The organism is Amycolatopsis orientalis DSM 40040 = KCTC 9412 (assembly GCF_000478275.1).
Lineage (GTDB): Bacteria > Actinomycetota > Actinomycetes > Mycobacteriales > Pseudonocardiaceae > Amycolatopsis > Amycolatopsis orientalis.
Genome location: NZ_ASJB01000042.1, coordinates 57,672 through 115,342 on the forward strand (window position 1 = coordinate 57,672; position 57,671 = coordinate 115,342).

General features: G+C 69.8%; 29 protein-coding genes (2 of these 29 cut by a window edge). 12 read left to right on the forward strand and 17 right to left on the reverse strand.

The window, feature by feature from the left end; genetic code table 11:
- The 3 genes in view from L324_RS10690 to L324_RS10700 are tightly spaced (each overlapping or abutting the next) and all read right to left on the reverse strand, a layout consistent with a single transcriptional unit that may run on beyond the window.
- Positions 1–18,011 carry the 5' portion of a non-ribosomal peptide synthetase gene (locus L324_RS10690; protein WP_051173838.1) on the reverse strand. Its footprint begins 3,007 nt before the window's first position, so the window shows 18,011 of its 21,018 coding nt (coding positions 1–18,011); the start codon lies at positions 18,009–18,011; its stop codon lies beyond the left edge, outside the window.
- Positions 18,008–24,283: a non-ribosomal peptide synthetase gene (locus tag L324_RS10695; RefSeq protein WP_051173839.1), complete on the reverse strand. Its 6,276-nt coding sequence runs from the start codon at positions 24,281–24,283 to the stop codon at positions 18,008–18,010. Before L324_RS10695 ends, L324_RS10690 begins: the two co-directional genes overlap by 4 nt.
- Positions 24,280–24,552 (reverse strand): acyl carrier protein, encoded by a 273-nt coding sequence (locus L324_RS10700; RefSeq protein WP_051173840.1) that lies wholly within the window; start codon positions 24,550–24,552, stop codon positions 24,280–24,282. The genes L324_RS10695 and L324_RS10700 overlap by 4 nt, the downstream gene beginning before the upstream one ends.
- Before the next feature lie 253 nt (positions 24,553–24,805).
- Between L324_RS10700 and L324_RS10705 the strand changes: the two genes are divergently transcribed.
- The 6 genes from L324_RS10705 to L324_RS10730 all read left to right on the forward strand — a co-directional run bounded on the left by L324_RS10705 (position 24,806) and on the right by L324_RS10730 (position 33,590).
- The gene (locus tag L324_RS10705) at positions 24,806–25,633 is read left to right on the forward strand and encodes an alpha/beta fold hydrolase (RefSeq protein WP_051173841.1); all 828 of its coding nucleotides are present in this window, start codon (positions 24,806–24,808) and stop codon (positions 25,631–25,633) included.
- A gap of 27 nt (positions 25,634–25,660) precedes the next feature.
- The gene (locus L324_RS10710) at positions 25,661–27,613 is read left to right on the forward strand and encodes an ABC transporter ATP-binding protein (protein WP_037306101.1); all 1,953 of its coding nucleotides are present in this window, start codon (positions 25,661–25,663) and stop codon (positions 27,611–27,613) included.
- Positions 27,614–27,648: 35 nt separating this feature from the next.
- Positions 27,649–28,575 (forward strand): ABC transporter ATP-binding protein, encoded by a 927-nt coding sequence (locus tag L324_RS10715; protein ID WP_051173842.1) that lies wholly within the window; start codon positions 27,649–27,651, stop codon positions 28,573–28,575.
- Entirely contained in the window at positions 28,572–29,597 is a 1,026-nt protein-coding gene (locus L324_RS10720; protein ID WP_037306103.1) for an ABC-2 membrane transporter-related protein, read from the forward strand. The genes L324_RS10715 and L324_RS10720 overlap by 4 nt, the downstream gene beginning before the upstream one ends.
- A 157-nt stretch (positions 29,598–29,754) precedes the next feature.
- Positions 29,755–31,257, forward strand: coding sequence for a tryptophan 7-halogenase (locus L324_RS10725; protein ID WP_037306105.1), 1,503 nt, complete (start codon positions 29,755–29,757; stop codon positions 31,255–31,257).
- Positions 31,254–33,590: a penicillin acylase family protein gene (locus tag L324_RS10730; protein WP_037306106.1), complete on the forward strand. Its 2,337-nt coding sequence runs from the start codon at positions 31,254–31,256 to the stop codon at positions 33,588–33,590. Before L324_RS10725 ends, L324_RS10730 begins: the two co-directional genes overlap by 4 nt.
- Positions 33,591–33,755: 165 nt before the next feature.
- On the opposite strand, the gene L324_RS10735 is transcribed toward L324_RS10730, so the two are convergent.
- From L324_RS10735 to L324_RS10760, 7 genes are all read right to left on the reverse strand, one after another.
- Positions 33,756–36,143 (reverse strand): aminotransferase class I/II-fold pyridoxal phosphate-dependent enzyme, encoded by a 2,388-nt coding sequence (locus L324_RS10735; RefSeq protein WP_037306109.1) that lies wholly within the window; start codon positions 36,141–36,143, stop codon positions 33,756–33,758.
- A 34-nt stretch (positions 36,144–36,177) separates the two neighbouring features.
- Positions 36,178–37,251: a 4-hydroxyphenylpyruvate dioxygenase gene (hppD, locus tag L324_RS10740; RefSeq protein ID WP_037306110.1), complete on the reverse strand. Its 1,074-nt coding sequence runs from the start codon at positions 37,249–37,251 to the stop codon at positions 36,178–36,180.
- A 37-nt stretch (positions 37,252–37,288) separates the two neighbouring features.
- Positions 37,289–38,260, reverse strand: a complete 972-nt coding sequence (locus L324_RS10745) for a ParB/RepB/Spo0J family partition protein (protein WP_235783490.1) — start codon at positions 38,258–38,260, stop codon at positions 37,289–37,291.
- A gap of 275 nt (positions 38,261–38,535) precedes the next feature.
- On the reverse strand, positions 38,536–39,516 hold the full coding sequence (locus L324_RS10750; protein WP_235783491.1) for a ParB/RepB/Spo0J family partition protein: 981 nt from the start codon (positions 39,514–39,516) through the stop codon (positions 38,536–38,538).
- A gap of 537 nt (positions 39,517–40,053) precedes the next feature.
- Positions 40,054–40,200, reverse strand: coding sequence for a hypothetical protein (locus L324_RS41570; RefSeq protein WP_177342622.1), 147 nt, complete (start codon positions 40,198–40,200; stop codon positions 40,054–40,056).
- Between the two features lie 166 nt (positions 40,201–40,366).
- A complete protein-coding gene (locus L324_RS42970) occupies positions 40,367–40,546 on the reverse strand; it encodes a hypothetical protein (protein WP_037306113.1) in 180 nt (59 codons plus the stop codon).
- 21 nt (positions 40,547–40,567) lie between these two features.
- The gene (locus tag L324_RS10760; protein WP_051173843.1) at positions 40,568–40,780 is read right to left on the reverse strand and encodes a Cif family virulence factor; all 213 of its coding nucleotides are present in this window, start codon (positions 40,778–40,780) and stop codon (positions 40,568–40,570) included.
- Positions 40,781–41,004: 224 nt separating this feature from the next.
- On the opposite strand from L324_RS10760, the gene L324_RS10765 reads away from it, so the two are divergent.
- The 6 genes from L324_RS10765 to L324_RS10790 all read left to right on the forward strand — a co-directional run bounded on the left by L324_RS10765 (position 41,005) and on the right by L324_RS10790 (position 49,436).
- Positions 41,005–42,213, forward strand: coding sequence for a 3,4-dihydroxy-2-butanone-4-phosphate synthase (locus L324_RS10765; RefSeq protein WP_037306114.1), 1,209 nt, complete (start codon positions 41,005–41,007; stop codon positions 42,211–42,213).
- On the forward strand, positions 42,213–42,632 hold the full coding sequence (locus L324_RS10770; RefSeq protein WP_037306115.1) for a PaaI family thioesterase: 420 nt from the start codon (positions 42,213–42,215) through the stop codon (positions 42,630–42,632). Before L324_RS10765 ends, L324_RS10770 begins: the two co-directional genes overlap by 1 nt.
- A 284-nt stretch (positions 42,633–42,916) precedes the next feature.
- Positions 42,917–44,110 (forward strand): hypothetical protein, encoded by a 1,194-nt coding sequence (locus tag L324_RS10775; RefSeq protein ID WP_037306116.1) that lies wholly within the window; start codon positions 42,917–42,919, stop codon positions 44,108–44,110.
- Positions 44,111–44,461: 351 nt separating this feature from the next.
- Positions 44,462–46,333 (forward strand): glycosyltransferase, encoded by a 1,872-nt coding sequence (locus L324_RS10780; protein WP_081736291.1) that lies wholly within the window; start codon positions 44,462–44,464, stop codon positions 46,331–46,333.
- 74 nt (positions 46,334–46,407) lie between these two features.
- Entirely contained in the window at positions 46,408–47,178 is a 771-nt protein-coding gene (locus L324_RS10785; RefSeq protein ID WP_081736303.1) for a class I SAM-dependent methyltransferase, read from the forward strand.
- Between the two features lie 20 nt (positions 47,179–47,198).
- Entirely contained in the window at positions 47,199–49,436 is a 2,238-nt protein-coding gene (locus L324_RS10790; RefSeq protein ID WP_152546793.1) for a hypothetical protein, read from the forward strand.
- Here L324_RS10790 and L324_RS10795 read toward each other — a convergent pair.
- From L324_RS10795 to L324_RS10825, 7 genes are all read right to left on the reverse strand, one after another.
- On the reverse strand, positions 49,391–49,900 hold the full coding sequence (locus L324_RS10795) for a DUF6292 family protein (RefSeq protein WP_051173844.1): 510 nt from the start codon (positions 49,898–49,900) through the stop codon (positions 49,391–49,393). The genes L324_RS10790 and L324_RS10795 overlap by 46 nt on opposite strands.
- Before the next feature lie 184 nt (positions 49,901–50,084).
- Entirely contained in the window at positions 50,085–50,879 is a 795-nt protein-coding gene (locus tag L324_RS10800; RefSeq protein ID WP_051173845.1) for an ATP-binding cassette domain-containing protein, read from the reverse strand.
- A gap of 241 nt (positions 50,880–51,120) precedes the next feature.
- Positions 51,121–52,569 (reverse strand): rhamnulokinase, encoded by a 1,449-nt coding sequence (locus L324_RS10805; RefSeq protein ID WP_235783499.1) that lies wholly within the window; start codon positions 52,567–52,569, stop codon positions 51,121–51,123.
- A gap of 23 nt (positions 52,570–52,592) precedes the next feature.
- A complete protein-coding gene (locus tag L324_RS10810) occupies positions 52,593–54,623 on the reverse strand; it encodes a bifunctional rhamnulose-1-phosphate aldolase/short-chain dehydrogenase (RefSeq protein ID WP_037306120.1) in 2,031 nt (676 codons plus the stop codon).
- Positions 54,620–55,795, reverse strand: coding sequence for an L-rhamnose isomerase (gene rhaI, locus L324_RS10815; RefSeq protein ID WP_037306121.1), 1,176 nt, complete (start codon positions 55,793–55,795; stop codon positions 54,620–54,622). The genes L324_RS10810 and rhaI overlap by 4 nt, the downstream gene beginning before the upstream one ends.
- Positions 55,796–55,840: 45 nt before the next feature.
- The gene (gene rhaS, locus L324_RS10820) at positions 55,841–56,914 is read right to left on the reverse strand and encodes a rhamnose ABC transporter substrate-binding protein (protein WP_051173846.1); all 1,074 of its coding nucleotides are present in this window, start codon (positions 56,912–56,914) and stop codon (positions 55,841–55,843) included.
- A gap of 5 nt (positions 56,915–56,919) precedes the next feature.
- Positions 56,920–57,671, reverse strand: the 3' portion of a protein-coding gene (locus tag L324_RS10825; RefSeq protein WP_037306123.1) for an ABC transporter permease. It continues 265 nt past the right edge of the window; the window shows 752 of its 1,017 coding nt (coding positions 266–1,017); its start codon lies off the right edge, out of view; the stop codon is at positions 56,920–56,922.

The window sequence follows — 57,671 nt, forward strand, 5'->3', positions numbered from 1 at the left end:
CGGGCGATCACGTCCCGCAGCGCCGTGGCCAGCGCCGCCGGGATCAGCGTGCCGCGCAGCCGGAGCGCGATCGTGTTGCTGTAGCTCGCACTCGACCCTTCGAGCTGGCTGACGAACCACAGCCTGCGTTGTGCGAAGGAAACCGGTGGCCGCTCCGGTCGCTCCCGGGCCGTCAGCGCCGGCCTGCCGGTCTCCGCCTGCCCCAGCCGTTCGGCGAGGCGGGCCACGGTCAGCGTCTCGAACAGGACCCGGATCGACAGCTCGACGCCGAGCACCGAGCGCACGCGGCTCACCAGCCGGGTCGCCAGCAGGGAGTTCCCGCCGAGCGCGAAGAAGTCGTCGTCGGGTCCGACCCGCTCAAGACCCAGCACCTGCGCGAACACCCGGCACAACAGCTCTTCGTGCGCGGTGGCGGGCGCGCGCCCGGTGCCCGGCGCGCTCGCCTGCGGGACGAACACCGCGCGGCCCGGGGCCTCCACTTCGGCCTCGTCGAGCAGCAGGCGACGCGGCCAGCCGGGCAGGCTCTTCGCCTCCTCGGTCGTGGTGATCAGCACCAGCGCGCCGGCGCCGGTGAGCGTGGCGGCGACCTGCTCCGGCGGATCCGCCGGATCGACGAGCACGTGACCGCCGCCCACCCGGCCGACGGCGGCCAGTGCCACCGCCAGATCGGCGGGCTCCCGCACACCGATCGCGACCACCGACTCCCGGCGCACGCCGAACGCGGTCAGCCGCCGCGCGAGCCGATCGGCTCCGGCGCCCGTACCCGGTTCAGGACGGGCCCGGCCGGTCACGTCGAGCACGTCCAGCGACAGGAGCGGAAGGTCCGGGGTCTCCTCCAGCGCGGTGGTGAGCTTCGCGAGCGAGGTGTGCAGCAGCCTGGCGAACCGGTCCGCGTCCACCGGCCGCACGACACCGACGAAGACACTGAACTCCACGCCGTCGTCGTCGATCGACACGCTCAGCGGGTAGTTGTCGTGCTCCTGGGTGAACACGGTCTCGACGTCGCCGAGCACGTCGCCGGGCTCGACGACGACGGGCCGGGCGTGCCGGTAGTTGAACAGCGCGGCGAACAACGGGCTGCCGTGGGGCAGGCCACCGGCCTCCTGGGCCAGTGTCAGCGGCGCGTGTTCGTGCACCAGCAGCTCGGCGAGCTGGTCACGCAGCTCCGTCAGCGCCGTTCCCACCGGCTTCCCGGCCAGGCCGACCCGTACCGGGAGGGTGTTCATGAACAGCCCGGGCACCCGGTCCGCGCCGACGCTCGACCGGCCGAGCAGCACCGTGCCGAACACGACGTCGTCGCGCCCGGCCACCGCCGCGAGCAGCCGCGCCCACGCCAGGTGGAAGAGCGTCGCCGGGCTCATCCCGAGCGATCGCGCCAGCGCCCGCACCCGCGTCGCCAGGCCGTCGTCCACCGTCAGCCTGGTCTGCCCGGTTTCCGTGCCGTCGCCGTGCACGTCCAGCAGTCCGTAGGGCGCGGTGGTCTCCGTGACATCCCCGACGAGCCCGGCGAAATACTCCCGGTGCGCCTCCTCGGGGACGCCGAGCCGGGCTTGCGCCACGAAGTCCCGGAACGGCGCGGGAGCGGGCAATCTGTCGGCCCGGCCCGCCAGTATCGCCTTGATCTCGTCGAGCACGATGTCGAGCGCCGTGTGGTCCTGGACGAGGTGGTGCATCCGGATCAGCACCAGCCATCCGGCACCGTCGCCGGGTTCGGCCGCGAGGTGCACGGTCAGCAGCGGCGCCCGGCGCAGGTCCATCCACCCACCCGCGGCGGCCAGCAGTTGCCCGACCGCGTCCCCGCCGTCGGCGTCGAGGGTGACCTCGGTGACCGGCAGCTCGGCGTGCCGCCACACGACCTGGACCGGCTCGGCCAGCCCGTCCGAGACGAGCGCGGTGCGGTAGACGTCGTGCCTGTCGATCACCTGCCGCAGCGCGGACAGGAAGGCTTCAAGTCGTTGCCTCGCCCCGAAACGCAGGACGAACGGCATGGCGTAGACGTCGTCACCACCCCGGTCGGTCATCAGGTGGTGGAAGAAGATGCCTTCCTGCAACGGCGCCAGCGGATAGACGTCCTGGATGTTGGGCGCCCCACCGGGAACCGCCTCGACCACCCGCGCGATCTCGGCCTCGGTCAGGTCGATCAGCGGCAGCATTCCCGGCGTGACCTCGTCGGCGTCCGGCGGGATCAGGTTCGGCGGGACCGCCACCGGTTCCGGACCCGCCACCGCCGCCAGCGCGGCCGGCGTCGGCGTCACGAACAGGGCTCGCACCGAGACCGACACCCCGCGGTGGCGCAACCACTCGACCAAGGACACCGCCGACAGCGAATGCCCTCCGAGTGCGAAGAAATCGTCGTCGGCGCCGACCGCGGGCAAGCCGAGGATCTCGGCGAACGCCTGGCACACCAGCTCTTCCTGGGCGGTGGCGGGAGCACGTCCGCCGCCCGTGTCGTGCCGGGGGCCGGGGAGCGCCGCCCGGTCCACCTTCCCGTTGACCGTCAGCGGCAGGGCGTCCAGTTCCACGAACGCCGAAGGCACCAGGTACCCGGGCAGCCGCTCGGCGGTGTGCGCGCTCACCGCGTCGGCGATCGAGGTCCCGGTGTCCGCGGGTACCAGGTAGCCGACGAGCCGTTTGTCCCCCGGGACGTCCTCCCGCACGAGGACGGTGGCCTGCGCGACCGCCGGATGCCCGGCGAGCACGGCCTCGACTTCGGCGGGCTCGACCCGGAAACCGCGGATCTTCACCTGCTCGTCCACGCGGCCGACGAACACCAGCCGCCCGGCGGAATCCCACTTCACCCGGTCGCCCGTGCGGTACATCCGTTCGCCCGTCCCGCCGAACGGGCATGCCACGAACCGCTCCGCCGTCCACAAAGGACGATTGAGGTAGCCGCGCGCGACACCCGCGCCGGCCACGTACAGCTCACCGGCGACCCCCACCGGAACCGGCCGCAATCCTTCGTCCAGCACGTACACGCGGGTGTTGTCGAGCGGCCGCCCGATCGGCAGGACACCCGCCACCGCACCGGGATCCGCCACCTCGTACTGGGTCGCGCACAACGTCACCTCGGTCGGCCCGTACAACTGCCGCACCCGCACACCCGGAACGGCCTCCAGCACCCGCCGCACCGCGTCCGGCGGGACCACGTCGCCGCCCGTCAGGACCTCACGCAGACCGGTGAAACACCGCGGATCCCGATCGGCGAGCACCCGGAACAGGCCCGCGGTGACATGCACATGCGACAGCGCGTGGTCCGTGATCAGCCGTCGCAGCACGGTCGCGTCCATCCGCTCCACGGGTGCCACCACCACCGTGCCGCCCGACAGCAACGGCACCCACAACTCGTACGACGACGCGTCGAAAGCGTGGGGCGCGTGGAACAACACCCGCGGGGTCACACCCCAGCAGCGATCCTTCGCCAACCGCACGACGTCCCGATGGCTTACCACCACACCCTTCGGCGTCCCGGTCGAACCCGAGGTGTACATCACGTACGCGGCACCGTCCGGCGAGACCGCGCCGGGAAGATCCACCGCGACGTCCGTCCCGGCGTCCGCCCGGATCGCCGGGATCCCGAGGTCGTGCTGAGCCGTCTCGTCGTGCACCACCAGCACCCCGGCGCCCGCGTCCCCGGCCACGGCGCGCATCCGCGCGACCGGCCAGCCGGTGTCCAGCGGCAGATAGGCGCCACCGGCCTTCAGCACCGCCAGCAGGGTCACCACGACGTCGGCCGAGCGCTCCAGCAGCACCGCGACGACCGACTCCGGTCCCACTCCCGCAGCGGCCAGCACCCGCGCCAGCCGGTCTGCCCGCGCGTCCAGTTCGCCGTAGCCGAGCCGGACGCCCTCGGCGATCACGGCCACCGCGTCCCGATCGGCGACAGCCCGGCGCGCGAACGCCTCCGGCACCGACACCTCCGGGACGGCCACCGGCATCGCGTTCCACTCCGTCAGGATCCGCCGGCGTTCGTCCGCCGCGAGCACGTCCACCGAGGCGATCGGGGCGCGCGGATCCCGTGCCATCGTCCGCAGCACCCGGACCAGCCGATCCGTCAGCAGCACGGCGGTGCCGGAGTCGAACAGGTCGGCGGAGACGAGGAGGGTGCCGCTGATCCCGGCCGGCGCGCCCGCTTTGTCGAAGCTCTCGCCGAGGCTCAGATCGAGGTCGACCTCGAGCGACTTGACCGCGGAAGGCAGCGCCACGGCCCGCAACCCCGGGAGGTCCAGCGGCGGCTCCCCGGCGCGGCCGGTGTTCTGCAGGGTCATCAGCACCTGGAACAACGGATGCCGGGCGAGGGAGCGGACCGGGGCCAGCTCCTCCACCAGCCGTTCGAACGGGACGTCCTGGTGCGCGAACGCGGACAGCGAGGTCTCGCGGACACGGCCGAGCACCTCGGCGAAGCTGGGCTCGCCGGACAGGTCGGTGCGCAGGACGAGGGTGTTGACGAAGAAGCCCACCAGTTCGTCCAGGGCCTGGTCGGCCCGTCCCGCCACCGCGACGCCGATCGGGATGTCCGTACCCGCCCCGTGCCGCGAGAGGGTCACGGCGAGTCCCGCCTGCAGCGCCATGAACACGGTCACGCCCTCGCCGCGCGCCAGCTCCAGCAGCGCGCGGTGCAGGTCCGCCGGGATCTCGACCCCGGCCGGATGCCCGCGGCGCGAACCCTCCGCGGGCCGGGGCCGGTCGGCGGGCAGGTCCAGCTCCTCCGGTGCGCCGTCGAGCGCGTCGCGCCAGTACGCGATCTGCCGCGCCATGAGGTCCTCGCCGAGCAGTTCCCGTTGCCACAAGGTGTAGTCGGCGTACTGGACGGGGAGCGGCTTCCACGTCGGGCTCCCACCGGCCAGCCGCGCCGCGTACGCCGTGGACAGGTCACGGGCCAGGGGTTCCATCGACCAGCCGTCGCCCGCGATGTGGTGCACGACCAGGACGAAGACGTGTTCCTCCGGCGTCACCGGGAACAACGACGCCCGGATCGGCGGTTCGGCGGCGAGATCGAACGCGTGCCCGGCGGCTTCGGCGATCGCGTCGCCGAGTTCCCCGGCCGCCACCTCGGCCACGTCCAGCGCGAACGCGGACTCCTCCACCGGAAGCACGCACTGGTACGGCTCTCCCCCGGCGGTCCGGAACACGGTGCGCAGCACCTCGTGCCGCCCGGCCACGTCGCGCAACGCCGCCGCGAAGGCCGCCCGGTCCAACGGCCCGGTCAGGCGCAGCGCCACGGGGATGTTGTAGGTGGCACTCGGGCCCTCCAACCGGCCCAGGAACCACAACCGGCGCTGCGCGAACGACAACGGCATCGGTTCCGGCCGCTCCCGCGCCACCAGCGCCACCCGGCCCGGCGCGGTCACCTCGGTGAGCCGGGCCGCCAGGCGCGCGGGAGTCGGGGCGTCGAACAGCGTGCGCAACGGCACCTCGACCGAAAGCGCCAGGCGCACTTGACTCACCAGCCGCATCGCCAGCAGCGAATGCCCGCCGAGGGCGAAGAAGTCGTCGTCCATCCCGGCCGACGGCAGCCCCAGGACATCGGCGAAGGCCTGGCACAGCAGCTCTTCCGTGGCGTTCGCCGGAGCCCGGCCCGCACCGGCCGCGTACTCGGGCGCGGGCAACGCCGCCCGGTCCACCTTCCCGTTGACCGTCACCGGGAAACGGTCCAGCTCCACGAACGCCGACGGCACGAGATAGTCCGGCAACCGCTCGGACAGGTAGCTCCGCCAGGGTTCGACGTCGGATACGTCCCGGGGTACCACGTAGCCGACGAGCCGCTTGTCACCGGGAACGTCTTCCCGGACGACGACCGCGGCCTGCGCGGCCGCCGGATGCCCGGCGAGCACGGCCTCGACCTCGCCCGGCTCGACCCGGAAGCCGCGGATCTTCACCTGACCGTCCGCCCGGCCGACGAACACCAGCCGCCCCTCGGCGTCCCATTTCACCCGGTCCCCCGTGCGGTACATCCGGCCACCCGCGCCGTCGAACGGGCAGGCCACGAACCGCTCGGCGGTCCACAAAGGACGATGCAGATAACCCCGCGAGACGCCCGCTCCGGCGACGTACAGTTCACCGGCCACACCCACCGGGACCACGTCGAGAGCGTCGTCCAGTACGTAGACCCGGGTGTTGTCCAGCGGGCGCCCGATCGGCAGCACCCCGCCGACCCCGTCCGGGGCAACGGTCTCGTGCTGCGTGGCGCACAACGTCACCTCGGTCGGCCCGTACAACTGCCGAACCCTGACCCCGGGATTCGACTCCAGCACCCGCCGCACCGAACCGGCCGGAACCACGTCACCACCCGTCAGCACCTCACGCAGACCTGCGAAGCAAGCCGCGTCCTCGTCGACGAGCACACGCAACAGACCCGCCGTCACGTGCACGTGCGTCAGGCCGTGGTCCGTGATCAGCCGCTGCAACACAGTCGCGTCGACGCGGTCATCCGGTGCCACCACCACCGTGCCACCGGACAGCAACGGCACCCACAGCTCGTACGACGACGCGTCGAAGGCGTGCGGCGCGTGGAACAACACCCGCGACGTCACACCCCAGCAGCGATCCTTCGCCAACGCCACGACATCGCGGTGCAAGGCCACCACGCCCTTCGGCACCCCGGTCGATCCCGACGTGTACATCACGTACGCCGCGGCGGCGTCCCGGACGACCGGCAGTGCACCTCGGTCCGCCCCGGCGTCCGCCCGCACTTCCGCGACACCGAGGTCCTGCCCGGCTATCGCGTCGCTCACCACCAGTAAACAGGCACCCGAGTCCTTCAGCACCGAACGCGTCCGGTCCGGCGGCCAGGCCGGGTCCAGCGGCAGGTACACCCCACCGGCCTTCAGTGCGGCGAGGGCGGCCACGACCAGCTCGGCGGACCGTTCCATCAGCACGGCGAACACCGGTTCCGGGCCGATCCCGCCGCCCGCGAGTACCCGCGCGAGCCGGTCCGAACGCGCGTCCAGTTCGCGGTAGGTGAGTTCGCGGCCGGCCTCCACCACGGCGATCGCATCCGGATCCGCCGCGACGCAGGCCGCGAAGACCTCCGGCACCGACCCGCCGGGACGAGGAACCGCGGTGTCGTTCCACTCCGCGAGGATCCGCTCCCGCCCGGCCGTACCGAGCACGTCCACTGTGGACAAAGGAGTGCCCGGATCCTGTTCCAGGGCGATCGCCAGGCTCTCGGCGCACGTGAGCATGAGTTCGGCCGCCCAGGTCGGGTCGACCGCGGTGGCGGCCTCCACCTCCAGCTCGAAACCGGTGCCGTCGTCGTCCACCGACACGACCATCGGATAGTTCGAGTAGTCCCGCACCAGTACCGGGGTCACGCCGTCGAGACCGCCGCCGGAGTCCTGTTCGGCGGGCTGGTTGTGCCGGTAGTTGAACAGCGCGGTGAACAAGGGGCTCGTTCCGGTGGCCCCACCGGCCCGTTGCGCCGTGGCGAGCGGGGTGTGTTCGTGGACCATCAGCTCGGCGAGCTGGCGGCGTACCGCCGTGAGGGCCTCGGCCACGCTCGGACCCGCCAGGCGCACCCGCACCGGAAGCGTGTTGATGAACAGTCCCGGGGTGCGGCCGGCGTCCGAGTTCATCCGTCCGAACAGGACAGTGCCGAACACGACGTCGTCCCGGCCGGACAGCGTCCCGAGTACCCGCGCGAACGCCAGGTGGAACAGCGTCGCCGAACTCACCCCGAACGTCCGCGCCAGTGCGCGCAGCCGCCGGGTCAACGTGGCGTCCACCGGCAACCGGACCTGCGCGGAGTCGGTGCCGTCGCCGTAAACGTTCGTGAGGCCGTAGGGAGCGGTGGTCTCGTCGACGCCGTCGAGGAGCCGGGCGAAGTAGCGTTCGTGGTCTTCCGTGGACGCTCCGCGCCGTGCCTGCGCGACGAAGTCACGGAAACGGGCCGGTGGCGGCATCCGGTCCGCCTGCCCGGAGAGGAACGTGCGGAGTTCGTCGAGCAGCACGTCGAAGGTGGTGTGGTCCTGGATCAGGTGGTGGATGCGCAGCAGCACCAGCCAGCCACCGTCCGGGGCCGCCAGCACCCACACCCGCAGCAAGGGCGCGCGGGTCAGGTCGATGGCGGATTCGCTCGCGGACAGCAGCTGATCGACCGGTTCCGGTCCCTGCGGGTCGAAAACGACCTCCTCGACCGGCAGCCAGGCGCGTCGGGTGACCACCTGCACCGGCTCCCGGAGTCCGTCGGACAGGACGGCGGTGCGGTAGATGTCGTGCCGGTCGATCGCCCAGCGCAACGCTCTCAGCAGGTCGTCCACCCGCTCCAGGCTGTCCACGGCCAGCACCGTCGGTGTCGCGTAGACGTCCGTGCCGTCCTGGCCGGACATCAGGTGGTGGAAGAAGATGCCTTCCTGCAACGGCGCCAGCGGATACACGTCCTGGATGTTCGGCACGCCACCGGGAACCGCCGCGACCACGCGCGCGATCTCTTCGCCGGTCAGATCGACCAGCGGCAGCATCTCCGGTGTCAGCTCGGTGGCACCGTCCGGGATCAGGTTCGGCGGTACGTCGGCCCGCTCGGCCCCGGCGGCCGCGGCCAGCCCGGCCGGGGTCGGCGTCAGGAACAGCGTCCGCACCGACACCGAAATCCCCCGCTGACGCAGCCATTCCACCAGCGACACCGCCAGCAGGGAATGCCCGCCGAGCGCGAAGAAGTCGTCATCCACACCGACCCGCTCCAGGCCCAGCACGTCCGCGAACGCGGCACAGAGGATCTCTTCCCGCGCGTTCACCGGCGCGCGACCGGCACCCGCGAGGCCCGCGAAGTCGGGTGCGGGAAGTGCCTTGCGGTCGAGTTTCGCGTTGGTCGTCAAAGGAAACGCGTCGAGGGCGACGATCGCCGACGGCACGAGGTACGCGGGCAGCCGCTCGGCAAGGAAGGACCTCAAGTCCTCAATGGACACTGTGTCGGCCGGAATCACATACCCGACCAGCCGGAGGTCACCCGGAGTGTCTTCCCGGGCGATCACCACGGCCTGCTCGACGTCCGGATGCGTCAGCAGCACGCTTTCGATCTCCCCCGGCTCCACCCGGAAACCACGGATCTTCACCTGGTCATCGGTCCGCCCCAGGAACACCAACTCGCCGTCGGCGGTCCACCGCACCCGGTCCCCCGTGCGATACATCCGCTGCCCTGACTCGAACGGGCAAGCCACGAACCGTTCACCGGTCAGCCCCGCGCGGCCCGCGTATCCGCGCGCCAGACCGGTCCCGGACAGGTACAGCTCGCCGCCCACCCCGGCCGGAACCGGCTCCAGTGCGTCATCCAGGACGTAGGCCCGGGTATTGGTGATGGGGCGACCGATCGGCACCGCCTGTCCCGGTTCGAGACCGGGGCGGCACCGCCACGCGGTCGCGTCGACGGTCACCTCGCTCGGACCATAGGTGTTGAACATCGTGCGGCCATCCGACGTCCACCGTTCGACCAGTTCCGGCGGGCACGCCTCACCTCCGACGTCCAGCACGAACGCCGGATCCAGCACGCCGTCGGGCATCGTCGCCACCACGGCGGGCGGCAGCGACGCGTGCGTCACCCCGGATTCGGCGAGAAACCGGGCCAGCTCGGCACCCAGCCGCCGCTCCGGCGGCACGATCACCAGCGCGGCCCCCGACAGGAGCGCCAGCAGCCATTCTTCACAGAAGAGGTCGAAACCCGACGACGCGAACTGGGCCACCCGAGATCCCGGGCCCACGCCGAAACGACCGTGGCTCGCCGACAGATTCACGCAACCCCGGTGGGTGACGACCACACCCTTCGGTGTCCCTGTCGACCCCGAGGTGTACACGACATACGCCGGATGTCCCGGCAACAAAGGCGAAACCCGATCGGCGTCGGTCACCGGGTCGGCGCCGAACCCGGCGGTCTCGGTCACGTACCCCGGCGAATCCAGCACCAGCGCCGCCGAAGAATCCTCCAGCATGAACCGGATCCGCTCCGGCGGGAGAGCGGGATCGATCGCGAGGTACGCGCCTCCCGCCTTGAGCACCGCCAGAACCGCGACCATCAACTCCGGCGAACGGTCCAGCACCAAGGCCGCCACCGACTCCGGCCCCACTCCACCGGCGATCAGTTTCCGCGCCAACCGATTCGCCCGAGCGTCGACTTCCCCATAGCTCAGCTCGGCACCCGCACCGGCCAACGCCGTCGAGTTCGCGGAACGCACGACCTGCTCCGCGAACAGATCCGGCACCACACCGTCCGGCACCGCGACCGCCGTGTCATTGACCTCACGCAGCAGATCACTGAACTCGGGATCCACGACCGGCACTGTCGCGAGCCTGCGCTCCGGAGCATCCACCAGCGCGGTGACCAAGTTCTCGACACAGGCGTGCAGCAACGCGCATACCCGCCCCGGATCCACCGGCGCCACCGCCTCCACGACCAGATCGAAACCGGTGGCGCCCTGATCCACCGAGACGTCGAGCGGGTAGTTCGTGTGTTCCCGCACGGACAGAACCTGGAAACCGTCCATTTCGGACTCACCCGTTCCGGCGTCCTGAACGTGGCGGTAGTTGAAGATCGAGGTGAACAGCGGGCTGCCGGACAGGCCGCTGGCCGCCTGCGCCAGTGCCAGCGGTGCGTGCTCGTGCACCATCAGGTCGGCGAGCTGGTCACGCAGTCCGGTCAGCGCGGCGCTGACGGTCTGCCCGGCGAGGTCCACCCGGACCGGGAGCGTGTTGATGAACAGGCCCGACACCCGGTCCGCGGCGGCACCGGCGTTCATCCGTCCGAAGAGGACGGTCCCGAACACGACGTCACCCCGGCCGGACACCGCCCCGAGGACGCGGGCCCACGCCAGGTGGAACACCGTCGCCGGGCTGACCCCGAGGGTCCGCGCCACCTCCCACACGCGGTCCGCCAGGCCGGCGTCCACGGCCAGCCTGCCTTCCGCGGCCGTGGTCCCGTCGCCGAGTACGTCCGTGAGGCCGTACGGCGCGGTCGTCTCGGCGACGTCCGTCAGCAGCTCGGCGAAGTACCGCTCGTGGTCCTCGCGCGGCACCCCCAACCGTGCCTGCGCCACGAACTCGCGGAACGGGACCGGCGCGGGCAGCTTGTCGCCCTGACCGGTCATGAACGCCCGCACCTCGTCGAGCAGGACGTCCGAGGCCGTGTGGTCCTGCACGAGGTGGTGGACTCGCACCAGCGCCAGCCGGTCCCCGGTGTCTTCGTCCGCCGCGACGCGCACTTCCATCAGCGGAGCGCGGCCGAGGTCGAGCCTCCCGCCGTCCGCCGCGCTTACCCGGGCCGCGGTTTCTTCGGCGACCGGCAGTTCCGCGTGGCGAACCACCACCTGCACCGGTTCCCGCAGCCCTTCCCAGACGATCGCCGTGCGGTACACGTCGTTGCGGTTCACGACCTGTCGCAGCGCATCGAGGAAGGAGTCGAGACGGGCTCGTGAGTCGAAGCGCAGCACCGACGGGGTCACGTAGACGTCGATGCCGTCGCTGCCTGCCAGCAGGTGGTGGAAGAAGATGCCTTCCTGCAACGGCGCCAGCGGATACACGTCCTGGATGTTCGGTGCCCCACCGGGAACCGCCTCGACCACTCGCGCGATCTCGGCGTCGGTCAGATCGACCAGCGGCAGCATCTCCGGTGTCAGCTCGGTGGCACCGTCCGGGATCAGGTTCGGCGGGACCACCACGGGTTCCGGGCCCGCCACCGCGGCCAGTCCGGCCGGAGTCGGCTTCGAGAAGAGCGTCCGCACCGACACCGACACCCCACGGCGTCGCAGCCATTCCACCAGGGACACCACGAGCAGCGAATGCCCGCCCAGCGCGAAGAAATCGTCGTCGACACCGACTCGTTCCAGGCCCAGCACGTCCGCGAACGCGGCGCAGAGGATTTCCTCCCGCGCTGTCTCGGGTGCGCGACCGGATCCGGCGAGGCCCGCGAAGTCGGGTGCGGGAAGTGCCTTACGATCGAGTTTCGCGTTGGCAGTCAAGGGAAACGCGTCAAGGGCGACGATCGCCGACGGCACCAGGTACGCGGGCAGCCGCTCGGTCAGGAAGGCACGCACTTCCTCGACCGGCACGCCGGTACCCACGACATAGCCCGCCAGCCGGACATCGCCCGGTGTGTCTTCCCTGGCGATCACCACGGCATTCTCGACGTCCGGATGCGTCAGTAGCACGCTTTCGATCTCTCCTGGCTCGACCCGGAAACCGCGGATCTTCACCTGATCGTCGGTCCGCCCCAGGAACACCAGCTCACCCTCGGCGGTCCACCGCACCCGATCTCCCGTGCGATACATCCGTTCGCCCGGTTCGAACGGGCACGCCACGAACCGTTCGCCGGTCAGCCCGGCTCGGCTCACATATCCCCGCGCCAGACCGGTTCCGGCTACGTACAGCTCGCCGCCCACACCGGCCGGGACAGGCTCCAGCGCGTCATCCAGGACGTAGACGCGGGTATTGGCGATCGGCCTGCCGATCGGCACCGCCTCACCGGGCTCGACGTCGATTCCGCAGCGCCATACCGCCGCGTTCACGGTGGTTTCGGCCGGACCGTAACTGTTGAACATCACGTGATCGGTGGCCCACCGCGAAACCAGCTCGGCGGGCAACGCCTCTCCGCCCACGTCCAGCACGAAACCCGGGGGAAGGCCGGGCAACGTCGACACCGCGGCGGGCGGCAGCGTCGCATGCGTCACCCCGAACTCGCTAAGGAACCCCGCCAACTCGGCACCTAGCCGCCGCTCGGGCGGCACGATCACCAACGCCGCCCCCGACAACAACGCCAGCAACCACTCCTCACAAAACATGTCGAACCCCGACGACGCGAACTGCGCCACCCGAGACCCCGCACCCACCCCGAAACGACCATGACTCACCGACAAATTCACAAAACCCCGATGAGAAACCACCACACCCTTCGGCACCCCAGTCGACCCCGACGTATACACCACATACGCCGGATGCCCCGGCAACAACGGCACAATCCGATCCACGTCCGTCACCGGGGCGACCGGAGAGCTGAAGGACGCTTTCACCTCATCCCACGCCACGAAAGCGCCCCTCACCGCATACGACGCGACGAAAGGCCCCTTCAGCCCCCCACCCACCACCACACCCGCCGCCGAATCCTCCACCAGAAACCGAACCCGCTCCTCAGGCAGACCCGGGTCGATCGCGAGATACGCGCCACCGGCCTTCAACACCCCCAGAATCGCGACCACCAGATCCGGCGAACGCTCCAGCACCACAGCCACCACCGACTCCGGCCCCACACCCACCGCAATCAGCTCACGCGCCAACCAATCCGCACGAGCGTCCACCTCCGCATAACTCAACTCGACACCCGAACCCACCAACGCCGCCGAATCAGGAGAACGCAGCACCTGCGCGGCGAACAAATCCGGCACCACGCCGTCCGGCACCGCGACCGCGGTCTCATTGACCTCACGAAGCAGGTCGCTGAATTCGGGATCCAGGATCGACACCGTCGAGAGCCCCCGGTCCGGGGCATCCACCAGCGCGGCGACCAGGTTCCCGACACAGGCATGCAGCAACGCACACACCCGCACCGGATCGACCGGCGCCACCGCTTCCACGACGAGGTCGAACCCATGGGGACTCTGGTTCACGGAGATGTCGAGCGGGTAGTTCGTCGGGTCTTCCGCCCGCAGGGCCTCGACGCCTTCGATGCCGGTGCCCGTCTGTTCGACGTCCCGCCGAAGGTGCCGGTAGTTGAAGATCGAGGTGAACAAGGGCCCGCCGCCGGACAGGCCACTGGCCGCCTGCGCCAGCGTCAAGGGCGCGTGCTCATGCACCATCAGGTCGGCGAGCTGGTCACGCATCCCGGTCAACGCCTCGCCGACCGTAAGCCCGGCGGTCTTGACCCGGACCGGCAGCGTGTTCATGAACAGCCCGGGCACACGGTCCGCGCCCGCGCTCGCGCGGCCCAGCAACACCGTGCCGAACACGACGTCCTGATGCCCGGACACGGACGCCAGGACCCGCGACCACGCGACGTGAAAAAGCGTCGCGGGACTCACGCCCCGAGCCCGCGCCACCTCCCGGATCCGCTCGGCCAGCCGGTCGTCCACCGGCACCCGGCCCCGCGTGATCCCCGCGCCGTCACCGTGCACGTCCAGCAACCCGTACGGAGCGCAGGTCTCGGTCACGTCGCCCAGCAAGCCCGCGAAGTGCCGTTCGTGGTCCTCGGCGGACATGCCCAGCCGGGCCTGCGCCACGAAGTCACGGAACGGCACGGGAGCCGGCAGCGCCCCGGCCCGTCCTTCCATGAACGCCTTGATCTCGTCCAGGACCACTTCCAGCGCGGTGTGGTCCTGGATCAGGTGATGCATGCGCAGCAAGGCCAGCCAGCCGTCGCCGCCGGGATCGGGTGTGACACGGACGCTCAGCAGCGGCGCCCGGTCCAGCTCCATCCACCCGCCGTCGTCGAGGGGGCCTTCGGTGACCGGCAGCTCGGCATGCCTCCACACCACCTGGACCGGCTCCCGCAGACCCTCCCGGACGATCGCCGTGCGGTACACGTCGTGCCGGTCGACGACCCGCTGCAGGGCGTCGAGCAGCGCGGTCAGCCGGTCCCGGGTGTCCAGCCGCAGGGTGAACGGCATCGCGTAGACGTCGTCACCGTGCCGGTCGGCCATCAGGTGGTGGAAGAAGATGCCTTCCTGCAACGGCGCCAGCGGGTAGACGTCCTGCACGTTCGCCGCGCCGCCCGGCACGGTCGCCACGATCCGGCCGAGTTCTTCGCCGGTCAGGTCGACCAGGGGCAGCATGTCCGGCGTGAGTTCCGTCGCGCCTTCGGGGATGAGGTTCGCGGGCACCGGCACCGGCTCGGGCCCCGCGACGACCGCCAGCGAGGCCGGGGTCGGCGTCACGAACAACGCCCGCATCGACACCGAGATCCCGCGCTGCCGCAGCCATTCCACCACCGAGACCGCGAGCAGCGAATGGCCGCCGAGGGCGAAGAAATCATCGTCGACGCCGACAGCGGGAAGTTCCAGCACCTCGGCGAACGCCTGGCACAGCAGCTCCTCGCGGACGGTGGCGGGTGCGCGACCGGTGCCGGGTTCGTACTCAGGGGCGGGAAGTGCCGCGCGATCCACCTTGCCGTTGACGGTCAGGGGCAGGACTTCCAGCTCGATCAGCGCCGAGGGCACGAGGTAGGCGGGCAGGCGCTCGGCCACGTACTCGCGCGCGGCCTCGGCGACGGCCGCGCCCCGGACCTCGGGTACCAGGTAACCGAGCAGCCGTTTCCCGCCGGAGGTGTCCTCCTGGACGACGACCGCGGCCTGCGCGACCGCCGGATGCCCGGCGAGCACGGCCTCGACTTCGGCGGGCTCGACCCGGAACCCGCGGATCTTGACCTGCTCGTCCGCCCGGCCGGCGAACACCAGACGGCCGTCCGGGGACCAGCGGACCAGATCACCCGTGCGGTACATCCGTTCGCCCGCACCACCGAACGGACACGCCACGAACCGCTCCGCCGTCCACAAAGGACGATTCAGGTAACCCCGCGCCACACCGGCTCCGGCCACGTACAGCTCACCGGCCACCCCGACCGGAACCGGCCGCAATCCTTCGTCCAGCACGTACACGCGGGTGTTGTCGAGTGGCCGCCCGATCGGCAGCACCCCGCCGACCTCGTCGGCAGCGCCGGTCTCGTGCTGCGTGGCGCACAACGTCACCTCGGTCGGCCCGTACAACTGCCGCACCCTCACACCCGGATTCGACTCCAGCACCCGCCGCACCGAACCGGCCGGAACCACGTCACCACCCGTCAGCACCTCACGCAGACCGGCGAAACACTCCGGATCCCGATCAGCCAGGACCCGGAACAGCCCGGCCGTCACATGCGCGTGCGACAGGGTGTGCCCGGTGATCAAGCGGCGCAGTACGGCGGCGTCCATCCGCTCGACGGGCGCAACGACCACCGTGCCGCCCGACAGCAACGGCACCCACAACTCGTACGACGACGCGTCAAAGGCGTGCGGCGCGTGGAACAACACCCGCGACGTCGCACCCCAGCAACGATCTTTCGCCAGACGCACCACATCCCGATGCGTCGCCACCACACCCTTCGGCACCCCGGTCGACCCCGACGTGTACATCACGTACGCCGCGGCCGCGGACGGGATCACGTCCGGCAGCTCCGCGTAAACGTCCGCCTCGGCGTCCGCCCGGACCACCGCGATCCCGAGGTCGCGCTGAGCGGTCGCCTCGTGCGTCACCAGCACCCCGGCGCCCGCGTCTTCGAGGACCACGCGCATCCGGGCTTCCGGCCAGCCCACATCGAGCGGGACGAAGGCGGCACCGGCCTTGAGGATCGCCAGCAGCGCCACCACCAGGTCGGCCGAGCGCTCCATCAGCACCGCGACCGGCGAGTCCGGCCCCGCCCCGGCGGCCACCAGCGTCCGCGCGAGCCGGCCGGAACGCGCGTCCAGTTCTCCGTAGGTGAACTCACCGCCGTCCCACGCCACCGCCGTCGCGGCCGGATCCGCCGTCACCCGTCCGGCGAACGCCTCCGGCACCGAGATGTCCGAAGTGGACACTTCAGTCGCGTTCCACTCCTCCATCAGCCGGGCGCGTTCGGCGGCATCCGGGAGCTCCACCGCATCGACGGGCAGGTCCGGGTTCGCGGCCATGGCCGTCAGCACCCGCACCAGATAGCCCGCGATCCGGGCCACCGTGCGCGCGTCGAACAGGTCGGCCGAGCCGGTGACCACACCGCGGATTCCCGCCGGGGCACCCGTTTCGTCGAAGACCTCGCCCAGGTTCACCTCCAGATCGAATTTGGCCGTCGTCCGGCCGATCGAGAGCACTTCGGCACGCAGGCCCGGGACCGCTGGGGCGACGCCGTCGTCGAGCGGCGCCAAGACGACCTGGAACAGGGGGTGGCGGGCGAGTGCGCGGACGGGCGCGAGTTCCTCGACGAGCCGCTCGAACGGCACGTCCTGGTGGGCGAAGGCGCGCACCGCGGTGGCGCGCACGCGGTCGATCACCTCGCCGAACGTCGGCTTGCCGGACAGATCGGCCCGGACCACCAGAGTGTTGACGAAGAAGCCGATCAGATCGTCGAGGGCCTCGTCGGAACGCCCGGCGACCGGGGTTCCGAGCGGGATGTCGGCCCCTGCGCCGAGCCGGGACAGCGTCACCGCGAGCCCGGCCTGGAGCAGCATCGGCAGCGTGGCGCGGCGTCCGCGGGCCAGCGCGACCAGTTCGCCGTGCACCGCCGCCGGAACGCCGACCCCGATCGCGTGCCCGCGATGGGACGGTTCCACCGGACGCGGGCGATCGGCGGGGAGGTTCAGTTCCTCGGGGACGCCGTCCAGCTCGTCGCGCCAGTAGCCGATCTGCCGCGACAGCAGGCTTTCCGGCTCGTTCTCCGAGCCGAGCAGTTCCCGCTGCCACAGCGTGTAGTCGGCGTACTGCACGGGCAGCTCCGCCCACTCCGGTTCCCAGCCCGCGCACCGTGCCGTGTAGGCGGCGGCGAGGTCCTGCGCGAACGGGCCCGCCGACCAGCCGTCGGTGGCGATGTGGTGGACGACCACCACGAGCACATGCGATTCCGGGGCCGACGCGAACAACCAGGCCCGCACCGGGATCTCGGCGGACAGGTCGAACGGGTGGGCCGCCACCCGGGCCACCGCGCCCGGCAGGTCGCTCGCGTCGATCTCCTCACCGGGTAGCTCGGCTCCCGGCTCGACCGACGGCAGTTCCGCAGGCTGGTCCCATTCCAGGTCCCGCAAAGACGGAATCCCTCGGTGTGCGGCCGGATCCTCGGTTCCCGTCACGCGCACCACCGGCAGCTCCCAGGCCAGCTCACCGGGTTCCACGATCCGCTGGCGCGGCTCGCCGTCCACCTCGGGGAAGACCGTGCGCAGCGCCTCGTGCCGGATGATCACGTCACGGATCGCGGCGGCCAGTGCCGCCCGGTCCAGCGGTCCGGTCAGGCGCAGGATCGTCGGGCTGTTGTAGGTGGCGCCCGCTCCTCCGATCCGCCACTGCAACCACAACCGCTGTTGTGCGAACGACGCGGGAATCATCGGCCTCTCCTCGAGTGACGCATCCGCCGCAGCGCGGGCCTGACCCGTTCGGTCCGGTCGCCGTGCTCGGCGAGCCAGGCGGCGAGCCCGGCCGGGGTGGGAGTCGCGAACAGTTCCTCGATCGGCAGTTCCGTCCCCAGTGACGCGCGGACCCGGGCGACGAGCCTGGTGGCGAGCAGGGAATGGCCGCCGAGCAGGAAGAAGTCGTCCTCCGCGCCGACCTCGGGCACGGCCAGGGTCTCGGCGAAGGCCGCGCACAGGGCCGCTTCGCGTTCGTTGACGGGGCCCCGGCTCGTCCGGCGGGCCGCCGCGTAATCCGGTGCGGGCAACGCGTCGACGTCGACCTTGCCGTTGGGCGTACTCGGCAAGGCGTCGAGCACCGTGACGGCCGACGGGCACAGGTAACCGGGGAGCCGCGCCGCGGCGTGCGCGCGGACCTTCGCGGCGAGCTCCCCGACGGTGCCGGCGTCCTTGGCCTCGCGGGTGGGCACGACGTAGCCGACCAGCCGCAGGTCGCCCGGCAGGTCCTCCCGTGCCGTCACGACGGCCCGGGCGACCGCCGGATGCCCGGCGAGCACGGCCTGGACCTCCCCCGGCTCGACCCGGTGGCCGCGGATCTGCACCTGGTCGTCCACCCGCCCGGCGAACACCAGCTCACCGTCGCCGGTCCGGTGCGCCCTGTCCCCCGTGCGGTACATCCGGGCGCCCGGGGCACCGAAGGGACACGCCACGAAACGCTCACTCGTCAGACCCGGTCGGCGCGCGTAACCCCGTGCCAGCTGGACCCCGGCCACGTACAACTCACCCACGACACCTGCGGGCACCGGGCGCAACCCTTCGTCCAGCACATACACCGACAAACCAGGGAGACCCCGGCCGATCACACTTCCCTCGGTCTCCCGGGCGACATCGAAACGCGTCACGTGCACCGTGGTCTCGGTGATCCCGTACATGTTCACCAACCGGGGACCGGAATCCCCGAACCGCGCCCACCATTCCTTCAACCGCGCGGGCTCCAGCGCTTCCCCGCCGAAGACCACCGCGCGCAGTCCGCCCAAACCACCGATACCGGATTCGTTGTCCAGCAAGGAAAAGAACGCCGACGGTGTCTGGCTCAGCATCGTGACCCGTTCACGCTCCAGCAACTCCGCGAACTCCCGCGGCGACCGCGACACCTCGAACGGCACCACCACAACACGTCCGCCATGCAGCAACGCACCCCAGAGTTCCCACACCGAGAAATCGAACGCGAACGAATGGAACCACGACCACACCTCACCGGAACCGAACAATTCCCGCGTTGCCGCGAACAACGCCACCACATTCCGATGCGGAACCACCACACCCTTCGGCGTCCCCGTCGAACCCGACGTATAGATCACATACGCCGGATGAGAAGGCACAACCGACACGGCCGGACGGACCTCCGACCGCGCCTCGTCCGTCACCACCACCGGAAGACCCTTAGACACCAACGAAACGCAGTCCGCCGTCGTCACCACACACATCGCGGCCGCGTCCGCCAACACGAACGCCCTCCGCTCCGCCGGAGCATCAGGATCCACCGGCACATACGCAGCCCCGGCCTTCAGCACCCCCAGCAACGACACCACCAACTCGGCGGACCGCCGCGCGACCACACCCACCACCGACTCCGGACCGATGCCCCGGGACACCAACCGATGGGCCAAGGCATTCGCCCGCACGTCCAGTTCGGCGTACGACAACCCGACATCGCCCGCCGTGACAGCGATCGCGTCCGGCGTCCTCGCCACCTGCGCCTCGAAAAGCTGGGGCAGCGTCGCGTCGGGTGTTTCCGGGGCCTCGTCGTGGATCTCGTCCAGCAGCCATCGGCGTTCGCCAGGAGACAGCAGGTCGAGGGCACCCACCCGCCGTCCGGGATCCTCGGCCACCTGCTCCAGCAGCCGGGTCAGCCGGTCCACCAGCGTCCGAACCGTTGCGGCGTCGAAGAGATCGGTGGCGTACTCCACTGTCCCTTCGACACCGGCGGGTACGCCGTCGTCCCCGTAGCGGTCGGCCAGGCCGAACATCAGGTCGAACCGGGCCGTGCCGGTGCCGAGCGGTTCCGGCCGGGTTTCGAGGCCCGGTAGCCCGAAGGTCGCGAACGCCGCGTCCTGCAGGGTCAGGCCGACCTGGAAGAGGGGGTGGTGTGCCGGGGAGCGTTCGGGATTGAGCACCTCCACCAGGTGTTCGAACGGGACGTCCTGGTTGTCGTATGCGGCCAGGTCGGTTTCCCGGATCCGCAGGAGGAGGTCGTGGAAGGTCGGATCGCCGGAGACGTCGGCGCGCAGCACCAGCGTGTTGACGAAACAGCCGACCAGGTCGTCCAGGGCCGCGTCGTGGCGGCCGGCGACCGGTGCCCCCAGCGGGATGTCGTCCCCCGCGCCGAGTCCGGCCAGCAGCGCGGCCAAGGCCGCGTGCACCACCATGAACAGGGTGGCCCCGCGTTCACCGGCGAGGTCCATCAGATCCCGGTGCAGGGCGGGCGTCAGCCGGAACGACAGCAGGTCCCCGCGTTGGGTCGCCACGGCCGGGCGCGGCCGGTCGGTGGGCAACCTCAGCCGCACCGGCAGTCCGGCCAGCCGGTCCCGCCAGTAGTCCAGCTGGCGGCCGAGCACGCTCTCCGGATCGTCTTCCCGGCCCAGAAACGCGTGCTGCCACACCGTGTAGTCCGCGTACCGCACTGGCAATTCCGGCAACCGCGGGGCCCTGCCCTGACTCCTGGCGGCGTACGCGGCGGCGAGGTCGCGCGCCAGCGGCCGCGTCGACCAGGCGTCGCCCGCGATGTGGTGGACGACCAGGACCAGCAGATGCTCGTCCGGCCCCACGGCGAACAATTCCGCCCACAGCGGCAGTTCCGTGGCCAGGTCGAACACGTGACGGGCGGCCGACGTCCACTGCTCCGGACCGCCGCCCTCGTGCCTCACCAGCCGCGGCCTGGCCTCGTCAGACGCGAGGATCCGCTGGACCGCCATACCGTCCGTTTCCGGGAACACGGTGCGCAAGGCCTCGTGTCTCGCGACCACGTCGGCCAGTGCCGCTTCGAAGGCCGCGGCGTCCAGCGCGCCGGTGATCCGCAGTCCGAGCGGAGCGTTGTAGGTCGCCGACCGGCCCTGCATCCGGTGCAGGAACCACAAACGCCGCTGTGCCGGGGAAAGGGGCACAGGCTCCCGGTGCGGCACCGGCCGCAACGGCGGGCGGGCGGCGGCACCGCCGTCCAGTCCGGCGGCCAGATCCGCCACCGTGGGTGCCCGGAACAGGGTCCGCATCGGCACTTCCAGGCCGAGGGTGGCCCGGATACGGCCGATCAACCGGGTGGCGGCCAGCGAATGCCCGCCCAGCGCGAAGAAATCGTCGTCGACACCCACCTTCGCCAGCCCGAGCACCTCGGCGAACAGCCGGCAGAGAATCGCCTCCCGCGGGGAGCGGGGCGCGCGGTCCGACACCACCACCGCGGGCACCGGCAAGGCCCTGCGGTTCACCTTTCCGCTGGGCGACAACGGGATCTCCGTGAGTACCTGCACCGCCGAGGGCACCATGTGGTCCGGCAGCACCCGCGCGGCGAACCGGCGCAGCTCCGGCGCGTCCACCTCCGCCCCGGCCGACGGCACCACGTAGGCGATCAACCGCGCGCGATCGCCCGGTTCGCCGGTGGCCACCACGACCGCCCGCGCGACCCCCGGATGGCGGGCCAGCACCGCCTCGATCTCGCCGGGCTCGACCCGGTATCCGCGGATCTTGATCTGCTCGTCGACGCGGCCGAAGAACTCCAGCACCCCGTCCGCGGTCCACCGCGCCAGGTCTCCCGTCCGGTACATCCGCCGCGCCGCGCCGTCGAACGGGCAGGCCACGAACCGTTCCGCGGTGAGTCCCGGACGGCCCGCGTAACCCCGCGCCAGCCCCGCTCCGGCCACGTACAGCTCGCCCAGCACTCCCGGTGGGGCCAGGCCCAGCGCGTCGTCCAGCACATAGAGCCGGGTGTTCGCGATCGGTCTGCCGATCGGTACCGCGTCGCCCACCGGTCGCCCGGCGGTCAGCTCGAACACGCAGCAGCCGACCACCGTCTCGGTCGGCCCATACTCGTTGACCACGACCGTGCCCGGAGCGGCCGCCAGCCAGTCCCGTACGTCGGCGCCGGGGAGCGCCGCGCCGCCCACCACCAGCCGCCGCGCCGACGCCCGCTCGTCCGCCGTCAGCATCTCGGCCAGCAGGGGCAGATGCCCCGGCACCACTTTCACCAGCCCGAACCCATCGTCCCCGGCGGCCCGCATCAGGCCGGCCAGTCCCTCGGGGCCGCCTTCGGTGCTGATCACCACCGTGCCGCCGCACACCAGTGGCGCCAGCACGCTGGTCACCGTGAGGTCGAACGCGAGCGACGAGTGCAGCGGAACCCGGTCCCCGGCACCGATCCGGTAGAACTCGACCGCCCACGCGAGGTAGTTCGCCAGCCCCTCGTGGGTGACCGCGACGCCCTTCGGCACGCCCGTCGAACCGGACGTGTACATCACGTACGCCAGCTGGCCGGGCAGCATGGCCGACGCGGGCACCCGGGATTCCTCCAGGCCAGAGACACCCTCGGGGCCGATCAGCACGGTGGCACCGCTGTCGGCGCGCGTGAACTCCGAGCGTTCGGCGGGATGGTCCGGGTCGATCGGCAGATACGCCGCCCCGGCCAGCCAGGTCGCCAGGATCGCGGCGAGCAGCTCGGGTCCGCGCGGCAGGCGGACGGCGACCACCGACTCGGTGCCGACGCCGCGCTCCCTGAGCGAGTCGGCCAGCAGGCGCGCGCGGTCGGCCAGCTCGCGATAGGTGAGTTCCGCCTTGCCGCACACCACCGCCACCGCGTCCGGGGTGCGCGTGACGTGTTCCTGGAACCGGTCGAGCGCCGTCGCACCGATGTCCGCGGTGCCGGTGTGGTTCCAGTCCACGAGCAGACGTCGCCGCTCGTCGTCGCCGAGGACGTCGATCCGGTCCAGGCGCTCGGCAGGCGACGCGGCCGCCAAGCGAGTCAGTGTCCGGCGGAATCGGCGCGCGATCTCCGGTCCCGACGCCGGGTCGTGCAGCGCGGGATTCAGCTCGACGAGCAGCTGGACACCGCCGCCCATCGCGCGCTCGAAGACGTCGATGGCCAGATCCTCGACAGGCCCGCTCGACAGCCCGGCCCGGGTGGCGACGGCGTCGGCGAAGCGCAGCGGACGGCCAAGGGACATCACGTTGACGCTCAGGGAACGCAAGGATCCCCGGCCGACGAGGCCGCGGTCGGCGAGGATCTTCCCGTACGGGTACCGCTGGTGGCGCAGGCAGTCGAACACCGCGCGCGAGGTCTGCCGGACGAACGCGCCGACGGTGCCGCCGCGCGGGATCGCCAGCCGCAGCGGCACCACGTTGGACGTCATCCCCGGGATCCCGAGTTCCCGTGGCGAGGTCCGCCCGCTGACCGGCAGCCCGAGGACGACGTCGCGGTCCCCCACCGTGCGCTGCCGGTACAGGGCGGCCGCGGACAGCACCAGCGCGGCGAAGCTCGTCCGCGACCCGCGTGCCGCCGCCTTCAGCCGGGCGGCTTCGTCCGCGTCGATCTCCTCGGCCCACAGGACCGGGCGCCCCGGCAGGTCCCGGGTCCGGTCCGTCCCGGTGGGATCCGGTAGATCCGACAGCGCGTCGAGCCAGAAACGCCGGTCCCGTGCGGAATCGGCGGAATCGCGGTAGGCGAGGTCGGCGTCGAGCAGGATCGAAAGTGGCTTCAGTACACCGTTTTCCGGTTCCCGGCCGTCGGCGAGTGCCGTGTAGACGTTCGCGACCCGGGCCGCGAACGTCGAAAGGCTCGTCCCGTCGAGGACGAGGTGGTGCACGCGCTGGTACCAGACGACCCGGTCCGGCCCGAGCCGGAACACGGCGTGGGCGGACGGCGGGCCCGCGAAGAGATCCATCGGCTGGTCCAGATCGGCCGCCATCCATTCTTCGGCCGCCACCAAGGGATTCGGCGATGCACTGAGATCCGCCACGTGGATCCGGTGCTCCATCGAGGCGTCGAGGTACTGCCGGGGTGTCCCGTTCTCGAGCCGGAACCGGAGCTGATAGGTCTGGGCCTCCGCCAGGGTCCGGCGCACGGCCGCGACGAGCAGCCCGGTGTCCACCTCGCCGCGGATCTCCAGGTACTCGGCGATGTTGTAGGCCGGGTTCTCCGGCGCGAGTTGCTGGGAGTACCAGACGCCGAGCTGACCCGACGTCAACGGGAGGTCCAGACCATTCATACAGCGGCCAGCTCGGCGAGATGGGTGGTGAGCGCGGCGACGGTGTCGACGTCCCAGAGCAGGATGGGCTCGACGAGCAGGCCGAGCGTGTCCTCGATGTCCCCGCACAACGCGAAGGCGTACACCGAATCCAGCCCGTACTGAGCCAGCGGGACATCGGCTTCGATCTCCTCGGCGGGAATCATGGCGTAATGCGCCACGCGCTCGACGAGCCACGGCTGGATCTTCTCGGCGGTAAGGGGGGTGGCGGTCAGATCGGCATCGGACACGACGGGCCTCCTCGGGCTCAAGGCGGCTCAATATGTCCCACGGAAACGCGGCACATCAACTGATCGGCGAGGCGTTCGTGGACGCCCAACTGACGCCGCCCCCGCAGTTGGACGCGCGGACACCGCTGTCAATCACGGTCGTTCGCGAAGCCTGTACCCGAAAACCCGCCCGATGCCATAGTGACGCCGCTCCTGATTCGGGACGGACGCGGCAATCGCACGCCCTCCGGCGAACGGGCTGAAGGGAAATGACATGGGTGGTGCCGCCGACCGGCCCGCCGCGAACTTCGTCACCGCGAACGGGATCCGGCTCGCGTACGAACGTTCGGCCGGCGGCGATCCGGTTCTGCTGATCGCGGGATCCGGTTCCGCCGGCCATTTCTGGACACTGCACCAAACACCCGCGCTGCGGGCCGCCGGTCATGGCACGATCGTGTTCGACAATCGCGGGATTCACCCGTCCGACGCACCCGACGGCAAATATTCGCTCGCGGATTTCGTCGCCGACACCCGGGGAATCATCACGGCACTCGACCTGGCACCGTGCCGGATCGTCGGGATGTCCTTGGGCGCGATGATCGCCCAGGAACTGGCGATCGACCATCCGGACCTCGTCCGGAGCGCGGTGCTGATCGCCACCAGGGCCCGCGCGGACGCCGCCAGGCTGGCGCTGACCGAGGCCGAGATCGCACTGGTGGAAAGCGGCGTGCGGCTCCCCGCCGCGTACGAGGCCGCCACCACGGTCTTCAAGATGTTCTCACCGTCCACTTTGGACGACGACCACACGGTGACGAGCTGGCTGGAGGTCTTCGAGATGGCCGGGACGGGGACCGTGGCTCCCGGGCAGACCTGGGCCGACCTGGCCGGCGACCGGCGCACGGCACTGAGCCGCGTGACGGCACCGTGCCGGGTCGTGACCTTCACCGACGACATCGTCACCCCGCCGCACCTCGGCGCGGAGGTCGCCGAGGCGATCCCCCGCTGCGACCTCGTGGAGATCCCCGGCTGCGGGCATCTCGGCTGTCTCGAACGCCCGGACGCGGTCAACGCGGCGATCACCGGCTTTTTCGCCAACAACTGAGTGCGACCACAACTGAGGAGGGCTTTCGTGACCATCGGAGAAGACCCCAGCCTCGGCACGATCGGGCTGCGTGTCGAAGGCCTCGTCGAGCCGCAGCCGATCAAACCCGGCACGGTGAAACGCATCATCCCCTACGCCCTGCGCTATCGCTGGTCACTGCTCGTGGTGATGGTGGCGACCGTGATCGAGGCGGTCATCACGGTGTCGACCCCGTTGTTCCTCAAGGGGATCATCGACGACGGCATCGTCCCCGGGAACATGTCCGTCGTGCTGACGCTGGCCCTGACCGTCGTCGGGCTCACCCTGGTCAGCGTCGTCGCGATCTACGCGCAGACCTGGTTCTCCGGCCGGGTCGGCCAGGGCCTCATCTTCGACCTGCGCACCAAGGTGTTCACGCATGTGCAACGGCAGCCGCTGGCGTTCTTCACCCGCACGCGGACCGGGTCGCTGGTCAGCAGGCTCAACACCGACGTCGTCGGCGCGGAGCAAGGGATCTCGACGCTGCTGTCGCAGGCGCTGTCCACGGTGCTGACGCTGGTGCTGGTACTCGGCACGATGTTCTACCTGTCGTGGCCGATCACCCTCGTGGCGCTGGTGCTGATCCCGATCTTCTTCCTGCCGGGGAAGATCATCGCCACCCGGCTGGAACGGCTGGCGCGCACCGGTATGCAGACCGACGCCGAGCTGGGCTCGACGATGACCGAACGGTTCAACGTGGCGGGCGCGATGCTGGTCAAGCTCTACGGCCGCCAGGACGAGGAGGCCACGGACTTCTCCCGCAAGGCGGCGAAGGTCCGGGACATCGCCATTTCGATGGCCGTGCACGGACGGCTGCTGTTCATCCTGGTCACGCTGCTCACCACGGTCACGACCGCGATGGTCTACGGCTTCGGCGGCTGGTTCGTCATCGACGGCACCCTGCAGCTCGGCACGCTCGTGGCGCTGGTGGGCCTGTTGCTGATGCTCTACAGCCCCATCAACCAGCTGACGACCATCCAGGTGGACATCACCACCGCGCTGGTCAGCTTCGACCGCGTCTTCGAGGTGCTGGACCTCGACCCGATCATCACCGAACGGCCGGACGCCCATCCCCTGCCCGCCAAGGAAAAGGGGAACGGCACCGCGCCGCACGTCGAGTTCGACCGGGTCGCCTTCCGGTACCCCGCCGCCGAAGAGGTCTCCCTCGCTTCCCTGGAGGCGGTGCCGGCGCGCCCGCCCGAGCAGGGGGAGAACGCGCTGGTGCTGAACGAGGTCTCCTTCCATGCCCCGGCGGGACGGCTCACCGCGCTCGTCGGCCCCTCCGGCGCGGGCAAGACCACGATCACCCACCTGGTGCCCAGGCTCTACGACACGACTTCCGGAACGGTCCGGATCGGCGGCCACGACGTCCGGGACCTGACCCTGGACTCGCTGCAGGACGCTGTCGGCGTGGTCACGCAGGACGCGCATCTGTTCCACGACTCGATCCGCGCCAACCTGCTCTACGCGCGGCCGGACGCCACCGAGACCGAGATCGTCGAGGCATGCGAGGCCGCGCGGATCTGGCAGACCATCGCCCAGCTGCCCGACGGACTGGACACGGTGGTCGGCGATCGCGGGTACCGGTTGTCCGGCGGGGAGAAGCAGCGGCTCGCGCTGGCCCGGCTGCTGCTCAAGTCGCCGCCGATCGTGGTGCTGGACGAGGCGACAGCGCATCTGGACTCCGAGTCCGAGGCGGCCATCCAGCGGGCGTTGAAGACCGCCCTCGCCGGGCGCACCTCGCTGGTCATCGCGCACCGGCTGTCCACCATCCACGACGCCGACCAGATCCTGGTGATCGACAAGGGACGGATCCAGGAACGCGGCACGCATCGGGAACTGCTCGCCAACGGCGGACTCTATGCCGAACTTTACCGGACCCAGTTCGCCCAGCAGCGGGACTTCGACGCAGAACCGGTCAAAAGTGCGACCGTGGACAGCGGAAACCATGCTTTGGGTTGATGCCGGGAGGAACAGGCGAATCCCAGGATGAGGGCATGCCACACGCAGACTCCCCTCCGGTGCTCCACGCCACGGACCTGGCCAAGAAGTACGGCCGCCGCGGCAAACAGGCGCTCTCCGAGGTGAACCTCACCGTCCCCGCCGGCCGGGTCATCGGCCTGGTCGGCCCGAACGGCGCGGGCAAATCGACCCTGTTGCACCTGGCCTGCGGGCTGATCGAGCCGACGGCGGGGTCGCTGACCGTGCTGGGGGCCCGTCCCGCGGCGAACGCGGCGCATCTGGCGAAGGTGGGGTTCGTCGCGCAGAACACCCCGGTGTACGGGTCGTTCACCGTGGCGGAGCACCTGAAACTCGGCGCGAAGATGAATCCGGGGTGGGATCAGGCACTGGCCGAACGCCGCATCCGGCAGGTCGGGCTGAATCCGGCACAGAAGGCGGGGCAACTGTCCGGTGGTCAGCGCGCACAGCTCGCGCTGACCATCGCGGCCGCCAAACGACCCGACCTGCTGATCTTCGACGAACCTGCCGCCGCGCTGGATCCGCTGGCCCGCAGGGGTTTTCTCCGTAACCTGATGGAATTCGTGATCGAGCTAGGCGCCAGCGCGGTGCTGTCGTCGCACCTGCTCGACGACATCGAGCAGGTCTGCGACTACCTCATCGTCCTGTGCGACTCGCGGGTGCAGGTCGCGGGCGACGTCCGCGATCTGCTGACCGGCCACGCCCGGCTGGTCGGCCCGCGCGGCGGACTGGACCGTCTCCCCCTCGGTGTCGAGGTCATCCGGACGGAACACAACGGCCACTACAGCCACGCGATCGTCCGCATGGACACCGCGGCGGGCCCGCTGCCCTACCCGCCCGAGCCGGTCTCGCTCGAAGAACTCGTCCTCGCGTACATGAGCAGGGCCGCCGGCATGGAGATCGGCGTCAACGGCCGGACCGAAGCATGGGAGACCCAGCGATGATCTGGCTGAGCTGGCGGCAGTTCCGCGTCCAGGCGCTGGCGGGCGCCGTGGCACTGGCGGTGATCGTCGCCTACCTGCTGTACGTGGGCACGGACGTCCGCGAAGGCTACGACGTCTACCAGGCGAACTGCCGAGGCCAAGGCGACTGCGCGCAGGCGAAGGCCCAGTTCCGCTCCGCCTACGAGAACACGCTGCTGTTCCTCGCGGCCGGTCTCGCCCTGGTCCCCGCGGTCATCGGGACCTTCTGGGGCGCGCCGATGATCGCGCGGGAACTCGAAGGGAACACCCACACCCTGGCGTGGAACCAAAGCGTCACCCGGCCACGCTGGCTGCTCACCAAGGTGCTGGTCGTGGGCGTCGGCGCCATGGTCGTCACCGGCGTGGCGGGAGCGGCGCTCACCTGGGCCGCCGCGCCGTTCGACGAGGTCGTCAAGAACCAGTTCAGCACCTTCGTCTTCGGCGCGCGCTACATCGCCCCGATCGGTTACGCCGCGCTGGCGTTCACCGTGGGCACGCTCGCCGGGCTCCTGCTGCGCCGGACGCTGCCCGCGATGGCGCTGACGCTCGTCGGCTTCATCGCCTTCCAGTTCTTCTTCGCCAACGTGGTGCGGCCCAGCCTCGTGCCCGCCGAGCACGCCTCGCTGCCGATGACCGCCGAGGCCATCAACGAGGCGCAGAACCTGGGCAGCATCACCGGCGGCTCGGTCATCAACGGGATCCGCGTCCCGGACGCGCCCAACGCCTGGATCGCCGACATCAGCCCGTTGCGCACCCCGGACGGCAAGACCCTCGACAGCACCAAATTCGGCACCTGCATCAACACCCCGCCCAAAACCGGGGCGGGCGGGACGTTCGGCGACGCCGCGGTGTGCCTCGCGAAGTACGACCTCCACGTCGACGTCAGCTATCAGCCCGCCAGTCGCTATTGGACGTTCCAGATCCTGGAGACGGTGGCCTACCTCGCGCTCAGCGGCGGCCTCATCGCACTCAGCCTCGTCCGCATCCGGCGCCCGGTGAGCTGATACCGCGGGTCGTGAGTGGTAAGTGTCGTTAGAACGACACTTACCACTCACGACCCGCTGTCCGTTTCCGGGAACTGTCCAAGGTGGGTACGGGGCATTTCTTGTGGAACCCTGAGCCGGGAAACAAAGACACCGGTAACGCGTTCCAGGAGGCCGAATGAGTACGGCACGAAACGAGGAATTCGACGTGGCGGTCGTCGGCGGCGGCCCCGCCGGTTCGACGCTCGCGTCACTGGTGGCCATGCGGGGGCATCGCGTCCTGCTACTGGAAAAGGAGACGTTCCCCCGCTACCAGATCGGCGAATCGCTGCTGCCGTCCACCATCCACGGCATCTGCCATCTGCTCGGTGTCGACGACGAAATCGCCGAAGCGGGCTTCCTCCGTAAACGCGGCGGCACTTTCCGATGGGGAGCCAATCCGACGCCGTGGAACTTCGCGTTCTCCGTCTCGCCCAAGGTCGCGGGACCGACGTCGTTCGCCTATCAGGTCGAGCGGAGCAAATTCGACAAGATCCTGCTCGACAATTCCGCCCGCAAAGGTGTCGACGTCCGCCAGAACCGCACGGTGACCGACGTCCTGGAAAGCGAAGACGGTCGCGTACGCGGATTGCGTTATACCGATCCGGACGGCACCGAGCACGAAGTGTCGGCCCGCTACGTCGTGGACGCCTCCGGCAACACCAGCCGCATTCACAAACGGGTCGGCGGTTCGCGGAAATACTCCGACTTCTTCCGCAGCCTGGCCCTGTTCGGGTATTTCGAGAACGGCAAACGCCTGCCGGCACCGAACTCCGGCAACATCCTCTGCGTCGCCTTCAGCCACGGGTGGTTCTGGTACATCCCGCTCAGTGACAAGCTGACCAGCGTCGGCGCGGTCGTCCGCCGGGAGGACGCGGCGAAGATCCAGGGCGACCCGGAGGCCGCGATGCGGAACCTCATCGGCGAATGTCCGCTCATCCGCGAATACCTCGACGGAGCGACCCGGGTCACCACCGGCCAGTACGGGCAGTTGCGGGTACGCAAGGATTATTCCTACCACCAGACGAAGTTCTGGCGGCCGGGCATGGTCCTCGTCGGTGACGCGGCCTGCTTCGTGGACCCCGTGTTCTCGTCCGGGGTGCATCTGGCCACCTACAGCGCGCTGCTGGCGGCCCGCTCCCTCAACAGCGTCCTGGACGGGAGCGTCGGCGAGCAACGGGCCTTCGACGAGTTCGAGGGACGTTATCGCCGCGAGTACGGCGTCTTCTACGAGTTCCTGACCTCGTTCTACGACATGCACATCGACGAGAACTCGTACTTCTGGTCGGCGAAGAAGGTGACCAAGAGCAGCAACACCGAGCTGGAGTCGTTCGTCGAACTCGTCGCGGGGATGTCCAGCACCGAATTCGACCTCACCGACACCGAATCGGGGGTCCTGCGGCTCAAGCAGCGCTCGGCGGAGTTCGCCGACGCCGTCGACACGCTGGTCGAAGCCCGCGAGGAGAACATGGCGCCGTTGTTCCGGTCCTCGGTGGTGCGCCAGGCGATGCAGGAGGGATCGCAGGTGCAGACCAGGGCCCAGCTCGGCGACGAAGCGGGCGAGATCACCCCGGTCTTCGACGGCGGACTCGTCGCCACACCCGACGGCATGTCCTGGTGCGAACCGGATCCGGGCCGATGACGAGCCGCGGGCGGAGACTGGGCACGATCCTGGCCGTCGTCGCGCTCCTGTCCGGCACGGCTCCCCCGGCTATATCCGCCGAGCCGCGTACGGAGAGCTACCAGGTCCCCGGGCTGAGCCGTCCGGTCCGGATGGTCGTGGACCACTGGGGTGTGCCGCACATCTACGCGCGGAACGTCGACGACCTCTTCCTCGCACAGGGGTTCAACGCCGCCCGCGACCGGTTGTTCCAGATGGACATCTGGCGCCGCAGTGGTCTCGGGCTGCTCTCGGAGATCCTCGGCCCGTCGTTCGTGCAGCAGGATCGCGCGGCCCGGCTGTTCCTCTACCGCGGCGACATGGACCGCGAATGGGCGGCGTACGGTCCCGAGGCGAAACAAGCGGCGATCCGGTTCACCGAAGGCATCAACGCCCGTTTGGACTGGCTCGAGCAGCACCCGGAAAGCCTTCCGCCGGAGTTCACGGAGTTCGGCTTCAAGCCGGGCCGGTGGCGGCCGGAGGACGTGGTGCGCGTCCGCAAGCACGGGCTGTCGATGAACGCCGCGTCGGAAGTGCTCCGGTCACGCCTTGTCTGCGCGGGCGGCGTCGAGGCCGACAAGTTCGCCCACGCGCTTCAGCCCGCCCACACCCCCGCCGTCCCGGACGGGATCGACCCGTGTTCGATCCCGATGGACGTGCTGGACCCGGTCCCCCCGGCGGAGCGTCGAGCGGCCTTCGGCGGGCAATCGGGGTACACCTCCGGCATGGCGGAAGGCAGCAACAGCTGGGTGGTGTCGCCGGGAAGAACCCTGACCGGGCGCCCGATCCTGGCCAATGACCCGCACCGGGCGCTCACCGCGCCACCACTGCGGTACATCAGCCATCTGTCGGCACCGGGCCTCGACGTCATCGGCGCCGGCGAGCCGTTCCTGCCCGGGGTTTCGCTGGGGCACAACGGAACGGTCGCGTTCGGGCTGACCGTGTTCGGCATCGACCAGGAGGATCTGTACGTCTACCGGCTCGACCCGGACAATCCCGGCCGGTACCGCTACGGCGACGGGTGGGAGTCCTTCCGGACGGTCACCGAGGAGGTACCCGTCCTGGGAGGGCCGCCGCAGCGGATCGAGATGCAGTACTCCCGGCACGGTCCCGTGCTGCGGATCGACGCGGCGCGCAACGTGGCCTACGCGCTGCGCACGGCCTGGACCGAACCCGGAACGGCACCGTATTTCGGCTCCCTGCGCTACTTGCGGGCCCGGAACTTCGGCGACCTCTCCGCCGCGCTGCGGCATTGGGGCGGACCGGCGGAGAACGTCCTCTACGCCGATACGGCCGGGAACATCGGCTGGGTCGCGGCCGGGCTGGCGCCGAAACGGTCCGGCCACGACGGCCTGTTCCCGGTCCCCGGCGACGGCCGCTCCGAATGGACCGGCTTTCACGACGGCGCCACGCTGCCGCGCTCCTACAATCCGAGGAACGGCTTCATCGCCTCCGCCAACGACTACAACGTCCCGGCGGGCTTCCCGTTCCAGGTGGGCTACGAATGGGAGCCGCCGTACCGCAAGCAGCGCATCGACGACGTGCTCTCCGCCGGCCGCCGTCAGTCCGTCGACGACTCGGTCCGGCTGCAGAACGACCAGCTGTCGCTGCCGGCCCGCCGTCTGGTGCCGCTGCTGGCCGGGCTGCGGAGCACCGATCCCGACACCGAGCGGGCGCTGAACCTGCTCCGCGGGTACGACGGCGTCGCACACGTCGATTCCGCGGCCACCGCGCTCTACGAACCCTGGTTCACCAACCACCTCGTCCCGGCGTTCCTCCGCGTGTTCCTGAACGAGGAAGCGGCGTCACTCGCGGCGATCCCCGGCGGAAACGTCGGCCTGATGCTCGACGCGCTCGAACATCCCGGCCAGTGGTTCGGGCCCGGCGGGGAGGCGGCCAGGGACCGGCTGCTGCTGACCACGCTCGGCGCCGCCTACGCCGACGTGCGCGGGAAACTCGGTGCGGATCCGGGCAAATGGCGCTGGGGTGCCTTGCAGCACACCGAATTCCTGAGCACCACCGGACGGCACGTCGGCCCGGTGGAGCGCGGTGGCTCCGCGTACACAGTGGACGTTTCGAAGTACGACCCGTCCACCTACGGGCAGGGCGTGGGCGCCTCGTTCAAAATGGCGCTCGACGTCGGGCGCTGGGACGAGTCCAAGGCGGTCAGCGCCCCCGGTCAGTCCGGCGACACGACCGGGCCGCACTACCGCGATCTGCTGGAGCGCTGGCGGACGGGAGACTACTTCCCGTTGCTGTACAGCCGGGCCGCGGTCGAACGCAACGCGGAGTCCGTGATCATGCTGCTCCCGTGACGACCACCGTGTGCTGAAGGGCGCTTTCCCCGCATGCGATGCGGGGAAAGCGCCCTTCGCCGCGTCAGATGAGGCGAAGGGCCCCTTCAGCCCCCCTCACGCCCGGCACCAGGTCGCGGGTGGCACCAGCGACGTGGTCGCGAGCGTGCTGTCGCAATTAGTCGACTACTTGCGGCGGTCCGCACCGCGGCCCAGGCCCGCTTCCGACTCCACGAAGCCACGCAGCCGGGCGACGCCCTTCTCGATGTCCGCGTGCGTCAGGTAGCTGGTCGAAAGCCTGATCGTGGTCCGGCCGCCGCCCTGCGGGTAGAAGTACGACATCGGCGTCCAGATCACCCCGAAGTCCTGCGCGGACCGGGTCAGCGCGGCGTTGTCGGCGGGAAAAGGCACCCGCAGGGTCAGGAAGAAGCCCCCGCCGGGCGCGTTCCAGCTCACTCCCAGCCGCGCCCTGAGCCCGGCCGGGAACTCGTGCTCCAGGCATTCCAGCGTGCGCCGCATGGCCTCGCCGTAGTACGCGGACGTCTCGGTGGTGAACTCCGAAACGCGGCCACCGGATTCGAGCAGCGCGCCCGCCACCGCCGCCTGGCTCAGCGGCGAGGTGTTCACGGTGATCATGCTCTTGATCTTGGCCAGTTCGGCCGCGAGCAGCCCGGTGCCGCCGTCCGGCGCGAGCACCGGCTGGTCCGCGACCACGAAGCCGACGCGCGCGCCGGGGAACACGGTCTTGGCGTAGGAACCCAGGTGGATCACCTGCCGCGTCCGGTCGAGCGCCTTGAGGGCCGGGATCTGCGGCCCCGGGCTGACCCGCCGGTACGGGCTGTCCTCCAGGACGAGCAGGCCGAGCCGCCCGGCCAGGTCGAGCAGCGCCCGCCTGGCTTCGAGCGGCATGGTGACGCCGGAGGGGTTCGAATGGTCCGGGACCACGTACACGGCACGAGGACGTTTGCCCCGCGCCAGCACCGCTTCGACAGCGGCTTCGAGCGCGTCGCACGACAGGCCGTCATCGTCCTCCTCGACGGCGACCACCTCGGCGTCCAGCAGCTTGGCGGCGCCCGTGATCCCCACATAACAGGGACTGGCGACCAGCAGCACGTCGTCCGGCCCCGAGATCAGCGCGCGCACCGTGAGGAACATGGCCTCCTGACAGCCGACCGTGACCACGATCGACTCCGGCGGCACTTCGATGTCCTCGTCCGCCCGCAGGGAATCGGCGATCAGCTCCCGGATCAGCCCGGCGGCGGGCCCGTACTGGAACACCGCTTCCCGCACCTGGTCCGGCGAATGGCCCCGGTCGGCCAGATGGTCCAGGTAGCGGCGCACGTAGCCGAAAAGCTGCTCGGTGTCGAAGAACCCGGCGTACGGCCGCCCCGGCGCGAACGACACCGCGTCCGGGTAGCGCGCCGTCACCTCGTTCAGGAAGTTCATCGTGTCCATACCGGGATCGGCGACACTCGCGTGAAGATCCGTCAGGCGCAGCTCACGCACGGGCGTGCGGCGCCGCACCGGCGCCTGCCCGACGAGCTCGGGGCCCACCTCGGCCAGGGTCCGCAGGCCGGTCTGCGCCATCGCGTCGGTCAGTTCGTCGAGGAGAACGGTGAAGACGTCCCGCACGCCGTCGGCTCCCCCGGCCGCGAGGCCGTGCAGCACGGGGCGGCCGACCAGGACGGCGTCGGCACCCAGCGCGAGCGCCGCCAGCACATCCCGGCCCCGCCGCACCCCGCCGTCCAGCAGGATCGGGACCCGCCCGCCGAGGGCCGCCGCGACCTCGGGGAGCACGTCGAGTGTTCCCGGGACGCCGTCGAGCTGACGGCCTCCGTGGTTGGACACCACGATGCCGTCCACCCCGGCCTCGGCCGCGCGCCGCGCGTCGGCCCCGGTGAGAATCCCCTTGAGCAGGATCGGCAAGGCCGAGACCGAACGCAGCCAGTCCACCACCGACCAGTCCAGGTCGGGGTCGAACGCCGCGCGCGAGTGTGCCGACGGTGAGGAGAAGCCGTTTCCTTCCAGGTTGGCGGGAGTCACCCCCGGCGGCAGCCGGAAGTCGTTGCGCAGATCCCGCAGACGGCGGCCGAGGCGGGGCGTGTCCACGGTCAGGACCAGCGCCTCGAACCCCGCGCGCTCGGCGCGTTCGATGAGGTGCCGGGTGAGCGCGCGATCCCGCAGGCAGTAGACCTGGAGCCAGAGCGGCACGGCGGTCCCGGCCGCCAGTTCCTCGAAAGTGCGGCCCGCGAAGGTGCTGACCACCACGGGGACCTTCGCGGCGGCCCCGATCCCGCGGACGGTGGCCAGCTCACCCTCGGGGTGCACGAGCGTGTGGAACGCGACCGGCGCGACCGCCACCGGAGCGTCCCAGGTCCGGCCCAGGATCTTGACGCCGGTCTCCGGGCGCCCCGCTCCCCGCAGCACCGACGGCCGCAGCCGGATCCGGTCGAACGCGGCCGTGTTCGCCGCCAGCGTCCGCTCCTCCCCCGCACCGCCTTCGAGGAAGTCCCAGACCGGCGGGTCCAGCCGTTCCCTGGCCCGCCGTGCGAACTCCCCCAGCGTCAACTCCATGACGGCTCCCGTTCCCCTCGGCACACCGGACGCGTCAGCCGTTCCGGGCGGCCGTGTCGGCCGCCTGCTGGCGTTCGACGGCCTCGTACAGGGCGTGGATGTTGTTGCTGCCGAACGTCCGCGCTCCCCGGCGCTCGATCAGCTCGTAGAAGAGGGTCCGCCGCGGATGCGTGGACTCGGTGAAGATCTGGAACATGACGCCCGTGTGGTCGCGATCGGCGAGGATGTCGAGCGCGCTGAGTTCGTCCACCGGGACGCCGATCTCGCCGAGCCTGCCGGGCAGTGCCTCGTAGTAGCTCAGCGGTGTGGAGAGGAACCGCACGCCGCGCTCGGCACTGGTGCGCACCGCGGTCCTGATGTCACCGGTGAGGAAGGCGACGTGCTGCACACCGGCCCCGCCGTGGGACTTCACGAAGGTGTCGATCTGCCCGGGTGCGCGTGTGACGTCGGGCTGGATGACGGTGAAGGTGAGCATCTCGGACCGGCTCTGGACGACCTTGGAGTCCATCGCCTGCGAACCGACGACGATCCGCTCCTCGAACGTTTTGGTGAGACCGAAGATGTCCTGGTAGCGCCGGACGGTCTCGTCCAGTTCACCGGCGGGGACGCACACCGCGAAGTGGTCGACCCGCTTCAGCAGGCCGCCGGACGCGGCGGAGCCGGTCTCCTCGATGGCGGGCGCGAACGGGCCTCCTGGCCTTTCCCGGGAGACGAAGCGGTGCTCGATGTCGCCGAGCCCGAGCACGGACGCGTAGGTGACCCGCGCGCCCGCCGGGCCGAACTCCTCGGGCGGGGCCACGGGTACGGCCCCGCGCTCCACCGCCTCGCCGAACGCGGCGTGCGCGTCGCCGACCCCGATGCCGATCACGCCGACACCGTCGCCGTGGTGCCGCAGGTATTCGGCCGCGCGGTGGTCCGGGCTGGTGGCCGTCGTCAGCAGGAGCGCGATGTCGTTCTGCCGCAGGAGCACCGACTCGCAACCGCGCAGGCCGGTGTGCTCACCGCCCCGGCCGGCGAGCGCGAACCCGAAGGAGTCGCACAGCCTCGCCGCCGTCCCTTCCGCGTCCGCCACGAACAACTCGACGTGGTCGACTGATCCGATTTCCACTTGACAACCTCCGAAAATAGTTTTCGACAAATGGCCACTAGGCCGATTTCGATCCTTTGTGTTCGATACGGAACGCGATCTCCGTCCATTTTTCGGCACAATAACGCGCCAGTTCGGCGATCGTTTCCGTGCTGTGCGGCGGCACGCTGTCGATGATCCTGTTCCAATCCTCGGAACGGACCAGGTGGATGTTCAGCAGCCGCAGGAGTTCCCGCCCGTTCTCGTTGAGCCGCAGCGCGGGGTCCTCGCGCAGCCGCGCCACGACGGTGGCCGGGGGCGGCTTCACCTCGCACCGGGTGACGACGCGCTCAGTGGGGCGGTCGTCGTCACCCCATCCCCCGGGTTTCGCCTGCCGTTTCCGCGGGACCGGGTCCTCCCCGCGCAGCATCCGGTTCTTGACGTCCCGCACGGTCTCCGCCGAGATCCCCGCCGCGCGGGCGACCTGGCGCAACGACAGGCTGGGATCCCCGACGATCATCTCGTGGGCCAGTCTGCGGCCCGCGCTCACGTCGATGGACCGGACCCGGCCGTCGCGGCCGATACGGGCGAATTCCCCCGCCGCACCGATTTCGGTGCCGCGGCGGATGTCGGCGACCGTCTTGGCGGACATCCCGACCACCGACGCGATCATCCGGTCGGACCACCGGCTGTGAGTGGCGATGATGCGCTCCGCCGCCTGCCTGCGATCGGCGGCCGACAGCGGCAGGCCGTGCGCGATATTGGACTCCACCGCCAGGATGAAGGCGTCTTCCTCCGTGCCGTCGAAGAACCGCGCCGTGATGGTCCCGCGGCCGGCCAGCATCGCGGCGCGGAGGCGGTGCACGCCGTCGATGACCCGCATCGAGGGCCGGTGCACCACGATCGGTGGCAGCGGCACATTGGCGGCGACCAGTGCTTCCACGTGTTCCAGGCTCTCGCCGCCGATTCGCGGAGAATCGCCGACGGAGAGCGAACGGATTTCCACTTCTTCGGTCGAATGCAGATCGTCGTGCCCCAGCGCGAACCGCAATGTCCAGCTCCTTAGTATTCGACTTGCACTGCACTCAGGCAGGCGATTACGCACCATGCCCCAGCGGAGTGATGTGTGGCCACCGTGTTCAACTGCCGCCTTTCGCGCAGTTGAACACGAATACACAGAAAGGCGGCGGAATAGCCGGAAAGCGAACGCGATGCGGCGTTCGTCGATTTTCTTCGCGCGGGACGGAGGGTCAGGCCGGGCCGCGCGGGGACGCACCCATGGCGAACGGTGCCCGGCGGCCGCGAGACCCGGGCCGCCGGGACCGGTTACTTCGTGTCGTCCACCGGACGGACTCCCCAGGGGTCGGCGATCGCCGCGCGATCGTCCAGTTCCTCCGCGAGGGAGAGCCAGATCTCCGAGAAATGGCGGGCGAGACTGGTGATCATCGCCAGGCAGTGGGGCGGCACGGTCTCGGTGGCACCGAGCCAGTCTTTGGCCTCGGCGGCGGTGTGCTGGATGAGCCGCAGGAGTCGCCTGCCCTGTTCGTTGTGCCGCAGAGAGGGATCCCGCAACAGTTTCTCCAGTGCGTACCGCGCCGCCTCGCGATCCGCGTCGAAGCTCCCCTCGGCCACCGCGTCGGGCTCTCGCTCCGCGGACTCGAGTCGCGCGGCCTCCTTCTTCGCCCGCTCGATCGTGCCGCCTTGCCGAGGCTCGGGCGACACGGCCTCTTCACCGCGTTCGAGCCGCTTGCGGACATCCCGGACCGTGCCCGGGGAGACACCGGCGGCCCTGGCGACCTCCCGCAACGACGCTTTCGGGTTCCGGGCAAGGAATTCGGCGGTGCGCCGTCGTCCTTCGCCGTGATCGACCGGGCGCACCTTGCCATCCCGGCCGATCCGGGTCGTCGTCTCCGGGACGGCGTCGCTGGATCGCCGGATCGACGCGACGGTCCGGGCGCCGAGGCCCGTGATCTCCGCGATGGTCCGGTCCGACAGGCGTGGATGGGAAGCGACGATCCGGATCGCGGCGGCCCGCCGATCCGCTTGGGACAGCGGGAAACCGTGGGTCACGTTAGCCTGAACGGCCCTCAGGAATCCTTCTTCGGGATCGCCGTCGAAGAACTCGACATCGATCGTGTCCTGGCCTCGCATCGAGGCGGCCATCAACCGGTGCATCCCGTCGATGACGCGCATCGTCCGCCGGTCGACCAGGATGGGCGGCAGCGGTGAATCCGTTTCCGCGAGCCGCGCGACATGTCTCTTGTCCTCACCTCTCAGTCTTGGTGATTCACCGGGACGCAGAGACAAAATCGGAATTGTCACGATTTCCTCATGCGCCACTACCGGCCGAAACAACCGTGCACTCATGTCGATCATGAATCCCCCATGACGTCCGACACCGTCCCAGGCCCGGTCCCGCGTCCCCCGCTGTTGCCGTCAAGCCGGGAGAGACGCCCGCACACCCGACCGGCACTCCTCCACTGAGTCGAAGTGGCAGGCTCTGATCCGTGACCCCCAACGCAAGCATTGCCGATCCGACCAGGGTGAGCAAGAGTCGCCGCTCCGCTTACCGGGCCGCGTGAACCCCCGGCGTCACGCCGGTTTTCCGGGAAATGCGGAACTTTCCTCTTGCGGGCATGAGGGATGTCATGAGGTGATCTTGGAAGGACGCGTGACGAATACCCGCTTCGGTGGCGAGGTCGGCATTTTACCGAAGAATGCACGACAACGCACATCACTGTCGGTGAGCGATTCCGTTTCGACCTGTCGATCGCGATCGATTTCGAAGCCGGCACCGCTCGGCGACCGCGTTTTCCGTTCCGTCGGCGCTCAAGGGATGCAGGGTCACAACTGCTTGAAGAAACCGAGCAATGCCTCGTTGCGCACGTCCGTCGCGGCCTTGGTGATATTCCCGGGATCGGTGAACGCGCGGGTGATATCCCCGTCGTCCAGCCAGTCCGGCAGCCGGTCGACGTCGGTGAAGCGGTCCAAGAAGCCCTCACCGTCCCGGACGACCGGGGCCCCGGCGGAGGAGGCGCCGAGCAGTCTCCGGAACGTCGTGCGCGCCCTGCTCCACGAAGTGCATCGTGATCCCGTTGACCTCGGCGGCCCGCTCGGTGACCAAGACCCGTTCTCCCGTTCTTCCTTGTCGCATCGCTCAGCCGGCCGCGGGCGGCGGATCGGCGAGGTCGAGAATCCCTGTGCTCCAGGCCAGATCCGCGCGCTGTTCGGGCAGTCCGAGTGCCGTGGAGATCGCCTCCAGGCGCGTACCCGCCAGCCCGTTCGCGGCGAACTCGGCGTCGGCCGCGCGGATGGCCTTCGACGAACTTGTCGTCATACAGGCAGCGACAGGCGCGGATCAGCCCGTCCTCACCCAGTTCCAGCCGGTCGTCACCGTGGAATTCGACGCGGCGGCCCGTGCGGGCGCCGGTTCGTCGTAGACGAGGTCGTCCGCGCACATCGCCGCGACCGCGTCGCCGTCGTGCCCGTTCCACGCCTGCTCCCACCGGTGGCGGAAGGCCTCGACCGCGTCCAGGTCGGCAGTGGCCCCGCCCGCCTTGATCGTCGTCATGGAGCTATCAAGTCGCGGATCCGCCCCTCGAAACCGATCGACAGGATGGATATGATCGGCTCGTGGTGCGATTCCACGGTGTGGCCGTATAGCCGGCCGGTTCCGCCGAGGGGGCGGAACGACCCGGTGCGATTCCGGGGCCAAGCGGTGAGACCCCGCGTCCCCCACGTCCGGCGCGCGCCGGGCTTTGCCGGGGGTACGGCGTCAAAACGGGGTGATGATTCATGTTCACTGGCCGGATCGGCGAGCTGGGTTCCATCGAAGAGATCAAGGGCGACGTGCTGCGGGTACGTGCGCCGAAGTGCGCGGACCGCGTCGGCGACGGCGGTTCGGTGTGTGTCAACGGAGTGCGGCTCACCGTGCGACCGGAGGACGGCGTTCTGGAGGCTGTGCTCTCCGCGGAGACCCGCCGCCGGTCGACGTTCGACACGCTCGCGGCAGGGGATTCCGTCAACGTCGAGACGCCCCTCAACGTCGGTGACCCGCTGGACGGCCACCTCGTCCAGGGATATGTCGACGCGGTCGGCAAGGTGGTGCGGATCGATGACGAAGGCGGTGCCCGCCGGATCTGGATCCGGCCGCCGGAGCGCCTGCTGGACAGGCTGCTCGCGAAGACCCCGATCGCGCTCGACGGGGTCAGCGTGACCATCGCCGAGGTGCTACGCGACCGGATCTCGGTCGTGCTGCTCCCGATGACCCGCTCGGCCACCACGCTCGGCGAACTGAAGTCCGGTGACCGGGTCAACCTGGAACTCGACCTGGTCAGCCGCTTGGTGGAGAAGGCACATCCGTCGGCACTGGACCGGGCCTTGCCCAGGCTGCCCTGGGCCGGGCACGTCGGCGGACGCGTCGGCGTGGAGAAGGTCCTGCGGCAGCTCGCCGCGGGTGGCGGCGTCATCGTCTGGGACCCGGAGACCGAGGGCGAAGGCGACGTGATCTTCGCCGGCGCCCGGCTCCGCCCGGAGTCGTTCACCTTCCTGCTGACCAAGGTCTGCGGCTTCCCGGCGGTACCGTGCGCGCCGGAAGTGCTGCGGAGACTGGAGATCGCGCCCATGCCCGGTGAGGGCGACAGGCAGGGAACGGCCTGGTCGGTCCCGGTCGATCTCGCGGCCGGGACGGGGACCGGCGTCTCCGCGGACGAACGTGCCGCCACCGTCCGGAAGCTGGCCGATCCGGCCGCGACGGCCGGTGACTTCCTGCGCCCCGGACACGTCTTCCCGCTCGCCGCGCGGCCGGGTCTGCTCGCCGACCGGTCCGGGCACACCGAGGCGACGGTCGCGTTGTGCGTCGCCGCGGGCCTCCCTCCGGTCGGCGTGTGCTGCGAGGTCATGAACCCCGACGGCACCATGGCCGGCAGCGCCGACCTCGAGGTCGCCGCGCTGCGCTGGGGGATGCCGGTGGTGGATCTGGCCGATCTGAAAGCATGGCTCTGATGACCGCCTTGACTCTCGAAGACGCCCGGAAGGGCCTCGCGTCGCAACCGTTCAGCGTCCTGCTCGGTACCCGGCTGGCCTCGTTCGGTGACGGCGAGACGACCCTGGAACTCGACGTTCGCGAAGACCTGTTGCAGCAGAACGGTTTTCTCCACGGCGGCGTCCTCGCCTACGCCGCGGACAACGCGATCACCTTCGCGGCCGGGACGACGCTGGGACCTGCCATCCTCACCGGCGGATTCAGCATCAACTATCTCCGGCCGGCGAAAGGCCTCAGGCTCCTGGCGCAGGCGCGAGTCCTGCACAGCGGCCGTTCGCAGGCCACCTGCCGCTGTGATCTCTCCGTGCTCGGCCAGGACGGGACCGTGACGCTCTGCGCCGCGGCACAGGGCACCGCGGTGTCCATCGCCCGGCCCTGAAGTGTCGCGAGGGGTAATGAGAGGTCGCGAGCGCCACGCTTGAGACGCTGATCGTCCCAGGCGAGGCGCATCGGAAACCCGCGGCTGCCCACCAGGGAACTTCCCGGCGCTGTCGGCCAAAGTCCCGTGGATTCGGGACTTTGGCCCGCTGTCGGCACGACGGGCCAGGCGCGATGCTCACTACCGCCGGTGACGTCGGATCCTCGCCACATACGGCATCTTCGCGGCGCTCGGCGCCCGGCCCCTTCTCCATGACCTGAATCCGAACGGGAAGGCAGGGAGCGATGTCGGACACCGGTAGCGGACCGTTCCGGAAGAGCATGATGCCGGTGCTGGCCTTGCTGGTCACCCTGGGCATGACCGCCACGGAGGCCTCGGCCGTCGAGGACGTTCACCGCGTGGTCGATCTGGGCACTTTGCCAGGTCACGTCTACAGTGAGACCTCAGGCGTGAACGATTCGGGTGAGGTCGCGGGAACCTCGTACGACACGGCGCTCGCGGCCTCACGCGCGGTGCGCTGGAACTCCCGTGGCCGGATCGAGGATCTCGGCGTGTCGCCCGGCACCACGCGCAGCGTCGCCAACGCGATCAACGCGCATGGCACGGTCGTCGGCTTCTCCTACACCACCGACTTCGGCGACAGCCACGCCATCCGCTGGGACGCTTCCGGCCGGATGCGCGAACTGGGCCTCCTGCCAGGCGGTATCGGCGGCTGGGCGGTCGGTGTCAACGACGAAGGAACCGCCATCGGCGGCGTCCTGCTCGGCGACCGGCGCCATCGGGCGGTGAAATGGGACAGGGACGGACGAGTGACGGATCTCGGGCCGCTCGAGAGCGACTCTCAGGCGAATTCGTCGGCCATCAGCGACAGCGGGGCGGTGGTCGGCACGTCCTACACCGATATCGCCAACGCTCATCCGGTGCGCTGGAGCCGCGGCGGTCCGATCGCCCTGGCGCTCTTGCCCGGCGACACCACCGGGAACGCCCTGCGCGTCAACAACGACGGGACCGCCGTGGGCAACGTCTATCGAGACGATCCCGGGCCCCACGCCCGCAAATGGGACGGCCGAGGCCGGGTCACCGGCTTGAGCCCGTTGCCAGGCGGGACGAACAGCTGGGCCGGTGACATCAACGACCACGGCATCGTCGTCGGGAATTCCGATCGTGGCGACCGGCAATCACAAGCCGTCAAATGGGACCGGACGGGAACGGTGTTCCCGCTGTCCTCGTTCGGTGGGCCGAGCGACGCGGTCGCGATCAACCGTCGCGGCACCGTGGCGGGCAACGCCCAACGCGCCGGCGGCAACCGTGCCGTCATCTGGGACACCGCGGGCCGGATCACCGACCTCGGCACTCTTCCCGGCAGCACGCGACCGAGCGAAGCCGTCTCGCTCAACGACCACGGCACCGTGATCGGGTACGCCTTCACCGAGCGCGGCGAATGGCACGCCGCCCTCTGGCCCGCGCCCCGGAGGTAGCCGGACGGCCCGCCGCACCGGCGACGGGAACGCCGGACGACGAGATCCACAGGATTCACCCGACAATGACGTAATTTCCGCGCTTCGAGCACCGGGAAATCACATTTTCCGTTCCACGCAAAATCCTTGATTCAGCGTGCGGAAATTCTTGAGTCCCTTTTTCGCGCAGCGCCCTACCCCGAATGACCCACAGTCGATCGTCCAGGCACAGCAACGGGCGACGTGGCGGCAATGCCTTTTCAGGGCAGGCAATCCGGTCGTGTACGGTCGTCCGGGTCCGCGGTCGCGGAACCGGATCGAGGAACGCATCCGACCCTGTGCGCAAATGGTCTTCATCGTGATGGCAATCAGATGAGCGGGGAGGGAACGACACTGAAAGATCGACCCGAACGGATATCGCCGATCGCGTTGTCCGCGGAACGTCGGCCAGTGCAACGGACTTTGTTCACACCACCGAAGGACCTGCAACCAGAAAGCCTGTACCACACCGTCGAGCGAGGTGCGGCCGTAGCGGACCGAGCCCGCATCACGCTGGAACCGCATACCTTTGTCACCACGAACACCTTTTTCGGCAGATTCCCCGCGAGCTACTGGCAGCGCTGGACACGGATCGAAAGGATCACGGTCCAAGCCGAGGTACAGGGCACCGGGCGAGTGCACCTGATGGCTTCCGACAGCACGGGCGAACAGCGCGCCGTCAGCAGTGCGCGGGTGTCGGCGGACACCATGCGGACGGTCGAACTCGCGGCGACCCTCGACCGCTTCGTCGACGGCGGGGCGCTCTGGCTCGATTTCGCCGCCGCGGCGGGCAGGCTGACAGTCGCCGATGTTCGCTGGCGGGTGGGAGTGCCCGGCACGGGCGGCGGGACCCGGCTGGTGATCTGCACGTTCAACCGGGCCGACGACTGCCTCGAGACCTTGCTCGCCGTCTCGGCGGACAAGGAGTGCCTGGCCGCTCTGGACACGATCTATGTCGTCGACCAGGGGGACGACCCGCTGGAGTCCAGAACGGCCTTCGCGCCCGTGCGTGCCACGCTCGGCGCGAAGTTGCGCTATCTGCGCCAACCCAACCTCGGTGGCGCCGGCGGGTTCGCCCGGGGCCTGCACGAAGCGAGTGCCGACGTCCCGGAGTCGCCCGGTGTGCGGCCACCGGTGTTGCTGATGGACGACGACATCGTCCTGGAACCCGACACGGTATGCCGTTTGACCGGTTTCGCCGCGCTCACCGCGAAGCCGACCATCGTCGGCGGGCAAATGCTGCAACTACTCCACCCGGAACGGCTGCACGTCTCGGCGGAATACGCGGATCTGGCCGGTTTGCGGGCGGGACGGCCGACACCCGGCGCCGTGCACGACGCCGACATGACCACCACCAGCCAGGACGCGCGAGTCGACGCCGAATACAACGGCTGGTGGTCCTGCCTGATCCCGCAGCAGGTGGTGGCCGAGATCGGTTATCCGCTGCCGGTGTTCTTCCAATGGGACGACATCGAGTACGGGCTGCGTGCCCGCGCGGCCGGCCACCCCACGGTGACCTTGCCGGGCGCCGGTGTGTGGCACGCGGACTTCTCCTGGAAGGACTGGGACGACTGGCCCCGGTACTTCAGCGTCCGTAACGCTCTGATCGTGGGTGCGCTGCACGGGAACCTCCCTGGGCCGGGAACCGCGGTCCGGCTGTTCACGGATCTGTGCCAGGCTCTGACCGCGATGCGCTACGGCCTGGCCCTCACCCTGCTCATGGCGGTGGAAGACTTTCTGAAGGGGCCCTCCTGTCTGGCGGACGGCGGCGTCGAGGCACTCGCCACGATTCGCAAGGTCCGCGCCCAGTACCCCGAAACCGTCCGGCATCCCGCGTTCGGCGCACCCGAGGTGGCGATCGTGCCGCCCGAACCGACCCCGTCACGTCCTGGTCTGGTTCTCGTCAAGCGGATGACCTGGCATCTGCTCGGCCGGTCACGTGGGCAGGCGGCGATCAAGGCCGGTGACGATCAATGGTGGCACGCGTCGCTCTTCGAGAGCGTGGTGGCCACCGACCCTTCCCAGACCGGGGTCAAGGTTCGCACTCGCGATCGAGCGCTGCTGCGCCACCTGACGTTTCGCGGATTACGCGTGTTGTGGCGATTGGTCCGCCACGGGGATCGTCTGCGGCGGTCGTACCGCGCCGCGATGCCCGAACTCACCGGCCGTGAGAACTGGACCAGATTGTTCGATCTCGCCGACTGACCCACTCTTCACTTCACTGGAGGTCTTTCGTGTTCACCCGGATCCACCGTGTACTGCGGGCTTGGCTCTTGCGGATGGTCGACGAAACCGCGGAGCGGCAACATGCCCGCACGGAGCTACTCGTCGAGCGAATCGGCCGCGAGCTGCGCACCGACGTCGAAGCCATCGTCCGCCGTGAAACGGATCGCCTCGCCCAGGCGCTGCGAGACGTCGAGTTCCGGGCGCGCCGGGACATCGACGCGGCGGGTGAGCGGAACGCGGTCTCCGCCACGGAGGAATTCGTCCGCGAGCACTTACCGACCGCCACGACGTTTCCTCATCCGCGAGAAACCCTTCAGTACGCACTGGACCTCGCGCCTGCCGGCGGTATGGCGCTGGAGTTCGGTGTCTACAGCGGCAGTACGCTGAAGGTCATCGCCAATGCCCGTGCCGGACACGAGGTCTACGGTTTCGATTCGTTCCAGGGACTACCTGAAGACTGGCGACCCAATATCCCGGCGGGTGCGTTCACCGCGGAACGACCGCCCGAAGTGGACGGCGCCGAACTCGTCGTCGGCTGGTTCGCCGACACTCTCGCCGGTTTTCTCGACGAGCATCCCGGGCCGGTCGCGTTCCTGCACCTGGACGCCGATCTGTACTCCTCGACGAAATCGGTGCTGGATCACGTGGGACCCCGGCTCAGGCCGGGCAGCATCGTCTTGTTCGACGAGTACTTCAACTATCCGGGATGGGAAAAGCACGAGCATCGCGCGTGGCGCGAGTACGTCGAACGCAGCGGTACGGAATTCGACTACCTCTGCTACACCTCGAACAACGAGCAGCTCGCCGTCCGGATCACCGGCTGATGAGCGGAGCCGGCACACCGATGTCCAGTACGCCGACCGAAAACGACGTCGAAGAACGAACAGGGCACCGGCAGGACACCCCGGCGGACTCGCGAGCGGAGGTCGGCCGGAACCGTCCGGAGTGGATGGTTCTCCTGGGAGTCGGCCTCGCCGCGGTCATCCTGTTCTCCGTCCCCTACTGGCTGAATCCGTTCTTCTACTACGTCGGGGACAATCCGGAATCGTTCACGCCCCTGTGGCACCACCTGGGTGAGCAACTACGAGCCGGACACTGGCCCGTCATGGATCCCGCCGGATGGTACGGCGGTAACCATGCCGCCGAGGGCGAGTACTCCGTGGTGAACCCCGTCCAGCTGCTGAACTACATCGTCGTGTCCTGGTTCGACGATCTGGCCGCCGCCTCGGCGGTGGTGATGATCGAGTTCCTGGCCTTGCTCTCCGCGGGCGTCTACCTGCTGTGCAGGGATTACGGCGCCGGGCGGGTACCGGCGGCGGTGCTCGGCCTCGGCATGCCCGCCGGTGGATTCACCCTCTACTACGCGGCGGCGGGATGGCCGCTCGAACTGATGGCGTTGACCTGGGTCGCCTGGTTCTGGTGGGCGGCGCATCGGTACACCCGGGGACGGCTCAACCCGTTCGTCCCGTTCCTGCTCGGCGCGCTCGGGATGACGACCGGGAACCCCTATGCGGCGGTGGGACTGCTGATCGTGCTGCTCGGCCTCACGGTCGAGCTGCTGGCACGGAAGCGGTACCGATTGCTGGCGCACCTGGCGGTTCTCGGCACACTGGTCGGCGCTTCCGGTGTGGTGGTGTTCCTGCCCCTCGCCGAGGTCCTGGTGGTGACCGACCGGCGGCATCTCGCGATGGTCTCCAACGACGCGTTCCAGGTTCCGCACCTCGGGGATCTCCTCGCCTCGAGCGCGCCCACCTACCTTCCCGCGATCGTCAACTGGAACGGTGCCGTACGGGAGACCCTGCCGTCCACGTATTTCCTGTGGTTCGCCGCGCCTCTGCTTCCCTGGTTGCGTTTCGGGGCGCTGCGCCGTCCGACACCGGCGATACGCGGGCTGCTGGCGATCAGCCTCGGCTTTCTCGCACTGACCCTCGCACCGTCCAATGTCTGGCTGTTTCGGTGGCCCATCCGGATGGTGGAGTTCCTCTATCTCGGTCTCGCCGTCCTGCTCGCGATCCTGTTGTCGGCGGGCCTGGCCACGAGCCGGGCACGCGCTCGAACCGTCATGACGGTCGTACTGGTCGCCGCGGGCGGTTATCTCTCCACGGCGATCAGCCCGGAAATCCTTGGGCTGCACCTCGGCGCCACGGTCATCGTCCTTCTCCTCGTGGGCGGGGCGATCCTGATCCACCGGCGATTCGGACGGCGAGCGTTCGGCGCGGCGCTCGCGGCGGGCACGCTGATCGTGCTGACCGGTCAGGCCGCCACCCTGCCGGTCGAGAACTCGGGTGCTCCCACCAGGCCCGCGGTCTCGGTGTCGCAGGTCCGGCAGAACACGACGTTCGCCGTAGGCACCGTCCTTCAACTGGCCGCCCCGGAGACCGTCCGCACGCGGGACTACGCCGACGGCGACCTGCTGTTCGGCAACGGGAGCCTTCTCCGCGGCCGGGAAACGATCAATCGCTACAGCGGGGTCGGATTCGCCGCGCTCAACTCGGCCCTGTGCATGAACTACAAGGGCGTCACCTGCGCCGACGCCTACGAGCGGCTGTGGCGCCCGGTGCCCGGCACCACGGTTCCCCTGGTTGACGCGCTGCGCGTGCGCACGCTGATTCTCCAGCGAGCCCTGCTCCCCACCGTGGCCGACCGGCCTCCCCCGGCCGGATGGCACGTCGTGGCGACCGACGAGGTACGCACCGTATGGGTCCGTTCCGATCCGCTTCCGCACCCGGGACGCGTGTCCTGGGTTTCTCCAGGCTTGTCGGTGGACTCGGCGGACGTGAACGCGGAGAACGAAACGGTCACCTATCGGGCGCCCGACAACGGCGGGCGTCTGGTGTTCGCCCGGCTCGCGTGGCCGGGGTACACCGCCACGGTCGACGGAGCCGATGCCCCGAGCGCGGTGGTTCACGAAATCGGAGCCGGTCTCGTCGCCGTCGACGTGCCTCCGGGCCGGCATGTCGTGCGTTTGGAGTTCCACGAGCCCGGACTGCGACCCGGCCTCTGGATCCTGCTCGTGGCGCTGGCCGCCGCGCTGGCTCAGGCCGTGGTCCGGAAAAGATCGTTCTGGTCGGATTCGACCTGACGACCCGCGTGGGACAGCTGCGCGGTAGCCCTTCCCCACCGATCTCGGCGATAACGCGAGACCCGACCCAGAAGGCTGTCCCGGTCACTGTGCAGATCCGGAGGCGTCGAAACGGGGACCGGGCCGCCGAGCGCGTGTATCCGCGCCACGAACGCGGCGATCCGGGCCGGGGCCGGCACGAGCTCGCACCCGAGGTACGCCAGTACCAGCAGGTCCTCGCCGGAGTGTGTCTCCATCGCGAACGACCAGCCATGCCGCTCGTCCCACACCAGCGCGGTGTCGCGATCGGGATGGCGGGCAAGCCGTCCCTCCATCGCGACGTAAGCGGACAATGGCGTGTCGAGGTCGACTGTGCACGACTCTTCACCGACACCGAGAGCGGCGCCGACGGCGGCCAGGTAGTCGCTCAACACGTGCAGCGTTTCGTATTCACTGTCGATACCGGTAAGCAGGGGAATCACCATCCGTCGTTCCGGGTTCGCGCACCGGTCGCGGTCTGGGCGCCTCCGGCGGCGTCCCGAAGCTACGGCCGGCGTGGCGTCACCGGCTGTCGGCGTTCGTCCCTCCCGCGAAGGACTTTGGTCACCTGAACTCCGCAACCCGGCAGACGAATACGACGACAGTGAGCTCAGGAAGTCGAACGGGACCTCATGACGGCACTGCGGCCCGCTCGAGACAGCCGGCGGTCATCAGCTCGACGACAGACTCCTTGGTGAGTTCGGCGGTCCGGCGCACGCTCGCCATCCGGCCCAGGTACAGCACGGCTATACGGTCGGCCACCGCGAAGACATCGTTCAGGTTGTGGGACACCATGAGCACTCCTAACCCCTTCTCCGCCAGGCGCCTGACCAGGCGAAGGACGACTTCGGTCTGCTGGACCCCCAGGGCGGCCGTCGGTTCGTCCATGATCACCAGCTTGGAGTGCCACAGCACGGCCTTGGCGATCGCGACCGCCTGGCGCTGACCGCCGGACAGTGACCCGACCGGCTGGCGAACCGAGGTCACCGTCGTGACGCCGAGGCTGTGCAACGTCTTCTTCGCGGCCTCCTCCATACGATCTTCGTCGAGTGTCCCGAACCGCACGGCTTCCCGTCCGAGGAACATGTTCTGCACGATGTCGAGGTTGTCGCAGAGAGCCAAATCCTGGTAGACGGTTTCGATGCCGAGTTCCGCGGCGTCACGGGGGCCACGGATACGCACCGGCTCGCCCTGCCACCAGAGCTCACCGGCGTCCGGGACGTGAATGCCCGCGACACATTTGATCAGCACGGACTTGCCTGCTCCGTTGTCGCCGACGAGCGCGGTGACCTCGCCTGCCGGGAGGTCGAGGTCGACTCCGGCCAGGGCCTGCAACGGCCCGAACTTCTTGACGAGACCCCGGACGCGCAGCAAGGGCGTGGCCTCTGCCGGGATCTCCGCTCTCCGTCCGAGGTCGGCGGTCATGATCGCCTCAGGGGTTCGCCGGCTCGCGGGTACTGGTCACCGGCCCGAGTCTTCTCGGTCATCACCGCTCCTCCCGGGGAAGGTCATTGAATAGTGCTTCTCCGTGATTCCAGCCAACTCCTGCTGACGGCTTCACGAAGCCGTCCTTGCACCCGATCCGGCGGGACCAAAGACCTCCTCGAACGGACTCCTCGACGGCGGGGTGCCCGAGATCCCGTCGCCGCGAGTACCTGAATGCCTCTTACCGCCTCAGGCGGGCGTCGGCGGCGTCCCAGTCGGCGCCCCGGTCTGAGGGCGGATACCGCCGCGGCGGATGCGTCCGCCGGACCAGCGCCCGCATCGCGGTCAGGTCCGGCAGGTCCTCGCCCAGGGTCCGGGCCTGCACGAGCACGTTGCCCAGGGCGGCGGCCTCGACCGGACCGGCCAGCACCGGCACGCCGCACGCGTCCGCGGTCAGCCGGCACAGCAGTTCGTTGCGCGCTCCGCCGCCGACGACGTGGACGACGTCGACCGTCCGGCCCGTCAGTTCCGCGGCTCGGCGGACCGTGCGGCGGTAGGCCAGCGCGAGACTGTCCACAATGCACCGGACGATCTCGCCACGGGTGGACGGCGGCCGCTGCCCGGTCTCCCGGCAGGCCCGCGCGATCCGGGACGGCATGTCCCCCGGCGGAAGGAACGTGGCCGCGTTGACGTCCACCACCGCGGCCAGCGGCGGTGCTTCGGCCGCCTCCGCGAGCACTTCGGCCAGGTCGGCGCGCTCGCCGCGCGCGGCCCAGGTCCGGAGCGTTTCGGTCAGCATCCAGAGGCCCATCACGTTGCGCAGGAAGCGGATCCTGCCGTCGACGCCGGTTTCGTTGGTGAAGTTCGCGGCGAACGCGGCGTCCCCGAGTTCGGGGGCGTCGAGTTCGAGACCGACGAGCGACCAGGTGCCCGACGAGATGTAGGCGAAGTGCGCGCCGGGTTCGGCGGGCACGGCGACCACGGCCGACGCCGTGTCGTGGGACCCGACGGCGACCACGGGCACCGGGGGCAGCGCGAAGTCGTCGGCCGGCTCTGGCAGCAGGGTGCCGATCCGCTCCCCCGGCTCCCGGAGCGGGGGCAGCAGGCGCGGCGGGATCCCGGCCCTGGCGGCGAGGCCCACCGCCCAGGTCCGCGCGCGGACGTCGTAGAGCTGGGTCGTCGAGGCATTGGTCCGTTCCGCGCCGGCCTTCCCGGTCAGCCAGTAGCCGAGCAGGTCGGGGATCAGCAGCATCGTCTCCGCCGACGCCAGTCTGTCCACTTCGGACACCAGCTGGTAGAGCGTGTTGAACGGCAGTTGCTGCACTCCGGTGACGTCGTAGAGTTCCCGCGCGGGGATCGTCTTCACGACCCGGTCCGGCACCCCGTCGGTGCGGCTGTCCCGGTAGTGCACCGGATTGCCCAGCAGCCTGCCCGAGCCGTCGAGCAATCCGTAGTCCACCGCCCACGAATCGATCCCGATCCCGGACAGCCCGCCACCGGCGTGCACCGCCTGGATGCCGTGCAGCATCTCGCGATGGATGCCCAGCACGTCCCAGTACAGCGTCGCGCCCGCCCGGACGGGGCCGTTCGGGAACCGGTGCGCCTCCTGGAGAGTGAGGTGTCCCGGCCCGGCCGACCCGGCCATCACCCGTCCGCTGGACGCGCCGAGGTCGACGGCCGCCACCCGCAGCACCGACACCGCCTTCTCCCGTCTCAGCGAAGGAACGCGGCCGCCACACCCGCGTCGACGGGCACGTGCAACCCGGTGGTGTGGGTCAGGTCGCCGCCGGTGAGCGCGAACACCGCCGCGGCCACGTGCTCGGGCAGCACCTCGCGTTTGAGGATCGTGCGCTGGGCGTAGAACGCGCCGAGATCCTCTTCCGGCACGCCGTACACCGCGGCCCGCTGCGCGCCCCAGCCACCGGCGAAGATGCCCGAACCACGGACGACCCCGTCCGGATTGACGCCGTTGACGCGGATACCGTGCCCGCCCAGCTCGGCGGCGAGAAGACGGACCTGGTGCGCCTGGTCCGCCTTCGCCGCACCGTAGGCCACGTTGTCCGGACCGGCGAACACCGAGTTCTTCGACGAGATGTAGACGATGTCACCGCCGATCCCCTGCGTGACCATCGCCCGCGCGGCGGCCCGTGAGACCAGGAAGGACCCCTTCGCCATGACGTCGTGCTGCAGGTCCCAGTCCCGTTCGGTGGTCTCCAGCAACGGTTTGGAGATCGACAGGCCCGCGTTGTTGACGACGAGGTCGATACCGCCGAAGGCGAGCACGGTGGCGTCCACGGCGGACTGGACGGCGGCGGCGTCGGTGACGTCCGCGGTCACCGCGACGGCCTGGTCGGTGCCGCCGATGCCCGTGGCCACCCTTGCCGCCGCCTCCGCGTCGAGGTCGGCGATGCACACGCAGGCGCCCTCGGCCGCGAGCCGCTCGGCGATGGCCTTGCCGATCCCCGAACCGGCACCCGTCACCAGCGCGATCCGCCCCGCGAGGGGTTTCGGCTCCGGCATCCGCCGCAACTTCGCCTCTTCCAGTGCCCAGTACTCGATCCGGAACTTCTCGCTCTCCGGGATCGGCGCGTAGGAGGACACCGATTCGGCGCCGCGCATCACGGTGATCGCGTTGACGTAGAACTCCCCCGCGACCCGCGCGGTCTGCTTGTCCTTGCCGTAGGAGAACATGCCGACGCCGGGGACGAGCACGATCGCCGGATCGGCGCCGCGCAGGGGCGGGCTGTCCTGGGACGCGTGCCGCTCGTAGTAGGCGCGGTAGTCCGCGCGGTAGGCCTCGTGGAGTTCCTTCAGCCGCGTGACGACGTCGTCGAGCGGAGCGGTCGCGGGCAGGTCGAGCACGAGCGGCCGGACCTTCGTGCGCAGGAAGTGGTCCGGGCAGGAGGTGCCCAGCGCCGCGAGCGGCGCGAGCTTCTCCCGTGCCAGGAAGTCGAGCACCGCGTCGCTGTCGGTGTAGTGCCCGACCTGGCGCAGATCCGTCGAGGCGAGCCCGCGGATCACCGGTGCGAGCGCCGCCGCCCGCGTATGGCGCTCGGCCTCGGGCAGCGGTTCGAAGCCCGGCACGATCGCCCCGAACGGCTCGGCGTTCCCGCGTTCGGCGAGGAACTTCTCGGCCGTGCGGATGATCTCCAGCGAATTCCGGTGGCACTCTTCGGAAGTCGCGCCCCACGCGGTGATGCCGTGCCCGCCGAGGATCACGCCGATCTTCCGCGGATCCGCGGCGTGCACCGCGGCGATGTCCAGTCCCAGCTGGAATCCCGGCCGCCGCCAGTCCACCCACGCCACGCGGTCGCCGAAGCATTCCTTGGTGAGTGCCTCGCCGTCGGCCGCGGTGGCCAGCGCGATGCCGGAGTCCGGATGCAGATGGTCGACATGCGCGGCGCCGACGAGCCCGTGCATGGCGGTGTCGATCGACGGCGCCGCCCCGCCCTTGCCGTGCAGGCAGTAGTCGAACGCGGCGACCATCTCGTCCTCACGCTCGACACCCGGGTAGACGTCGGCGAGCGCGCGCAGCCGGTCCAGCCGCAGCACGGCCAGCCCGGACTCGGTCAACGTGCCGAGGTCACCCCCGGAACCCTTGACCCACAACAGTTCCGTCGGCTTCGCGGTGACGGGGTCGAGCACTCGCTCTTTCGCCGAGGTGTTGCCGCCGGCGTAGTTCGTGTTGCGCGGATCGGCGCCGAGCGCGTTGCTCCGGGCGACGAGTTCGGCGGGTACGCTCATGCTCCCCACCCCGCCTGCGTACCGTCGGCCCGTTCGGCCACGATCTTCTCCTGGTATCCGCTGCGGTGGTAGGCCGCGATCGGGTCGGGGTCGAGTCCGGCCTCGGTGCGCAGTTCGGCCAGCAACGGCCGGACGTCGGTGTTGTAGGCGTCCATCACGATCGCGTTGGCCTCCAGTACCTCGCCGTCACGCTGCGCGGCCCGCAGCGCGTCCCGGTCCACCAGCAGTGCCTTCGCCGTGGCCTCCTGGACGTTCATCACCGAGCGGATGATCGCCGGGATCTTCGCCTCGATGTTGTGACACTGGTCGAGCATGAAGTTGATGCCGTACGCGGGATCCAGCGCGTCACCGCGGACGATCTCGTACATGATCCGGAACAACTGGAACGGATCCGCCGCCCCCGCCATCAGATCGTCGTCGGCGTAGAACCGGGAGTTGAAGTCGAACGCGCCGAGTTTGCCCGCGCGCAGCAGGAACGCGACGATGAACTCGATGTTCGTCCCGGGCGCGTGATGCCCGGTGTCGATGCACACCGTCGCCTTCTCGCCCAGTTCCAGGCAATGCGCGTAGGAGGTGCCCCAGTCCGGGATGTCGGTGGCGTAGAACGCGGGCTCGAAGAGTTTGTACTCCAGCAGCAGCCGCTGGCCGTCACCGAGCCGGTCGTACGTCTCCCGCAGCGCCGCCGCCATCCGGTCCTGCCGGTCGCGCAGGTCGTCCTGGCCGGGATAGTTGATACCGTCGGAGAACCACAGCTTCAGGTCGCGCGATCCGGTGGAGTCCATAATGGACACCGCCGCCAGCAGATGATCGGTCGCCTTGCGGCGCACGACGGCGTCCGGGTTGGTCACCGAGCCGAGTTTGTAGTCCTCGTCCTGGAAGACGTTCGTGTTGATGGCCCCGATCTCGATGCCCAGGTCTTTCGCGAAACCGGTGAGCGCGCCGAAGTCGTCGACCCGGTCCCACGGGATGTGCAGGGCGACACTCGGCGCGGCACCGGTGAACCGGTGCACGGTCGCCGCGTCCGCGATCTTCTCTTCCGGCGTGCGCGGCACACCTGCCTGGGGGAACACCTTGAACCGGGTGCCGGAATTGGCGTACGCCCACGACGGTGTCTCGATCCGCTGCTTCCGCAGTGCGGCTTTCACGGCGGTGAGGTCGGGCAAGTCGATCACGTCTTTCCTCGTCGAGCGCCGGTCAGGCGCTGTGGAACACCCCGGTCAGAAGTCGAACTTGTCGATGTTCGCCGCGTCGAACGTCGTCGGCGGGCCGAGCACGATCTCCCCGTTCGCGCCGATGGTGTACTCACCGAGCTTGCCCGCCTTGAACTTCTGCCCCTCGGTGCCGGTGATCTGCCCGGAACTCAACGCCACACCGGCGTACGCGGCCAGGTAGCCGATGTCGGCCGGGTTCCACAACGCGAACTGCTTGACCGTGCCGTCCTTGACGAAGGCGCGCATCTGGTTCGGGGTGCCCAGCCCGGTGACCGCGACCTTGCCCTTGTAGCTCGACGAACTCACATACCGGGCCGCGGCCGCGATGCCGACGGTCGTCGGCGCGACGATGACCTTCAGGTCCGGGAACGACTGCAGCAGGCCTTGCGCCTCCTGGAACGACTTCTGGTCGTCGTCGTTGCCGTAGGCGACCTTCACCAGTTTCAGGTTCGCGTACTCGGGTTTGGCCAAGGTCTGCTTGGCGACCTCGATCCAGGCGTTCTGGTTGGTGGCGTTGGGGGTCGCCGACAGGATCGCGATCTCGCCGGACCCGCCGGACAGCTCCTTCGCCTGCTTCACCAGCTGCTCGCCGATGCCCTGGGTGGTGGCCTGGTTGATGAAGACGTCACGGCAGTCCTTGGCCGCGTCGGAATCGAACGCCACGACCTTGATCCCGGCTCCGCGTGCCTGGTTGAGCGACGGGCACACCGCGTTCGGATCATTCGCGGCGATGCCGATGACGTCCTGCCGCTGTTGGATGAGCGTGTTGATGTAGCTGACCTGGGACGACGCGCTCGCGTCGTTCGGGCCGACCAGTTTGTACTCCCCCTTGAGTTCCTCCAGCGCCTGCTTGCCGCCGCCGACCTCGATGTCGCTGTAGGGGTTGTTGAGCTGCTTGGGCAGGAACGCCATCTTCACCCCCTCCTTCGCGGCCGCGCCCGGATCCGCGGTGGCGGTGGACCGGTCGGGGCCCGGGCCGGCGGTGTCGTTCTTGGTGGTACCGCCGCAGGCGGCGAGCACGACCACCAGTCCGGCCGCGGTGAAGGCCGAAAGGACGCCGGTGAGGAATGGACGCGTCATTGTCGTCAACCTTTCTGGGGCGGAGATGCGGTTCGCCGTCCGCGCCGGATTCCGGCGCGGACCGACGAGAGCAGATTGGGCAGGAGCACCGAGACGATCAGCAGCACACCCGTCACGATGTTGAGCGCTTCGTTCGACACGTCCTGCAGGCGAAGGGCGTTCTGCAGGGTCGCCAGCAGCACGACACCGGCGAGCACCCCCGGCAGCGTGCCCTTGCCGCCGAAGATCGACACCCCGCCGAGCAGCACGGCGGCCACCACGGCGAGTTCGAGGCCGAGGCCGTTGTCGGCCCGCGCGCTGGAGTACCGCAGCGTCCACAGCACCCCGGCCAGGCCCGCGATCGCCCCACCGGCCACGAACAGCCAGAACTTCAGCCTGCCGGTGCGGATCCCGGCGAACCGCGCGGCCTGTTCGCTCGCGCCCGCCGCGAACACCCCGCGCCCGGTCGGCGTCGCGTGCAGCACCACCCCGAAGATCAGGGCCAGTACGACGAGTGGGATCAGGACGTTCGGGATCGGTCCGCCGCCGAGGGTCCCGGTGACCCAGCCGGTGTAGTCACGCGGGAAATCCGCCACCGCGCCGTCGCCGAGCACCACGAACGCCAGCCCGCGATACAGCGCCAGCGTGCCGATCGTGACCGCGAGCGACGGCAGCTTGAACACGGTGACGAAAACGCCGTTCAGCGCGCCCAGTACCGCGCCGAGGCCGACGCACAGGGGCATGATCGTCTCGATCGGCAAACCGCTGTCCCACAAGG

Excerpts from the sequence above, each read along its gene's own strand:
- L324_RS42970 (WP_037306113.1), bottom strand. The coding sequence starts at position 40,546 with ATGACGACAAGTTCGTCGAAGGCCATCCGCGCGGCCGACGCCGAGTTC.
- L324_RS10775 (WP_037306116.1), top strand. The coding sequence starts at position 42,917 with ATGTCGGACACCGGTAGCGGACCGTTCCGGAAGAGCATGATGCCGGTG.
- rhaS (WP_051173846.1), bottom strand. The coding sequence starts at position 56,914 with ATGACGCGTCCATTCCTCACCGGCGTCCTTTCGGCCTTCACCGCGGCC.
- L324_RS10725 (WP_037306105.1), top strand. The coding sequence starts at position 29,755 with ATGAGTACGGCACGAAACGAGGAATTCGACGTGGCGGTCGTCGGCGGC.
- L324_RS10705 (WP_051173841.1), top strand. The coding sequence starts at position 24,806 with ATGGGTGGTGCCGCCGACCGGCCCGCCGCGAACTTCGTCACCGCGAAC.
- L324_RS10730 (WP_037306106.1), top strand. The coding sequence starts at position 31,254 with ATGACGAGCCGCGGGCGGAGACTGGGCACGATCCTGGCCGTCGTCGCG.
- L324_RS10800 (WP_051173845.1), bottom strand. The coding sequence starts at position 50,879 with ATGACCGCCGACCTCGGACGGAGAGCGGAGATCCCGGCAGAGGCCACG.
- L324_RS10785 (WP_081736303.1), top strand. The coding sequence starts at position 46,408 with ATGGTCGACGAAACCGCGGAGCGGCAACATGCCCGCACGGAGCTACTC.
- L324_RS10790 (WP_152546793.1), top strand. The coding sequence starts at position 47,199 with ATGTCCAGTACGCCGACCGAAAACGACGTCGAAGAACGAACAGGGCAC.
- L324_RS10715 (WP_051173842.1), top strand. The coding sequence starts at position 27,649 with ATGCCACACGCAGACTCCCCTCCGGTGCTCCACGCCACGGACCTGGCC.
- L324_RS10810 (WP_037306120.1), bottom strand. The coding sequence starts at position 54,623 with ATGAGCGTACCCGCCGAACTCGTCGCCCGGAGCAACGCGCTCGGCGCC.
- L324_RS10735 (WP_037306109.1), bottom strand. The coding sequence starts at position 36,143 with ATGGAGTTGACGCTGGGGGAGTTCGCACGGCGGGCCAGGGAACGGCTG.
- L324_RS10765 (WP_037306114.1), top strand. The coding sequence starts at position 41,005 with ATGTTCACTGGCCGGATCGGCGAGCTGGGTTCCATCGAAGAGATCAAG.
- L324_RS10780 (WP_081736291.1), top strand. The coding sequence starts at position 44,462 with ATGAGCGGGGAGGGAACGACACTGAAAGATCGACCCGAACGGATATCG.
- L324_RS10770 (WP_037306115.1), top strand. The coding sequence starts at position 42,213 with ATGACCGCCTTGACTCTCGAAGACGCCCGGAAGGGCCTCGCGTCGCAA.
- L324_RS10695 (WP_051173839.1), bottom strand. The coding sequence starts at position 24,283 with ATGAATGGTCTGGACCTCCCGTTGACGTCGGGTCAGCTCGGCGTCTGG.
- L324_RS10720 (WP_037306103.1), top strand. The coding sequence starts at position 28,572 with ATGATCTGGCTGAGCTGGCGGCAGTTCCGCGTCCAGGCGCTGGCGGGC.
- L324_RS10760 (WP_051173843.1), bottom strand. The coding sequence starts at position 40,780 with ATGACGACGATCAAGGCGGGCGGGGCCACTGCCGACCTGGACGCGGTC.
- L324_RS10795 (WP_051173844.1), bottom strand. The coding sequence starts at position 49,900 with ATGGTGATTCCCCTGCTTACCGGTATCGACAGTGAATACGAAACGCTG.